This is a genomic window from Belliella filtrata (assembly GCF_022549775.1).
Taxonomy (GTDB): Bacteria; Bacteroidota; Bacteroidia; order Cytophagales; family Cyclobacteriaceae; genus Belliella; species Belliella filtrata.
The window spans coordinates 1-56,918 of record NZ_JAKZGP010000030.1; the positions used below are offsets into that span (position 1 = coordinate 1).

Here is a 56,918-nt window from a genome sequence, read left to right on the forward strand (position 1 = left end):
CCTAAAACCCAAATCAAAAACTAATATAGCGAATGCTAATATGCTAATAGATTGAATTATAGTATTATTCAATTCAAATAATTTCCGGATCTTTAAGATCCTTTCATCTGGACTTGTGAAAAATTTACTTTCCATATCTTTAAAGAATCGGAAAGGTATTAAAATAGAAATAAAGAGAAAAGGTTATTCAATAAATTCAACATTAATCTAAACACTAGCCCTGATAATGTTTACCCTCTATTAATAGGGTGTTTCATTATAGACTCAATTAAATCTAATTAAGTCAGTTTTTCAAAATCATTTTTTCTTCAACCCCTTTCCCTTTTTTTTGCTCCCTTTTCTTTTTTTCTGATACTTCATTTCATGCATTTGAATACATTTTTTAATTGCTTTTTGGTCATCAGAAAAAGCATTCTCACTCATTAAACTATTGCTTAATCCTAAATTTTGAGAATTACCCAATTTTGACTCAATTTCTTGGAAAAGCGTACTTAATTTAATCACATCTTCTGTAAATCGGTTCGAAACAGGTAAAGTTTTGCCCAGTCGATCATTCAGTAAAGGATTTTCTCCAGACCGCAACGACTAATAATCTGAATACTTTACTAAGTGCTGGAAAAACAGAATATGAAATGCACAAGTTTGAAAATCCGATTTCACTTGGGAACCACCACCTACGTCAAGCATTAAAAGATATAATTGAAACTGATTTCACCATAGGTTATGAACAACTTCTAAAAGCTTATGCTAATACTTCCATTGACCAAGATATCGTAAGAGATCATGTGCTTTTGAATTTACTAACCAAGGTTGAACAAGTGATGATAGACTCTTACCCGATAAACAAACCATCATATCGTTCAAGTCGTTTAATTGGCACAGTCTATTTCTTATTACAAAAATATAACTCAGCCATTCAATTTCTAAAGCCTTGTTTAAGGCACGATGACAGTAGTATTGCCCATAACTTGTGTGCCAAAAGCCTGTGGCATCTTAAGGAATTTCACAAATCCTTAATGATGGCCGATAAAGCACTTTCTTTAGTGGAGAATTCAAGAAATTTTCTTCTGAAAACCACTATTTTAAATCCCTATTTAGAGGAGAACACAAACAACGATCTCGTTAGCAAAAGCTTTTATTTGGAGTATAATATCGCGGCATTAAATCTTAGTGCCACAAATCAGGAAGCATATGAAGCAATACTAGCTTTTACAACTAGAGAGGGTATAAAAGTTGACCTACCCTCTATATATAATATTCAAGAAAGAAGTCCTTAAAAAAAATATAGATCGTACTTTTTTTGACAATATTCTTCAATCTATCAAGAAAAACAAAAGGAAATTGGTTCAAAGTGCTATTAAACCTGATCATCAAGAAAATGAAGTAGGGGACTTAAAAGAAGATGAATCATTGTTGTTAACTATTGATGAGTTGAGTGATGATATTTCTGATGAAGAATTAATTGAAGATATGATTCATGAATTCTTTGATGATGAAACTAATGAGTATTATTAAAGAAAATAGATTTAGGTTTCAGTAAGCTATTGGAAAACTAATTAGAGGTTAATAGAATTGACCTGATTACATTTTGATCTTGATCGATCTATGTATTTGTCCGTTTTGGATGTCCGTATAACAACAATTTTTCGTATATTTGATCAAGACGTTTTCAAGTTCATCGGCACTCAAACTGGTTCAAAAAAAATGAGAACTGAACGGTGAACTGCTTGAAACTTTCTTTGGTAAGTAGTTGATAAAAAGAGATTTACAGGATAGGGTGGTCGTCCAGTCACTCCGACATAATTCAAATCCTTGTTTTTTTAGGGGAATTACTCGCATCTTTGTCCGATAAATAGATTTCATCCAACCAATTAATTCATCACTTAGATAATAAACACTGTGATTCATTCCCAAAATAAGATTTCCACTTTTACCATTTGTATGATCGTGACAAGCATATTTTTTAGCCTTTTGATATTTTTTTATGGAAGTGAGTTCATTTCACTCACTGTCAATGCCCACCATAATCCTTTCTTGGATGTATTTTTCAAGTACAATACACACCTTGGAGACGGATTGATCTTTCTACTTTTCATACCCGTTATCTTTATGCGAAAGTATAGCTATGGCTTGATGGTGAAATTGGCTATAGTGATTCACATGATTATTGTTTTTGTGGGCAAACAGATCATATTTCATGGTGAGCCGAGACCCATGAGTGTATTTGAAGGGATGTCGCTTCATTTAGTGGATGGTGTGAAGATTGCCTACCTCAACTCTTTTCCCTCTGGACACACAGCAACAGTGTTTCTTTTGGCAGCTATACTTGCTTTAGGCAAACCAGTAAAGCCAGTATATCAAGTCTTGATCTTTCTTGCTGCGGTCGTTGTTGGTTTTAGCAGGGTTTACTTGATGCAGCATTTCTTGATCGATGTCCTTGCAGGCATGTGGGTCGGGTACAGTTCATTTTGTATTGCGAGCTACCTGGTTGCTAAGTTTCCCGAATCTTGGAGAGAATTTCACTTGGGGGAATATTTCCAAGCTAAGTTATCTAGCCACTAATCCATTTACCTTGGAGACTCTTCGAGCTGAACAATTACCGTTATGGGGGTTTCGAAAAGATCGTTTGCCTCGGTTAGTATTTTGAATGTGTAGCCCTCATCTTCAAATTGCTGAAGTGAACTTTTTCTCGTAATTATCAAATCCCCTGTTTTGGCAGTTACGGGATCTATCAAAGGAATAGGTCGCTGCAGGTAAAAGACAAAAGAAGGGTTTGGGATTCCATAGTAATAGATGTTTTCTTGACCCTCCCATATATGCTGTGTTTTGAAGACGGGGTTTTGCTTGTCTATAGCAGGCATCACCCAAAGTAGAAAAATAAGTGTGACCGTGGCCAAGCTAAAAGCAAGACTTCCGAAAGCATAAGGTAGTTTTTTTCTGAAAGTAAAGAAAAATGAAAGTGCCAAGGGTATCAAGGCTATCAAAAAAAGATAGGCCATAGGATGGATATCTTTAATATAGTCGATTTGAGCAAGGCCAAAACTCCCGCCAATTCCTAGTCCTAAGACCAATATTGTACTTGTAAAAAGAAGGGTAAGTTGAATTTTTTGATTTAATCGATCACTAATGAATATGGCCAATAGGATCATAAGCCAAGGATATGCCGGTGTGGTATAATTGGGAAGTCTCGTAGATGCAAAGCTAAAAAACACGATAACAGCCACCGATGCAATGCTTGCGAATAGCAAAACATCAGGTTTTTGTCCAATTGCCTCCTTTTTTGACTTCAAGACAAATCGAAAAGCTGCTGGAATGTATAGTACAAATGGGAATATACCCAATGCCACGAATAGCCATGTTTTCAAAAACAAGCCTCCATGTCCTTCCATTGGTGCTCCAAATCTTGACAAGTTATGGGTCAAGAAAAACTCTTCTAGCCAGTTGCCGCCTGTTCGGACACCTACCAGAATGTACCATGAGCTAGCGATGGCAAGTAGCATCACGATAGGGCCAATTCGGAACCAGGGGCCTAGCCTAAACTCCCTTTTGAGAATGATAAAGGCAAGAAAAGTTACTGTATAAAGCAATATAGCAACTGGGCCCTTTGTCAATGTCGCCAATGCTAAGAAGGCATAGGAAATGTATTGAAGTTTTGGCTCTTGGTAGTTGCCTTGGTAGTATCTGAATCCATACAGGTAGGATACTGTCAAAAATGAGATCAGAAATGGATCAGGCACTGCCATGTGAAATTGGATCATCCAATGGATGTTTGCAATACTAAGTAGAAGGTAAAAGATGGTAGCTCGATCTCCAAACTGTTTTTTGAGGAAGGCAGCACACATCCCAATACAAAACAAGCCCGCTAATGCTGGGAAAAAACGAGCTCCAAATGGTGAATAACCAAAAAGCTTGTACCCCGCCATGAAAAAGTAATAGTGTAATGGAGGCTTATCAAACCTTGGCTGATCGTTGAAAGTTGGAAGGATAAAATCGTTCCTTTCTAGCATTTCATATGCTGCCACTGCATTTTTTGCTTCATCTAGGGCATAGATACTTAGCTTCCCAATGCCAGAAAAGTGGAGCAAGACAAGCATGCCGAAGAGTAGGATGTAAAGAATATTTTGCTTAGAAAGGGTCGAATTCATGTCCAAAATTAAGACATGAAATGGTAAATCCCATAAGCTTTCATTTTACTTGACAAATATATCAAGTTTATCAAAAGAGAAATTGGATTATATAATGCCTAAAATCCGCAGACCTTTCAGTTATTAGAAATAATCAAGAGAAATCTGGAAGGTCTATTGGCACTATAAATAATAGATTAAAGCATTTTCTTGTGTATTTCAGGAATACTTCGATCAATCCAAAGTGGGGAGGCTAAGCTTGTATTTTACTGCAATCAGCCTGATACTGATCACGACAGACATCGATATCAAAAGATTATAGTCTCTCTCAAGTCCAACATGATTGAGAATCAGGTATAAAATAGCGCCTGCCAGACAAGCTGAAGCGTAAATCTCTTTTCTGAAAAGTATAGGAATTTCATTGGTCAATGTATCTCGCAAAACACCACCCATTACAGCTGAAAACATCCCCATGATAGCGGCGATTTCTACACTAGCCCCTAGGCTAAGGGCTTTTTCAACCCCAAGAACTGTAAAGAATCCAATCCCGAGGGTATCAAACAAAAACATGGTTCTTCTTAACTTTAGCAAGTGTTTTTGAAAAAGGAAAGCAGCAATGATTCCTCCAAATATCGCATATAGTACATGAACATCTCCAATCCACACCAAAGGATAGCTGCCTAAAAGAATATCTCTCAAACTACCACCTCCAATCGCTGTGATAAATCCTGTGAAGCCAGCGCCAAACAGATCATGCTCTCGGCCTCTTACAGCCAAAGCACCAGAAATAGCAAATACAAAGGCTCCTGCCAATTCTAATGGGTATTGTAAATCCAAGGCTTGTGTTTTTATTAGTTTAAGCTTGGCTAAGTTAAGCAAAATGAAGATTGGAAATGTAAGGTTTGTATTAATATTCACGCCCTTTGTAGCGTTTACTTTATACATCTCGTCTAGTTGAAAAAATGTCACTACTATGAAATACTTGAAAATTAGCTTTTTACTTTGGTTGGTGATGGCCATTGCTGCATTTCAATGTGAAGACATGGCACCAAACGAATTGGTGGACTGTATCGATCCAAATGATAAATACAAAGATTTAGCTTGTCTTATGATCTATGATCCAGTATGTGGCTGCGATCAAAAAACTTATGGCAATAGCTGCGAGGCTCAAAGGGCAGGAGTAAAATCCTACACAAAGGGGGCCTGTGAATAGTTATTTAAACATTCCTTGTTTGATAGGAGAGGTATTCTTTAATGCCTTAATCTCAAAGGTAACCTATATGATCTGATTAGCGGTATTTTTACAGATATACATATTTTTTAAATTTTATCAGCATAATCCAAACTTGCGAGTCCATGATCTTGTTATAAGGTCAATATGAAAGGATTCAGATTTACAAAGTATATACCGCCGCAGGATCCTGAAAAAAACAATTTCGAAAACCTCCTGCAGATTTTTTTGCAACTCGTTACAATGACTGGTGGTGACGTCGCTGAGGCGCTCAGTTGGTTAACTAATCTTGATAAACAATACAATCTCACTAATGCCAGCTATGGAATTGGTGACTTTATTGATGAGCTCAAGTCAAAAGGTTACCTTACTGAAGAAAATCAAAAAGGAGAATTTAAAATCACTGGAAAAGCTGAGCAGACGATCAGGAAGTCAGCACTAGAGGAGATTTTCGGAAAATTGAAAAAGTCCAAAGGTGGTCAACACAAGACTACATTCTCTGGCCCAGGTGATGAAAAAGGGTCTGATAGGAGAAACTACTCCTTTGGTGATAATTTAGATCAGATTGCTTTGACAGACTCGCTGCGCAATGCCCAGGTGAACCACGGTTTTTCTGGGGATTACCTTCTTACAGAAGATGATCTTGAAGTGGTTGAAAACGAAATGCGTACCCAGACTTCAACAGTTTTGATGATTGATATCTCTCATTCCATGATTTTGTATGGGGAAGATAGGATTACTCCAGCTAAAAAGGTAGCTATGGCACTTGCCGAATTGATAAAAACTCGCTACCCAAAAGATACATTGGATGTGATTGTGTTCGGTAATGATGCCTGGCAGATTGAGATCAAAGATCTACCTTACTTGCAGGTCGGTCCTTATCATACCAATACAGTGGCAGGGTTAGAGCTGGCAATGGACCTTTTGAGAAGAAGAAAAAATCCCAACAAGCAAATTTTCATGATCACTGACGGTAAGCCCACTTGCTTGAAGGTTGGAATAAAGTATTATAAAAATAGCTTTGGGATAGATAGCAAAATCCTCAATGAAACATTAAAGCTTGCTGCCCAATGTAGAAAATTGAAAATTCCCGTGACTACATTCATGATAGCTTCAGATCCTTATTTGAAGGAGTTTGTCAAAGAATTCACAAAAGTCAATAACGGGAATGCTTACTACAGCAGTTTGAAAGGACTTGGAGATTTGATTTTTGAGGATTATAGAAAAAATAGAACGAAAAGATTTTAGAATGATGGAATATAGTCAATTGAATACGAAAGATTTGTTGAAAATCAGGACTTTGGGAGAACTCAAAGCTGCGGGTTATGAATCAAAATCTATCAAGGAGGAACTGAGGCAAAATTTGATTAAGAGTATCAAGTCAGGAGAAAAAGTTTTTGAAGGGATTTGGGGCTATGAAGATACCGTGATCCCTGATATCGAGCGTGCCATACTTTCTCGTCACAATATCAACTTGCTTGGTCTCAGAGGTCAAGCAAAGACAAGGATAGCGCGAATGATGACATTTTTATTAGATGAATTTGTCCCAGTAGTAGAGGGGTCAGAGCTCAATGATGATCCGCTGATGCCTATTTCATCATTTGCTACCAGTCTCATAGCGACCAAAGGAGATCATACGCCGATCACTTGGTGGCATCGAGCTGATCGATATACAGAAAAGCTTGCTACGCCAGATGTGTCTGTAGCGGATCTTATCGGTGATGTGGATCCTATCAAAGCAGCCACGATGAAGCTTTCCTACAATGATGAGCGCGTGATACATTATGGACTTGTACCACGATCGCATCGCTCCATTTTTGTGATCAATGAGCTCCCAGATTTGCAAGCAAGAATACAAGTAGCGCTTTTCAACATCCTACAAGAAGGAGATATCCAGATCAGGGGATTCAAGTTAAGGTTACCTTTGGACATACAATTTGTATTCACTGCCAACCCGGAAGATTATACCAATAGAGGATCTATCGTGACACCTCTCAAGGATAGAATAGAGAGTCAGATCATTACCCATTACCCAAAATCAATAGAGATAGGAAAGCAAATAACGTCTCAAGAAGCCAAGCTCGAAGGGAAGCCATTGGAGCAGATCTACATGCCAGAGTTAATGAAGGACTTGATCGAACAAATTGCTATAGAGGCGAGGCATAGCGAGTATGTAGACGAGAAGAGTGGGGTTTCAGCGAGGTTGACGATTTCGGCTTATGAAAACTTAATCTCGGCAGCAGAAAGAAGGCTTTACATTCATGGCGAACAAAATACAGTCGTCAGGGTGTCTGATCTGATAGGCATCATTCCTGCAATAACAGGTAAAGTAGAGCTAGTCTATGAAGGTGAGCAAGAAGGAGCTGGACTTGTGGCTTACAACTTGATCGGTAAAGCCATTAGGACCATGTTTTCGGATTTTTTCCCTTCACCAGAACAGAAGAAAAAGGAAAAGACAGGAAATCCATACATTTTACCTTTGTCTTGGTTTGGAGAAGGGAATTCCTTAGATATCATTGCTTCACAATCTGACAAAGCTTATAAGACAGCCTTGCATCAGGTTCCAGGATTAGAGGAAATTGTGACAACTCATGTCAAGCAACTCCATGAAAGGGAGAAGGAGTTTTTTATGGAGTTTGCCTTACATGGCTTGGCTGAATATAGTCAATTGAGTAAAAAACTTCTAGATACAGGCATGCAGTTTAAGGACTTGTTCAGCTCGATGTTTGATATGGGAGCTCCAGATGAAGATGATTTTGAAGATGAAGAGGATCTGTGATCATGCTGTCTTACACATTGCGTGCTCAAAATGTAGGCAGTTTTGCAAAGTATAATGTTATATCTTAATGCAATGAATGGACGGTTATAAACAAAAAAAAGCCTTGCTCTTATAGAAAGATGCAAGGCTTTTTTGATGCTTTTAGCTGTTTTTTAAAGAACTCTTTCAGCTTGATTGAAAAAGAAGTTGCCTTCGATGGCAGCATTATCATCAGAATCAGAACCATGCACTGCATTAGCTTCTATTGATTTAGCGAAAATCTTTCTGATTGTTCCTTCAGCTGCATCGGCCGGGTTGGTAGCACCGATTAGTTTACGGAAATCTTCTACTGCATTGTCTTTTTCGAGGATAGCTGCGAAAATTGGTCCTGAAGACATATAAGCACAAAGGTCATTATAGAAAGGTCTTTCTTTGTGTACTTCATAGAATTTACCAGCAAGTTCAGCTGTTAGTTTTGTAGCTTTCATTGCCACGATTTTGAAGCCAGCTTCTTCGATCATTTTCAAGATTGCACCAGAGTTGCCCGCTTCAAAAGCGTCAGGCTTGATCATGGTGAAAGTTCTGTTAGTTGCCATATTAATAGTATTGTTGCTTTTTTGAATTCGAGTGCAAAAGTACATGAAATATGTGAAGTTCCGAAAGAAGGGGGTTAAATCTATGTTATCACCTTAAGCTATAGAAGATTATGATAATTGGGAATTTTGAAAAATTATCATGACCTTTGCAAGCTGTCTTCTCTAAATGAGAGACCACAAAAGCTTAAAAATGCAATCAATAGAGTTATTTAAAAATAAAATTGCCTCGCCAGCCAAGATTGTAATCACGACTCATCACAAGCCAGATGCGGATGCATTAGGCTCTTCACTTGGGTTGAAAAATTACTTGATCAAAAAAGGCCATGAGGTTACTGTCATCACACCTTCAGATTATCCGTCTTTTTTACATTGGATGAAAGGCAATGATGAGGTGATAAATTTTGAAGATCCGAATCAAAAAGATAAAGCTATTCAGATCATCGCTGACGCTGAAATTATCTTTTGTCTCGACTTCTCTTGCTTGAGCAGGATACAGTCGATGGAGGAGTATGTGAAAGAATCAAACGCATACATTGTCAATATAGATCACCACCAAGACCCCAAAGATTTTAGTCAATTCAGGTATTGGAGCACAGAGGCTGCGGCTACCTGTGAGCTTGTGTATGAGCTGATAGTGAAAATTGGAGACAAAGAACTTTTAGACTCAGATATAGCAGATTGTTTGTATGCGGGTATTATGACAGATACAGGTGGGTTTAGACATCCCAATACTACCAAAAATGTGCATATGATCACTGCGGAGCTTATTGCTTTAGGGGCTGATAATACCAAAATTTCTAAGCTCATATATGATACAAATAGTGTCAATAGGCTGAAGTTTATCGGTTTTGCTATTTCAAGAAGACTAACAATCAATCAAGATTTAAGAATCGCATACTTTGCCATTTCTAAAAAGGATTTGAAAAAATATGCCTCTCAGACTGGTGATACAGAAGGTCTGGTGAATTACGCTTTGTCTATAGACGGAATCAAAATTGCGGCCCTTTTCACAGAACGTGAAGATGGTATCAAAATCTCATTCAGGTCAGTGGAAGAAGTGGCAGTCAATAAGTTTGCTCAGGAAAACTTCAACGGTGGAGGTCATAAAAATGCATCAGGAGGAAAATCAGACTTGACATTGACCGAAACAACAGAGAAATTTGAAAAATTAATCAAAGAGAATATTAAAACTTTATACAATCAATTAGATCTCATCCATGAAAAAAATTAAAAGCATTTTATTGTCAGCAGCCGTATTAGCTGCGGCTGTTTCTATGTCAGCTTGTACCAAGACCAAGAAGACTACATCTGATGGCATAGAGTATACATATATCAAAGAGGGAAAAGATAGCCCGAAAAACGGTGAGTATGTATTGTACAATTTGATTGCAATGACAGGTAGTGATTCTACTTTTATCTCTACTATAGATGATATGGCTCCTCAAGTATTCCAATACAATGACTCTGCATCGACCAATCTTGGTGTAGAAGAGATCATCCTTGGACTTAGAAAAGGAGATAGTATCACATTTGCAGCTCCTGCAGCTAAGATTTTTGGTGAATTCAATGTGCCGTTTTTCTTGAAAGCTGAAGATGATGTAAAAATCAGACTAGGTGTGATTGATGTGTTGGACGAAGATGGTGTACAAGCCTATTTCACTGCCCTACAAGATGCACAGATGAAAAAGCAAACTGAGAATGCAGCAAAGCAGCTTGAAATTGATGTAAAACTCATTGAAGAGTATATTTCTGAAAATAATTTGAATGCAACCAAGACAGAGTCGGGTCTATTTTACGTCATAGAAGAAGAAGGCAGCGGAGAGCAGATCGAGGCAGGTCAGACAGCAGAAGTAGACTATGCAGGCTACCTATTGGACGGCACTATCTTTGACACAAGCAACAAAGAGAAGGCCCAAGCTGGAGGAGTTTATAATGAGCAAAGAGACCAAGCAAATCAGTACGTGCCATTAGAAGTACAAGTAGGTGTGGGTAGAGTGATTCCAGGATGGGATGAAGGTCTATCTTTATTGAAAAATGGATCAAAAGCGAAGTTTTTGATTCCTTCTACTTTGGCTTATGGTGATAGACAATCAGGTGCTGTGATCAAGCCAAACTCCGTTCTGATCTTCGATGTCGAAGTTAAGGATGTAAAATAATTAAAAACTTTATGAAAAAGTTAAGCTTACCAGTCATTGCAATCATGTTGTTCTTTTCCTGTATATCTGAGCAAGAAAATTACAGTATCAGGTTAGAACAAGACAAAGAGGCCATTGAAGCTTATTTGGAAGAAAATCCAATAGATCACGTCCATAAATATGAAGATGTTAATAATGGTGTCTACATATTTTGGAAAGAGAAGATGAATGGAGATGAAGAATATGTCTTTGGGGATACTTTGTTTATCGATTATACTGGACGCTTACTTAATGATAAAGTTTTTGATTCAACCAATGACAGTATAGCAAGAGCGCATCAAGTTCACAATCCACAGCGTCAATATAAGCCTTGGGAATTTATTGTGGGAAGGCAAAGTGCTATTCAAGGCTTTATCTTTGCATTAAGTAAAATGCAAGAAGGTGATGATTTGGTTACTATATTCCCGTCTCTTTATGGCTATGGATCTCAAGTGAATGGCAATATTCCCGCAAATTCTCCGTTGATTTTCGATATCAAGCTTGTCAGAGTTGGCAAATTCGAGTCAGACGATTAGGATTCATTAAATAATCAATTTGAATGAAAAAAATAAAGTTAATACTATTGATTCCAATTTTGGCTTTCATCAGTTGTGAGGAAATGAATCCATTTGGACCTCCGCCTTATGATATAGAAGGGAATCTTGCAAGAGATAGGGAGATAGTGGATGAGTACTTAGCCAATACACCTATCGACAGCTTGTATAGAGTTCATGATCCTTCTGGTGTCATTGTCATTGTACAAGAAGAGGGTACTGGCTCAAGACCAACTACTAATAATGTTGTATATACAAATTATATTGGAAGCTTACTTGACGGGTCTGTTTTCGATACCAATATAGAAGCAGTAGCAAGGGAAAATGATCTTCATTCCGAAAATAGTACTTACAATCCTTTAGTATTTACAATTCCGGCATTGAACAGTACTGGTTCAACGATCCAAGGCTTTGGTTTAGGCTTTAGAAGATTAAGGTCAGGGTCTAAGGGGGTACTTATCATACCTTCTCCGTATGGCTATAGAGATTCAGGGTCAAATGAAAATATTCCACCTAACTCAGTATTGAGATTTGATGTTGAGTTTCTTGGATTAGATTAAATTATAAAACTTAAAAAGGCAGCGTTTTCGCTGCCTTTTTTCTTTGGTGTTCATTCAATTTTTTTCTCTATATTAAGGTCTTGGTGTAGTTTTTCAATGTAAATAGCCCGAGACCCTATGAAGATAGCCTTGATAAAAGAAGGGAAGCGTCCCGCTGATCGAAGAGTAGCTTTTACTCCAAGTCAGTTGATTAACATTCAAGAAAATTTCCCGGATTTGATTTTCAAAATTGAGCCTTCTGATGTTAGGTCTTTTGAAGATGAGGAATATCAGTCTTTAGGCTTAGAAGTAAGCACGGACCTCTCTGACTGTGATTTGCTGATAGGGATCAAAGAGGTGCCTGTGCCACAACTTATACCCAATAAATCCTATCTTTTCTTTTCACATACTATAAAGAAACAGCCATTTAATAAGCTCCTACTGGAAGCCATATTGGAAAAACAAATTAAGCTGATAGATTATGAAGTGATTAAGAATGCTGATGGGGAGCGCTTAGTAGCTTTTGGTAGATGGGCAGGTATAGTAGGTGCTTATAATGGGCTATGGACATATGGTCAAAAGTCCGGCTTGTATGATATCAAGAGGGCGTTTATGTGTTTTGACCGATCTGAGCTTGATGAAGAATTGTCTAAAGTTCAGCTACCTCCTATCAAGATTGTAGTCACTGGTACAGGAAGGGTCGGAAAAGGTGTGGTTGAAGTATTGCTTACAGCAGGCGTAAAGCAAGTTGATCGACAGGGATTTTTGACTTCATATTTTGATGGCCCTGTTTTTACAGTTCTCTCTTCTTCAGACTATAACAGAAGAAAAACGGACGGAGGATTTGATAGGATAGAATTTTATCAAGACCCAAGTGGCTATGAAAGTCATTTCTTGAAGTTTGCTGAAGTCAGCGACATCCTAATGGCTGCGGCATATTGGGACAGTCGAGCTCCAAAATTGTTCATTCCTAAGGACATTCAATCAGAAGATTTTAACATTTCCGTCATTGCGGATATTACCTGTGACATTCATGGTTCTGTTCCGACCACAATTAGAGCATCTAGAGTTGCAGATCCAGTTTATGATGTTGATCGACATACTTTCGAAGAGCTACCAGCATTTGGGAAACAAGATAGTATTTCAGTGATGGCTATTGATAATTTACCCTCTGAATTACCGAGGGATGCATCAGAAGCATTTGGGGAAATGTTGATGCAACACTTTATCCCTGAGCTAATGAAGGATGATTCAGAAATCATTCGTAAAGCTACTATTACAGAAAATGGGGAATTGACAGATGACTTTTTATATTTGACAGATTATGTACAAGGTGACTAAGCAATAATTATGAAAAACATAGAAAGATACATTGAGCAAACTGTCCTAAAGCCAACCCTGACGGATAGAGATATAGATCAAGTGGTCAAAGAGGCCTTAGAACATGGTTTTGTGGGAGTTTGTGTGCCACCATTTTGGGTGAAAAAAGCTAAAAGAGATCTAGGTGAATCTGATGTGCAGTTGGTTACTGTGGTGGGATTTCCGCTGGGACATCAGCTTAGCGAAGCAAAAGCTTATGAAACAGAATTAGCAATCAAAGATGGAGCTGATGAGATAGACTTGGTCTGGTCACTATCAGCATACAAGTCAGGGATGAATTGGCCAAAAATAGAAATAGCCAAGATCGGCAATATCTGTCATCAACAAGAGAAGCTACTCAAAGTAATCATCGAGACAGCTTACCTGAGCGATGAAGAGATTGTAGAGGCATGTATGATTTGCAAAGATGCTGGTGTCGATTATGTGAAGACTTCTACTGGATATGCTCCAGAAGGTGCTAAAGTGGAACATGTAGCCTTGATGCGTGAGCATTTGCCAAGTAATATTGGTATAAAAGCAAGTGGAGGCATAAAAACTGCGGAACAAGCCATTGCATTGATTCGAGCTGGTGCAGATAGGATTGGTACCAGTTCGGGTGTACAAATTGTTAAGCCCTAGTTATTTGCTGGGATTTCAGTTGAGTTTACTTTTTTCTCATTGGCTTGAGAATTTGTCATGTCCTCATGTCTGTTGAAATATATTAAAAGAAAGGGGATGATGAAAAATGTCAAAAGAATATAGGCGAACCCAACAATCCTGGTTTTTACAGACTCTTTTCCAAGGTAAGTAGCTATTTTTACTGGGATATTCCTGATGGAATTTATTGGCATAAATATAAGTGCCCCAATCACATTGAACAGCAGGTGAACGATTGCAATGCTAATGGCAGCCTCTGTATTGTAAATGGCTGCTATCAGTGCTGTAATGGTAGTCCCGATATTAGCCCCGATGATAAAGGGAAATACTTTGATCAACGAAATCCTCCTGTTGGCTACAGCTGGGACGATCAGTGAAGTAGTGACCGTGCTCGATTGTACCGCGGAAGTGAAGAATATTCCATACAAAAACGCCACAGCTGGAGTTTTGAAAATATGCTTGCTTACTTTTTTATAATTGTCAGAGATGAATGTTTTGAAAACAGTAGCGGATAGGATCTTGATTGCTCCAAATACAAGCAATATACTTCCAATCAATGCTATGATAGGATACTTAATGGAAGATACCAGCCACAAGGAAAATGGTCTTGTAAAAAAGGCATTGTACCTAATTGGTCCTTCAGCAGAATTTTTGGATTCAAAAAATGTATGCGTAATGAACTGAGCGGATTGGCTCAAAAACCCAAAGTAAAATTCTAACGGAAATAGAATGATAACAGTAATGATGTTGAATACATCATGGAGAACACCCGCTGATAAGGCTTTTTTGAACTCTCCTCTTTTCATGATAAAGGAGAAAGACACTAGGGTGCTGGTAATCGTTGTGCCGATATTTGCCCCCATGACCAAAGGTACAGCTTGAGTGAGTGTCAAGCTACCTGAGGCAACTACAGCGACAATCATCGCAGTTACCGTCGAGCTACTTTGAATCAAAGCTGTCATCAAAAGACCGATAAAGAGACCTACAAATGGATTGTTTGTAGCTTGAAAGACTTCTTTTGCCAATTCATTGTTAAGCTGAAGCATAGATACAGTCAGTAAGTCTATGGACAGCATAAAAAGCAATAGTGCAAAGGCCATTTTCAAAAAGAAAATTGCTCTATGTGATTGATTATGTGAATCTTTGCTTATTGTCATCGATTGAAAAAGCCACATTGGAGTGGTCTTGCCCTATTTTATGCCACAAAGTAACGGTAGAAAATATGAAATAGTCAGTGTTTAGTATGAAGATATTGTTAATATTGACAGCTTGTTTTTGGTGAAAAATTGAATCGAGATAAATTTTTATTTTGAATATGCTCATGAATTTTTCAATTGATTTCGTTTTGTGAAATTTTAGGTGATATAGATTGTAAGGTTCAGGGTGTTAAGAAATGGTATCAATGTCTTAACAATTTGTTAACATTCAAGCCAATTAATCTTCTTTACCTTTGTGACGGAATTATTCATAAGCCACAAAATATTATGGCCAAGCTTAAAGATCAAAACATTAATCAGGACGCTTTATCCAAAGTTTCCTATGCACTTTTTGATTTCACAAAGAAAGAAAAGTCATTTTTATTAATTACACTAATTCTAGTGTCTATCGCTGGAATCATTACACCCTATACTTATGCCGCAATGTGGTTTGGATTTGCGTTAGCTGCTTATTCGGCCATCGCAAATGATAGTATACAGACGATCGGTACTTTCATAGCCTCCAATCAAGAGAGAAAATGGTATTGGTTGTGGTTATTTATGGGGCTAATTTTCGTTGGTACGGTCACCTTCAGTTGGTTCACCTATAATGGTGATGTTAGTTATCAAAGATTACAAGTTCCGGGGCTTGAGGAAGCACCTACTAGTTTTGTTTTCTTACAGCTAGCTGCACCAATTGTCCTGTTGGTTATGACCAGAATGAGGATGCCTGTATCTACGACATTCTTATTGCTTAATGTTTTCACTTATAAAGCTGGGACCATTGTGAGTGTTATGCAAAAAAGCTTTTTGGGTTATCTTCTGGCTTTTGTGATAGCGATCATCGTTTGGTTTACCTTAGAGAAATTTGTTACGACCTACCTCAAGGGTAAGGCAAAACCTTACTGGTATGTGCTACAATGGATCACTTCAGGTACACTTTGGGCAGTGTGGATCATGCAAGATGCTGCGAATATTGCAGTGTTCCTTCCTCGTCAGCTGAATGTGTGGGAGTTTGTAGCTTATACAGGTTTTGTATTCTTAGGGCTTGGTTTCTTATTTTATCTCAAAGGCGATAGGATTCAAGGAATCGTGAATGAAAAGACAAAAGTAACTGATGTAAGGGCTGCAACCATAGTGGATTTTGTATATGCTATAATATTGATCTATTTCAAAATGATAAGCAATGTTCCTATGAGTACCACATGGGTATTTATAGGATTGTTGGGAGGTAGAGAGTTGTCTATTGCTTTGGCAAAATCGAAGAAACTTACAAAACGGAAGGCTAGATTAGTACGTGCTTATAGATTGGCTAGAAAGGATATTGTTAGGGCTTTGATAGGTTTGTTAGTATCTCTTATCTTGGCTTTGATCATCAATGAAGGTGTGAGAAAGGAAATTTTCGATTTGATTTTCTAAAGGAGTCGAAACTTGTTCGAGATTGAATGGTCTACTTGTTTGGTCGAGAACGCATCAAATGATTATACAAGAGCGCAGTCGTATCACAGACTGCGCTTTTTTTATGCTCTTCTTTAAGATCAATGTTGTATTTTTGAGACATCATGGAAATGTACACAGACGAATATTTTATGAATGAAGCCATGAAAATGGCTCATATTGCATTTGAGGAAGGTGAGGTGCCTGTGGGAGCAGTGATAGTGTGTCGCAATAAAGTGATCGCGAGAGCTTATAACCAAACCGAAAAACTTACCGATCCGACAGCGCATGCGGAAATGCTTGCAATTACAGCAGCCACCAATGCTTTGGGAGCAAAGTATCTCACAGAATGTAAGCTTTATGTTACCTTAGAGCCTTGTGTGATGTGTGGAGGAGCTGCATTTTGGTCTCAATTGGGTGAGCTGCATTTTGCGGCTTCTGATCCAAGAAGAGGATATGGTAGGATAGAGCCAAATCTTTTGCACCCTAAGACCAAGGTGGTCACAGGTGTGATGGCTGATGTGTCAAAGCAATTGCTAGATGATTTTTTTAAAAATTTGAGAAAATGAGCTTTTTCTCGAAATTCAAGAACTATTTTCAGGAAGGCTGGGTTTATTGAATGTATCTTTATACAAAGAAATTAATTTTATTATTCACTATAAAACTATAAAAATTATGGCTTTTGAACTTCCAAAACTACCTTATGATTTTAATGCGCTAGAGCCGCACATCGATGCAAAGACAATGGAAATCCACCATGGCAAGCATCACAATGCTTATGTCACTAACTTGAACAATGCGATCTCTGGTTCTGACCTAGAAGGTAAGAGCTTGGAGGAATTGATGAAAGTGGCTGGCTCAAATGCAGCTGTAAGAAACAACGGTGGTGGTCACTATAACCACAGCTTGTTCTGGACTGTATTGGCACCAAACGGTGGCGGTCAGCCAACAGGTGACTTGGCAGCTGCTATCGATGCTAAATTTGGATCATTTGATGCTTTCAAGGAAGAGTTCAATAAAGCTGCTGCTACAAGATTCGGCTCTGGTTGGGCATGGCTTTGTGTAGATGAGAGTAAAGAACTTTGTGTATGCTCTACTCCAAATCAAGATAATCCATTGATGGATGTAGCTGAGAAGTCTGGTACACCAATCCTTGGCCTTGATGTATGGGAGCACGCTTACTACTTAAATTATCAAAACAGAAGACCTGACTATGTTGGTGCTTTCTGGAATCTGGTGAACTGGGATGAAGTAAGCAAAAGATTTGCTGCCGCAAAATAATTTGTTGTTGCTATATATTTGAAACCCGTGGGTGTTAGCCTTCGGGTTTTTTTTTATATTTATGTTTTTCTTTTATAGATTGATTCTTTTCTATGAATGCTTTTAGAGGAAAGGGGTCAATTTGGTGAAGTAAAAAGAATTGGTTTTTAGTTATTCATTACGACATATGATAAATATCAAAAATTGGGTATCGGTAGCAACTGTAAGTGCTATTGGGATTTTATTTTCATGTGAAAATAGCAAGGGAAAAACATCAAAAAGTAGGGTTTTTGAAGAGATCGTGTTTGTGGACAGTATCTATTTGGATTTACCTTTGTACCGAATTCAATTTGACTTGGATACGGGGTTTGGGTATTATTATCCAGAGAAAATGATCTTTAAATTTGACAAAAGCTTTAGAACAGTCGATACGCTTGGAAGACGGGGGGATGGCCCCAAAGAAAATCTGATGGTGAGAAATTTTCAGGTTAATAAGCAAGGAAATGTAGAGATTTTTGATTCTGAATTAAATAGATTTAAAGTTCAGGATTTTGAAGATTCTGTGTATTTCAGTCATAATTTCAATATAAATATTTCTGGGGGGTATCATTTTGGGGGGAATAAATTTGTGGTCTGGTATATGAAAGACAAATCCAAACTTGCTTTTGACTTTTTGGATATCAACACGAATGAAAGCATACCTATCGAATCTATTAATTCACAATTTGATATAGATCACTCGGGTTTAATTTATGAAGGAGTTGTAAATGTTACTGGAGATGAGTTGTTTTTCACTTCCTATTTTGCAAGCTTCATGTTCAAGTACAATTTTAAGACAAAAGAATTCTTACAAACAAAGTATATTCAAGACTTTCCTTTGCCGAAGGTTTTAGAGATTGGTTCGGGTGTAATGTTAGACAATGCTGATGAATTAATACTAGATAGCTTTATTTTTCAGGGCAAATTGATCTTGATTTCTAATGTTGGTGATAAGAATTTTCCTAGCCAAAGGTTTCTGGATGTATATGATGCCAAGACTTTAGAATACGAAAAATCTTATCCTCTACCTGACTTGAATGATGCAGTACCTGACGAAGGGTTTGCTTATTCAAAAGATCAAATTGGGATTTTATATGAAGATTTGATAGCGATTTTCAAGCCTTAACATCATTATATTTTGTACCACTGTTCAGAAAGTGAACAATAAAACTGTACGGTATTGGAACAGGTTGATTTCTGGCGCATATTTTTAATTATTTGGTAATCAAGTTGTTGTATGTTTATTTTTCCTTTGGCACTGCTTTTTCATTAGGCAGTGTACAAGAAATAACTCAGACACATAATTTGAACACCAATGAAAGTTACTATCCAAGTTTTTACAATCTTCTGTTTTTTCCTCATGGGACTAAGCAATGCAGCCGCCAAAGAGACTGGTCTTATCTACGGTCAAGTTAAGGATCAGAAAGGTGAAGTTTTACCTTTTGCCAATGTGATGCTCGTAGATGCAGAATCTGAATCCATGATTACGGGTGCGGTGAGTGATGATGCGGGTAAGTTCTCAATCGAAACAAGCCGATTTGGGAAAGTACGCTTGATAGTGTCTTCCATTGGTTTTGAAACGATGAAGACTGAAAGCTTTCAAATCAAAGCTGGTGATCGACTGGACATGGGTACGTTGAGCATTGAGGAGGAAGTCTCTTCTTTGGGCGAAGTGACCGTAAGGGCGAACAGACCCGAAGTTATCATTGAGCCTGATAAGACTACAGTGAATATCGAAGGTACTGTAATGGCCGAGGGAAATACAGCCCTTGATGTGATTGGAAGATCTCCAGGAATCTATGTAGATCAAGATGGCAACATTAACTTGAATGGAAGGTCAGGTGTGACTGTGATGATCAATGATAGACCTTCTTATATGAGTGCGGAAGATCTGGCTAATTTTCTAAGAGCCATGCCAGCTGATAATATCAAAAGCTTAGAGATTATCAATAACCCAACTTCTCGATTCGACGCTGAAGGAGCAGCTGGGGTAATCAATATTAAGTTGAAAAAAGGCAATGTTGATGGTGTTTTTGGAAGTGTTCAGATGGGTGGATTGTACAATGGGCAATTTGCACCAACTACTGGGGTGACTTTAAATGTGAAAAAAGGAAAGTGGACCAATAATGCTAGCTTGAACTACAATGAGTACGCTGTGTTCAATGATTTGGAGATAAAAAGAAACTTTTTGTTACCAGAAGGAATGTCAGTCTTTGATCAAGAAAGTAGAATCACAACCAGAAATAGAAACCTATTCTTCAATGGTGGTACAGACTATGAAATCAATAAAAATCACAGTGTAGGTATGAGTGTGCAAGCATCTAAGTCAGGAGGAAATGATGTAAGTCGAGCTTTGACACAAGTAACTAACCCGGGTACTACGGACAGAGATTTTCTCAGGTCTATTAATGATAGCGAAGATGGTAGATACAGATTGTTTGGAAACCTCCACTATGTTGGCCTTCTTGATACTTTGGGTACCAAAATCACAACCGATATAGATTATACCAAAATGCACTCAGATGCAACAGCAGTATTGGGTAACTACGTATGGGTCAATGAGGCTGAAGATCAAGCGGACTTTGACAGAATCAGGAATATCAACAACATGGATTATCATATCTTCACAGCAAAAGTTGATTTCACCAAGCCATTTGGAAAAGGCAGGGTGCTAGAGACTGGTGTGAAAGGGAGCTGGGTGAAGTCTGACAATAATTTGGATTTGAGTAGGTCGGTGGGAGAAGGTCCATTTGTTACAGATCCTAATAGCAATAGGTTTATCTATGATGAAAATGTACTTGCAGCTTATGCTTCATACAAAGGTAAATTTTCGGATAAAGTAGGTTTTCAAGCTGGATTGAGAGGAGAGTATTCTGATATCCTAGGTACATCTGTCACCCTTGGCCAAGAGAATGCCCAACAGTACTTCGATTTGTTCCCAAGCATGTTTATCCAGCATAAAGTAAGCAAGGACTATCAGATTGTGTACAATGCAAATAGAAGGATCACCAGGCCGAACTACAGGTTACTTAACCCATTTGTGTTCTACATTGACCCATTGACCACAGAGAGAGGGAATCCAAACTTAAGACCTCAATATGCTCATAACTTGGAAATGAACCATATCATCAAAGGAGCCTATCAGTTTAGCTTAGGCTATTCATTGACGACGGATGTGTTTCAACAGATCTTTGAGCAAGACGTTGAGACCAGAACGACCACGACCTACAATGCCAACTTGGATAGGTCTCAAAATGTAAACTTCAGGGGAATTATCCCAATTGAGATCACTTCATGGTGGAATACCAGCAACATGGTACAAGTAAATTATGCCAAGTGGAAGTCTCAAATTGGAGATGCACTCTTGGACGTGGATCAGGTTTCATACATGGCGAGATCGCAGCATAATTTCATCTTGCCAAAAGGATTCAAGGCAGAACTGATAGGGATGTATATGAGTCCAATGCTTTGGGGGCAGGCTACTATCGGAGCCATGGGGGGAATAGATGCAGGTATCACGAAGACATTTGCGAAGGATAAGCTTTCATTGACTGTAAATGGCACGGATTTGCTTAGAACCCAAGTGATCAGAGCCGATGTGCAATTCGATCAGATAGACACCTTTTTCAGACAATATAGAAGCAATCAAGGCGTGAGATTTACTTTGAGATACAAGTTTGCTAGAGGAGAAAGCTTCCGCGTGGCCAATAGAAGTGGTAGCTCGGAGGAAGTCGACAGGCTAAATTAATGCTAAAAGCCAAAAAGTATTTTGGAGACATGAATATGATAAAATTGGAGTGTGAATTATAAAGGTTAAATACAATCCGCAGACCCCTGCAACAACAAGCCCTGAAGGATCTTCAGGGCTTTGTTTGTTTTTGTTACCATATAATTTATTTCGTAGGAGGTTGTTTGGGGTAGTTTATTTAATTTTTTCTTATTAACACGTCCATGACCTTTTGATATCCCTCACCAAATCACCGATAAGCTAATCTCCATTAAACGGAACATCTTCATCTATCCACTAAATCTAAAATCAATCTTGTTTAGACCTGCCATGTTTGTTCTGCTTATAGGGAAAAGGCAATTATATGCATATGCGCTATTTGATGGGAAACCGGACAGGTCTTCTCAGCATAACTAAACAATATAACACTACAATCTAATTCCGAGCTATAGGGTTACAATCTAAAATCTAATCCCTATTGGGGTTAAAATCACCCAATTCTCTACCTCCCTGTCCCCAGCTCAATGGTCTGGCCAAAAAACAAGGCGTTGATAAATAGCTTGCTTGTGCCACGCCAGAATCCACGGAAATTTGGATTGTCTACAAATCCTATGATGCGGCCTTCACCTAGCGTATTTACCTGAACTATGGCTGACTCATTGATCAAGTCTAGGTTTGTAGGATGAACATAGCCACTTGCAAGGGAGCTATCTGTATATTTTACAGGGTTGGCAAAAGGATTGGTACTAGGAGATAAGAACATGTTGTTATCTCTAAAAGTATATAGTTCAGCCGACTCAAACCCGTAAGCCAATGGATGGGTAAGGTCTAGTTCAGCGTGAAATATTGCACCAGAAGTGATGCGTGCTCCAGCTGCTGCGCTGTAGTCGGCATAACTTGTGGTATCACTACTTTCTATAGGAGGGATTTCTTTGAATGAATAAGTGGCAAGTCCATGATGGTTGAGCCATGTGAGTGCTTCACCTCTTCCGATCAAAAGTCCACCATTACTGATCCAGTTTTTCAGGGCATCCAATGCGGATTTTCTCATGCCTTCATAGTTTCCACTAGGCATGATGATCGTGTTGTAGCGTGTGAGATCTGCTGAGCCAAGCCTTTGTATAGAGAAGAGCGTCAGTGGTATCCCCAGTTTCTGATCGAGTAGGTGCCATACCTCACCGGCTTCCTGACCTTCTATTCCTTCGTCTACCAGTAATGCAACTTTGGGTGCTTGAAGTACATCTATTTTTGGAGTGCTTGAATTGTCCTCTTCAGGTGTATCAGAAGAAATGGCATAGATATTTATTCCATATTTCTCTGCTAATTCTTGCAGATCTTCATACATTGAAGCTGAAGTAGCATTTGAAAGTCCCTTACTTATGATTATTGATCCCCTTTCAAATCTCTTGTCTTTGGTGCCTTGCCACTCTTGATGGTTTATGCTGACCAAATAGTTTTTTTGCATCAATTCGTAGGTAGCCTTTGGCGCTAAGTATTCACTCCATTCGAAGGCAAACGTATGTGCTTCAGCATCTCCTATAAGTTCACCCTTAGCTTGTGGGTGGTCTTTGTCGATGAGTTCCACACTGGCCAAATTTAAGATACGACTGCTTAGTGCCATGGATTTAATGTTGTATGCCATGGGCATGGTCCAGGCGGTAATGTCTTGGAAAATACTATCTTGATAGCTTATGTTTTCTTCAAAGATCCCTTTGATGAGCCTGTATTGAGGTTGGGTAAGGGGTACAATAAAAGATTTGTCCTTTTCAAAAGGGACACTGTTGACGATGATGTCTTCATTGAGCGCGAAGACATTAATGCCATGCTGGGTAATCATGGTAGCCAGCGCTGAGGCACTGTATCCATCTGATGAGCTTCCGAAAATATAGGCTTTGTTAGTGTCTTCATCTGCTTCTTTTTTGGAGTCTGCATAGAACTCCTTGAGGTAACTATTCAGCTCTTTCCTCATCTCTACTGTAGCTTTGATAGAAGATAATGAGGTTGCGAAATGGTTCCGAATATTATTCTCAAAAGAGCTTGAGCCAAATACACGCTCTTGAGGCTGTCCTCTTGAAAAAGCCTGCTCTAGAAATACACCAACAGAACCCTGAATGTCAGCATATGTTGACCCTTTGCCATAGTAAAAGTTATCTAAGTAATCTTGGCTATGACCTTGAAGGCCGATACTGTCTTGCAAGCTGGTATTGTACTCTCTGATTTTCTTCTTCAAATCATGTGCTTTCTCTGGAATTTGAGGGTGATAGACAAATGGAATGTTTTGATTCAAAGAATAAGTAATGTTTGTGCTGATTTCATGAAAATCAAGCTGAACATTAGGAAGCCAATCTTGGAATACTGCTACTCTGTTGCGAGACTCTACATGCTCTAGGGGTAGCCAATCTTTGTTGAGGTCTTGCCAGTAATGGTTGGTTCTGGCGCTAGGCCATGGTTCATTTAGACCTTTTTGCTCTGGATCTTCTAGGAAATGATAGCTTTTATGAGCATTGATCCATGAGGCAAACCTGCTGTACCCATCTGGGTTCAGAGAAGGATCAATGATAATTACCAATTGTTCAAGGTCGGTTTTAACCTCCTGTGCAGCGGCATAGTGATAGGCTGTAAGTAAAGAGGAATTGGTCGTTGAAGCTTCATTACCATGGACACCATATCCAGCAAAAACAACTGCCGGCATGTTTTCAGTATTAATGCTAAGGTTTGCTAGTCGGAGTTTTTTTCTTTCAGCTTTTATCTTTTCAAGATTTTTCAAGTTTTCAGGACTACTGATGATAACATTGATCTGAGGTCTTTTTTCATAAGTCCTTCCGATTTCTTGGATAATCACCCTGTCTGATGCTTGCGCCAAGGCTTTCATATATTGTATCACTTGATCATGCGATACATGCCAATCACCTAGTTCAAATCCCAACACGTCTTTTGGCGTGGGGATCGAAGTGCTGTATTGGGTGTTTTCTGGCAGAAAATATGAAATATCTGTCTGAGGAAATGCAGTGCTACTTAATAAGAAAAAACTCAAGACAAGGCGAATTTTCATCATGATTTTTAGGGTTTTAATGCTATTTTATTTTTAAAGTAGATTTTTTTTTGAGATATTAGATTTATCGCTAGCCAATTATTCATGAACTTAACTTTCTCACAGATGGATTTAATTTCTCCTTCGTCTTTACCAAATATGATTCATGTTTACATCTTCTTATTTGCAACGCTGTGGATATGGGCTGTGGTTGATTTACTCAAAAGCGAATTTAAAGATAATTCTACGAAACTACTTTGGTTGCTGTTGTTGATTTTTTTAAATCCATTGGCACCATTTCTATATTTTCATCTATCTCGTAAACAAAAACTACGCATATGAGCTTTCTAATGATAGGTGGTTTAAATCCATTGTTGTTGATTTTTGGTATGATGATTGGTTTAGTATACCTGATATTTTGGATTATTACTTTGATCAATGCTATACAATCTTCTTTCGTTGAGGATAACATGAAGTTGATCTGGGTTTTGATAATATTATTTAGTAGTCCAATAGGTGCTGTTATTTATTGGTTAGTGGCACCAGGGCAGAAGAAAAAACATTTTAAACCTTTAAATTGATAAGATTATGTTCGGATTAGGAATCGTAGGTCTTTTGATATATGCCTACACCATTTATGATGTGTTGACAAGGAATTTTCGTGGAGGTAATGACAAAATTGTTTGGATTCTTGTAGTTTTGTTTTTGCCACTTTTAGGAACCTTACTTTGGTTTCTGTTTGGTAGAAAAGGCACAAGCTGATTTAGATAAAGTTGGAAGAATACTAAAAAAAGTGAAGGCTAACTCAAGTTCTTTTTTATGAACCATTGAGTCTTCATCAAATAGGAAAACGTAGCAATTGATGGCTTGTATGGGATATTAAATACTCTCATTAGCCTCAATTGCTGCTTTTTTTTTCTTGATTTGATTAAATGTAATATGATTTCTCGTTTTTACGCCAGAAGGAGAATTTCATACAGATAATAGATTCCCTAATCACCTCCTCCAGTACTGTAAGTTTTGGCAAGTGCCGAATCAAGATCTGGATACCTGAATTGAAATCCTGCACCTTCGATTTTTTTAGAAGATACATTGTTTCCACCCAATACCATTTGAGCCATTTCACCAAGCATGACTTTCAGTATAAAGCCTGGCACACCAATATTCACAAACGTTTTGTTAACTTTTTTTGCAGCTTCTTGAGTTAGCGTCTGGTTTGTACTAGGTTTTGGACCTACGGCATTGTATATTCCTTCTACTTCTTCATTCTCTACTGCAAAGACGAACATCCTTGCGAGGTCTTCAAGTTGAATCCAGCTCATCCATTGCTTTCCACTTCCAAGCGGAGCTGCTACAGGAGGCTTTAGCATTTCCACTAATGCTCCGCCATTTTTATCTAGTACGATGCCTATTCGTAGCACGACTGTTCTGATCGCTGAGTTTTCTATTTTTTTGCTTTCAGCTTCCCATGAAGTGACGACTTGAGCTAGAAAATCACTGCCTGACGAACTTGACTCATCCATTAATTGATCACCAGTGTCAAATCCATAGTAGCCAATAGCACTTGCTCCAATGTAAGCGCTCGGCTTATCACTGCTTGTTTCGATTGCTTGCCTAATCAGTTGAGTAGAGTGGGTTCTACTTTGTAGAATGTCTTGTTTTCTATCAGCAGTCCATCGCTTGTCTGCCACACCAGTGCCTGCTAGGTGAATGATGGTATCTGCCCATTCTACAGCCTCAGCATCTATCTTCATCTGATCGATGTCCCAAAAAAATGATTTTTGTTTATTTTCTTTTGGTGACCTGCTCAGCCATGCTACCTCATGCCCTTTTTTTTCTAAGTGTAAAGTAATTCGCTGTCCGATTAGACCTGATCCTCCAGTAATCAAAATTTTTTTCATGACGCTTTAGCTTTATGGTTAAAGAGTTTTTGCATGGTATTTGTTTATTCTAACTCATAATTTAGCCATTTTTCCTTTTCTAAGAAACTGGGAATTGGTTTTTTTGCACATATTTTATTTATATTCATAATGAAAAGATTATTACTCAGCAGTTTTTTAATTGTATTTAGCATTCTTCCTGCATTGTCACAAGAACAGCAAGATAGTGTCAAAAATGAAGGTCTTAAAGTAGAGAAGCTCACCTACCAACAGCAGCCTGGGCTTGCTTTAGCTGCTTCTAAGATCTTTTTTTCAGAAAAAAGATATTCTATATCAGGGTTTGGAGAAGCCTCCTTTGTCAATTACGTAGGTCCAAAAAACACCAATGCGGGTGACTTGGAGTTGTACTATACAAATTTATATAGGTTTGCAACATTTTTTGGATATCGCATTACAGATAAGATTATATGGAACTCAGAAGCTCAGATCGAATACCTTCACGATGGCAATAGGGAGGGACATACAGAGTTCTTGTTTGAAGCATTTATAGATTTTCTATGGAAAGATTACCTTAAAGCAAGGGTGGGGTATTTTCCACTTCCAATAGGATATGTAAACAATAACGATGAACCAGTTATGTTCTACTCCGTAAATCGGTCAGAAGTAGAGCGATTGATCACGCCGACTACGTGGATTGAGTTTGGGGCGATGTTTTATGGGAATTTCACAAGTGATTTGAGCTATGCGCTAGGGATATCTCAAGGACTAAATGCCGCAGAGTACCTTAGTGGATCATGGATCAGGCAAGGAAGGGTGATTACTTTTGGGCTGCCTAAGACCCTTTCTTTCACACCTCAGCTTAATTATTCTGGAATCCCGCATACGACATTGAGCCTATCTGGCTTTTTTGGAAACTCAGGACAAGAGCAGACCGTGATAGCTAATGGCCAAGAGCGGACAGTTCAGGCACCAGTACGTATAGGTACTGGCTATGCAAAATATGAGCGTGGCCCTTGGAGGTTTGTTACTGTGGGTACTTTGGGAAGCCTGGGAGGAACAGATGAAATCGCTCAATTGACATTGAATGAAAATGGAACATCTCAAATTCTTGGAGATCAAACCATGGGTTATCTTTTTGAGTTGGGATATGACTTGTTGCCTTTGATTAAGCCTGTGAGAGGCCATAGAGAAGGCTTTTTGTATAATGCAGAGGAATTTAAATTGCCAGTATTTTTGCGCTTTGAGCGCTTGGATACCCACAGGCGTTTTGATGAGAGGTTGTTGCCGATTAGTAACCCTGGTGCTGTGTCCTTCATTCATAATAATTTGAGAATTTGGACTTTGGGTACCAATTTTAACTTGAAAGAAAACTTGGTGCTCAAGGCCAATTACCAATTTAGAAAGAACTTGGCTTCAGGATCTCAAGCTATTCAAGAAGGTGATAGGGTGGAGTTTGGGTTTGGATTTATATTCTAAAGGTTTAAATTTGCATGCTTAGGCGATGGGGTTCCGCCGTATAACCGCCCATTTTTGGTGCTGATGACTCCTACTTCAACTTATTTATCCATCAATTTCAATTTCGATTGAAATAAATTAATTTATCAGTTATGTTGAAGCAGGTAGTTTCCTTTTCCAAAATCAAGGATTTTTCCAAAGAAGAGTTTATTCCAAATCTTTTTTTCACCTTAAAGTGGTTGCTTTTGGCCACCTTGGTAGGATTGCTGGCTGGTTCGGCATCTGCATTCTTTCTTGTAGCTTTGGATTGGATGACAAACTATAGAGAGACTAATGTTTGGATCATTGCCTTATTGCCTCTAGGTGGGCTTTTGATTGGATGGGTGTATCACCAATATGGAGAAAGTGTGGTCAAAGGGAATAATCAGCTACTTGAAGAATTCTATAATCCTCAGAAGACAATTCCTTTACGTATGGCACCATTGGTGCTATTTGGAACCTTGGCTACTCATTTGTTTGGAGGCTCTGCAGGTAGGGAGGGTACTGCCGTACAGATGGGAGGAGCCATAGCTGATCAATTTACAAAGTGGCTCAAATTGACCAAAGATGATCGGAAAATATTGATCACTATTGGTGTGGCTGCGGGCTTTTCATCGGTCTTTGGGACACCTTTAGCAGGAGCTGTTTTTGCACTTGAATGGCTTGTGATTGGGAGGATTAGATACGAATCAATTTTGCCAGCCTTTATCGGTGCTTATGTAGCTGATTATACTTGTTCGGTTTTCTGGGACGTTCACCATACGCATTATGAAATCTCAATAGTACCAGAATTGTCCATGCAGGTTTTGCTATGGATCATCCCTGCAGGGATTTGCTTTGGTCTTGCAGGAAGACTATTTGCCAAAGCAACCCATTTTTGGGCAGCTTTTTTTAAGAAGATCATCAAGTACCCTCCATTAAGACCTGTTTTGGGGGGAGTTATGGTGGCTCTGTTGGTACTCGCCATGGGAACTACAAAGTATATAGGACTCGGGGTACCTACTATTGTGGATGCTTTTTCGGAGGATTTACCTTGGTATGATTTCTTGGCCAAAATCGGAATGACTTCCCTCACTTTGGGAGCTGGATTTAAAGGTGGTGAAGTGACCCCTTTGTTCTTTACTGGAGCCACTTTAGGCAATGCTTTATCATATCTAATCCCTTTGCCTGTTGCCTTATTGGCTGGAATGGGATTTGTTGGGGTGTTCTCTGGAGCGACCAATACCCCTCTTGCGTGTACATTGATGGGAATTGAGCTGTTTGGAGCAGGATCAGGTATTTTTATAGGATTAGCTTGTGTTGTTGCTTACTTGTTCAGTGGGCATGCGGGCATCTACAACTCACAGATCATCGGCTCTCCTAAAAGTGATAGGAATATGAAACATAAAGGAAAAAGCTTAGGAGGAATGTGACAAAATGGTTCAATTTTCTAAGTTCTGATTGCCTGAATGTAATAGATGAAAAAAAGGGGGATTAACCCCTTTGATCAAATTTTCTGAAAATCAACTGAAGAAACTCATCCACAGGCTCTGAATTTTTGTCCCAACTCAATTCACCTACATATCGCTCATTGATTAGTTGTACAGCTTCCATAAAGCTGTCACATTGATCTATAGACTTTAGTGCATGCTTCATCAAGTCTGGATTTCCATCAAAAAGCTCTTTGGTAAACATAAAACGCTGATTGATGCCTACGCTTTCTGACAGCTCATGAATGGTGCCTTTCATGATGCTGTATTGTTCTGATTCAAACCTAGCCCAGGTCTGAAGTGGATCTATCGCCCTGCTAGGATCGACAGATTTGAAAGCCTGTGAATCAATAGCACTCTCGACGAGTGGCTGATCTTCTGCTACGCCTTCGATTTTTTCGGGTTTAGAATTATCCTCTTCGATTCCTTCTTTAGTGACGTCTTCTTCCTTTTCCTCTTTTACTCCTACCGTTTCATTGTGGGATAGCTCATGTTCATCCACCACCTCAGGTTTTTCTATGACCTCTTGCGATTCAGCTTTTGGGTTTACACGCTCAAAAAGGATGTCGAAATCTAAGTAAAGTACCTCTTTTAATACATCCAAAAGATCTTCTGGTTTTTGGAGGCTATGCTTTTGTATTTCAAAATTATTCAACAATACTTTCTTGTAAGCAGCTGTGTCTTGAGACATTCCAGCTCTATCTACAAGGTTACTTACCAAAGTGTCATGCCATTTGAAATATTTCATGTTTTCCTTCAAAAACTGATTTACTTGGTTTCCTTCTAGCTTTTCAAACTCGCTTTTGTAAAATGTAATAGGATCTAATGCCAATACAATCGAAAATGCTACGGCTTCCATAAGTAAAGGCTCAAAATTTTCTCTATCTATTTTGATAGACCGAGACAATACATTCATAAAATCCTGCAAAGCTTGATGCACATGATTGTCTCTGTAGTCAAAATATGGGCTTGACTTAAGCTTTTCCAACTCTATCTGCCAAGTCTCAAATAGGGCTTTTATCACAAAGTAATTGACCTGTTTGCTAGGTGTCAAGCTTAGAATTTCGGATCCAGTCATGTACTTTTTTGAAGAAAAATACTTTTCACTAACTTTCTTCGAAAACTCCATTGCGTAGTTTTCTAAATATTTGCTGTTAATTTTAACATTCATAAGTTGGGAATTTAGAATAGTCGAAGCACAAACCATGCTGAAAATCATTATAGAGAATCTATATCATCGAGAAATAAAAACTCTAGAAAGCGATCGTAAAGTTATAGAATTAATTCATGAAAACTACATCGATTGGATGCATGCTTGTGGGAAAAAAGGCAGATGCACATCATGTAAAATGATCGTTGTCGAGGGAAATGAAAACCTGAGCGAGCCTACTGAGAGAGAGATGTTTTACAGAGAAAATGGCAGGCTAGCTCCTAATGAAAGGTTAACTTGCCAAACGCAACTCAAATCAGGGACACTTAAAATTCGTGTGGCAGAAATCAATAAGTTCCCACATGTGGATTATGGGGAAGGATAGAAGCGAGAGTTTAGAAGCAATAAACAAGAGGCAAGAATCAAGAAACAAGAGTCATGAAAACAAAAAATAAGAATCAAGAGCTTTGAGATAATAATGAACTATTTCCTATTTCAGGCGAGATGGGCTTTCTCTATGCGAAAAATATTGGGTTAAGCTATCTTTGTTGCTTCTTGAATCTCGCGTCTCACCTCTCGTTTATATCTTGTGTCTTGCATCTTTAATCATGATTCTAAAGTTTTGCTTATCAAATGACTTAGCAGAGGTATAGCAATCCAACTCATGAAGGTCAAGAGCAAGTATGACTAATTTTAGTAAATTTGAAAAATAATGTTCATAGAGCCATATATAGGAGCCAAAAGTAAATCTGATAAGAAGGGGCACATCGAAGTGATCTGTGGGTCAATGTTTTCCGGCAAGACAGAGGAGCTTATCCGCAGACTTAATCGTGCCCTGATTGCCAAGCAAAAGGTTGAGATATTCAAACCTTCTGTAGACAAAAGGTATCATGATTTTGATGTCGTTTCGCACAATGAGAATGCGATTCGATCCACCCCAGTTCAATTTGCAGAGGATATATTGTTGTTAGCTGGGAATTGTGATGTAGTTGGAATAGATGAAGTGCAGTTCTTTGACAACAGGATTATTGAAGTAGCTAATATTTTGGCAAATTCTGGCAAGAGAGTTATTCTAGCTGGTCTAGACATGGACTTTGAAGGGAAGGCTTTTGAGCCAATGCCACAGCTACTAGCGATAGCGGAATATGTAACCAAGGTACACGCGATCTGCATGAAGTGTGGTGACTTAGCATCTTATTCTTTTAGGCTTTCTGATGCTAAAGAGAAGGTGGTTCTTGGAGAAAAGGAAAGTTATGAAGCGAGGTGTAGGAAATGCTACTACGAGGATAAAAAATGATTTATTTAGAAATATAAGGTTCTTGCTCAGTACATGAAGTCTCTCTCAGATTTTTCCCGAATATTTAACTCAGCTTCGATAAAGCCGGCTTTTCTAGCCTTGGGTTGCTTTTGGGTTTGTATGTCGGCTTGCTCACAATCACAAATTACCACAGGAAGCTGGAAAATCCATAACTCTTATTTGGATCGCGGAAGACTAACGGGGAGTGATCAGACTATTTTTTACCAAGGTGAATTTGGCTTGTTTTATTTTTCTACATCTGATAGAGAAAGCTACCCACTTACTAAAACTGACGGTTTGTACGGAAATGGGTTTTCAACAAGTGCTTTTGACGAAAGAAACAAAAAATTGGTACTTGCTTATCCTGATGGTACTTTAGATATCATAGGTGAGAGGAGTGTTCGAAGCCTAGGTACTTTGAGAGATAATGCTGAAATTCAGTCCAAAACCATCAACAGCATTAAGGTACTATCGAATGCCACCTACATTGCTGCGGACTTTGGCGTTGCTATTGTCAATACCCAGAACAGTCAATTTGTAGATGCTTTTCAAAATATAGGGCCACTTGGAAGTAGGTTGAAAATTTCTGACATCACTGAAGATGAAGATGCTTTTTATATCGCTAGCGAGATTGGGGTGTTGAAAGGCTTAAAGATGGCTAATCTCAAGGATTTTCGAAACTGGGAATTTCTAGGGCCTACTGAAGGAATTAATGTTCAGCAATTGGAATACTTTGGTCAAGCACTTTTGCTTTTGACTACATCAGGTCAGCTATATACATTGGACGAGCAGGGTCTGCAAGAGTTGTTTTCGCTTGGATCAGTCCAGTTTATCAAAAAGCTGGGTGATTTGCTGTTTTTCAAATATGGAAGAAGTGTGTTTCAAGTCCATCAAAACGGGTCTTTTGAAGAAGTTTTTTCATATGGGGAAGATTTTGAGGATTTTCATCTGGCACATGGAATGTATTATGTTTTCCAACAAGGAAAAGGTTTATTGGATACGAACATGTCAGGATCTTACGCACCCAATGGCCCAAGCACCAAGGCTCAGGCATTTGTCACCTCAAGAGAGAATACCTACGCACTTCCTGTCTATCGTCCAATTCAAGGAGGTTTAAATGCTTCTGAAAGAAGACAATCTAGTCAATTGGAAGCGGGGAGTTGGAGTATGTTTCCGGATTTTGAAGGAGTTATCGCCATCCATAGCCTTTTAGATAAAACTTACATCGCTACCAGAAGCACAGGTGTTTGGTTATTAGAAAATGGCCAAGCAGAAAGGTTAGTTTTTCCTGGGGTCTCAGATGCTACAAATATTAGACTGATGGAAGTTGATCATTTGGGGCAGGTATGGATAGGTCTAGAAGATATTCAGCCAAGACTCATCAAAATCACCACAGATCATCAAGTCACCCCAGTACCCATTTCTAACATGGGTTTCCCGCATAAGATACTGACGGACAGGCTTGGTAACTTGTACATTTTACAATCAAATAATATTGGAGTCACTTCACTTTCTGTATTTAATGAAGCTAGGGGAATAAACAGGATAATTACCTCACAAGTCAATATGGGAGGTTTGCCAAATACAAATCTACAAGATATCGCCCTAGACTCTGAGTTTAGGCTATGGATCGCTAGTAACAATGGACTTGCATATATTCCAAATGTCCATGTTATCCAAAATAATACAGCTATCAACGCCATTCAGCCATTGTTCAACAACTTGCCTTTACTCAATGGAGAATCTGTAACCGCTGTTGTCACCTCTCCTGATAGAAGTTTGTGGATTGGGACTGCATCCAATGGTCTTTTTCATTTCAATGAAATAGGTTCGGAAATGTTAGCTCATTTTACCAGATTCAACAGTCCTTTGCTACAAAATAGGATTAGTAACCTAAGCTACCAAAGAGAAGCTGGGGAGTTATTCATTGTCAATCCAAACGGTGCGCTTAGCTACAAGACTGGTATTATTGACCCTAGGGTAGAGCTGGAGACACTTAAAGTATATCCAAATCCAGTGTATCCTGATTTTAATGGATTTCTCACAGCCGAAGGATTAACTGACTCTACTGAAATTCGAATCACAACCACTTCTGGTAGGGTAGTTTATGGTCAGCAAGTCACGGGAGGGAGTTTTATTTGGAATATTCGGGATGCCTCAGGCAAAAGGCCTATCTCTGGTGTATATTTGATCTTCGCTTTAGATGAAAATGGGGTAGAGCGAGCCATGGGAAAAGTTGTGATATTGTAATGCTAAAAAAGACCAGAGGTATAGTAATCTCTTACATCCGCTATAAGGAGACATCTATCATTGTGAAAATTTTCACAAGAGAGATAGGTCTTAAATCTTACATTGTCAATGGGGTTAGAAGTGCCAAGTCAAAAAATAAAATGGCCCTTTATCAACCGCTTACTTTATTAGATTTGGTGCTTTATGACAAAGAGTCTAGTAGCCTCAATAGGATTTCTGAAGCAAAATTGTCTTTTCCATATAGAACTATCCCTTTTGATTTCATGAAATCTGGAATTGCAATGTTCGTGGCTGAGGCTATCAATAAATCCATTTATGAGAATTATCACAATGAGATGTTATTTGATTTTCTCGAGTCTGCATTGGTTCATTTAGACGAGGAATCAGTGAAGCTAAGTAATTTTCCGATTTGTTTTTTATTAGAGATGTCCAAATATCTGGGGTTTGCACCTGAAGATGGGAAAGCATTTTTTGAAGAATTGACCCATGAGATCAAAAGCCCTCAAACACTTTTGGCTGAAATGGACGCATTAGGCTTAATGTTGCAAGATCCTTTTGATGTGCAATTGCAGATCCCTTCGACAGTTAGAAAAGCTTTGTTAGATCATTTACTGGTGTTTTACTCATTGCATTTGGAAGATCATAGCCCTTGGAATTCGGTAAAAGTTCTGAGACAAATGATTTTATAATAGATCATTAGGATAAAAATTTGCTAATTCAGATTGTAAGCTGTAATATTGTGCTGTCACAGTATTTCAAAATCCTCTCCCCGTGGATTTTATACTATCCTGAATATATTTTTAATTCAGTGCAGTAATACTCAATACAAGTAAATCAATTACACATCTTAGAAAAAATTATTAATTTCATAAGCTTTTTATGTATAACATAGAAGAATTAAGAGTCAGGCTTCTTTCTGAATTGAAAGAAATCGCAGAGGAGTTGGGAGTCAAAAACTTCAAAACACTTAAAAAAGACGATCTAGTCTACGCTATTCTAGATCAGCAAGCGATCACCCCAGAAAAAGCACTTCCAAAGAAGAAGCCAGCAACAGCTGAAATAGAACAAGCAAAATCTGAAGAGAAATCATCCCCTGCCTCAAGCGCTCCGAAGGAAGAAGAGCCTGCGAAGCCAAAGTTCAAAAGACAAAACGTTACTGAAGTAACTGAGGAAAGTAAGCCAGCAAAGGAAGAAAAGGAAAAGGCAAAGAAATCTTCTGAGGTAAAAGTAGAAGCTAAGCCTGAGAAGAAAGCTGAAACCAAGCCTGACCCGAAAGCTGAGGTAAAGCCAGAGCCTAAAGCAGAGAGTAGGAGTGATAAAGCTAAATCAGCTCCAGCGCAAGAGAAAAGACAAGTAGAGCAGGCTAAAAAGGAAGAGAAAACTTCATCAAAGCCTGATGCTAATCAAGATAAGAAGCAAGGAGATTCCTCAGATTCAGAAAAGCCGAAATTTATCCGTCCTAGAAGACGTGTCGTAGAAGAATCTGAAATCGAAAAGCCGAAAGCAGCTCAAGAAGCTGAAGTAGAGCTTCCAAAGAGAAAGAATATCAGAGACGCTGAAGAGGCCCACATTCCTGCCGCTGAGGTAGTTTCTGGAAAAAGAAAACCTTATGTAAGTCCGAAAGAATTTGAAGGCATCATAGAAAATGAAGGTGTGCTAGAGATCATGACAGAAGGATATGGTTTCCTAAGGTCTTTAGATTACAATTACCTAGCTTCTCCAGATGATATTTATGTTTCGCCTTCTCAAATCAAACTTTTTGGTCTGAAAACTGGAGATCATATCAAAGGTTCCATTAGACCTCCAAAAGAAGGAGAAAAATATTTTGCACTACTCAAAGTGATCACTGTCAATGGAAAAACCAGCGAAGAGATCAGAGACAGGGTTCCTTTTGAATATTTGACGCCACTTTTTCCCGAAGAGCGTCTGAACCTTACCACCAAGTCTGACAATTACTCCACAAGAATTTTGGACCTATTTGCACCTATCGGTAAAGGTCAAAGGGGGATGATTGTGGCACAGCCAAAAACAGGAAAGACTGTCCTTTTACAGCAGATAGCAAATGCTATTTCAGAAAACCATCCAGAAGTTCACTTGATGATCTTATTGATCGATGAGCGACCAGAAGAGGTGACTGATATGGCAAGGTCTGTAAAAGCAGAGGTGATCTCGTCTACTTTTGACGAGCAAGCTGATCGCCATGTGAAAGTTGCTTCAATCGTATTGGAAAAAGCCAAAAGAATGGTTGAATGTGGTCACGATGTAGTTATCTTACTAGATTCGATCACTAGACTTGCAAGAGCTTACAATACTGTTGTGCCATCTTCAGGAAAAATACTTTCTGGTGGTGTAGATGCCAATGCATTGCACAAGCCTAAGAGGTTCTTTGGAGCAGCTAGAAATGTTGAAAATGGAGGGTCACTTACTATCATTGCGACAGCACTTGTAGAGACAGGTTCAAAAATGGACGAAGTAATCTTTGAGGAATTCAAAGGTACTGGTAACATGGAGCTTGCACTTGATAGGAAACTTTCTAATAGAAGAATCTACCCAGCTATCGATGTGCCTGGGTCAGGTACTCGTAGAGAGGATCTATTGATGGACAAAGAAGAAATGCAACGCGTATGGATACTGCGTAAGCTGATGTCTGATATGAATTCTCAAGAGGCTATGGAGTTCTTACTTCAAAGAATGAGAGGGACTAGAGACAATGTAGAATTCTTGATCAGTATGAATGGTTAAGATTGTCAAAAATCACTAAAACATTACAAAAAGAGGCTGTTAAAAGACAGTCTCTTTTTTTTGTAAATCATACCACTACTTTTTACTGATTAATTAGTTAATCGGAAGTTGTCAGATAAATGGACTTCAAATATTGAAATTCGCTTTGTGAACTAAGCTATTGTTTTATTTTTCATTCAATCAGATATTTGTTTTAAGCAATATGAAAAGAGTTGAAAATCACCAAGTTTTCGCTTTTCAAAAATATTCCTGGCTTTCGTGAAGCACTATGAATAAAGCAGATATTTTCTATAATTCTGGAGACAAAATCTTTGGCAGAGATTACTATGTGATCTTGTTTTTTTTGTTGCTGCTTATGACTTTTTCAAGTTATTTCCAAGCCCATGCCGAAGGATCAGGAGATTGGGGGACTGCTACAGATAGGCAAAGCATGTTGTGGGTGCCAGCATCAGGCACTGGTGTTTCAAGCTATAGGGTGAGAGGCTGTATGTTTACACCGTCTACGGCAAATAGCTATAATCCAGAACATAGGTTATATGTCTATGTTAAAAGTGGAGAGACAGTTTTTTATGGTTTTCATAGAGGAAACAGTACTAATTCCAATACTACAGTTTCATGGTTTTATGACCCTTCCGATACAGGACTTTATCCTTTAGGTACTGGGTCAAATAGAGCTCAAATAAATTCGAATACTTATAACTTAAGTGGTTCAGAAGAAATTGGTAGGCCTGCTACAGCCAATAGTGCGCATGAGGGGCCCTATCAAGTGACTGGTCATGGTTACAATGCACATAGCTTTACGAACAATACTGGAGCTGACCGGGCATTTTGGGTTGAATTATCAACTTATGGTTTTAATATTGATTTTTGGGACATTACAGTGGCTTCTGGAAGTTCAGGGAATTATTTAGAGCATAAAGGAAGAGTTTATTGTAAATTTTGGAGTGTTGCAAACTCTAGGAGTAGTTCTACTTCCACTGGCTTAACAATTTTAAATAAAGGTCAAGCTGATGCATTTTCATTTCATGAAGATTTTGGTTTTTATGTGCCTATAGACAATACTTATACCAATGATTCTGATGATTATTTTGTAAAGAGGATTAAGTTTCCTGGTTCATCTGGAGGCTGGACTAATTTTTTTGCTAATCAAGATGGGCCTAGAAATAACTTAAGTTATGAGGAAAACCGAAGATCGATAGATAATACATCAAGCAATACCCAATATCCCCTTTTTATCAATGATCCAGATCCTAGTATTTGGAAAACTACTACTCCGCCTGATGCAGAACTGTCTGTCAACTATAGAGAGAAGACAGCACCAGAAACTGGTGGAGAGGCTAATGTAAACTTAGAGATAAGTTTGCCTGCCATTGTAGATATTTTGATAGATATCAATGGTAATGGGGAGTTTGATAGTGGTACGGATGTTATTTTATCACAAATATTTGAGGAGCCAGGTGCCTACTCTATATATTGGGATGGTAAAGATGCAAACGGTGTAGAATTACCTAGTGGAGGAGAGTTGAGTTTTGTTGCATCAGTTTCTTTCTTTCCAGTACATTTTCCAATTTATGATTTAGAGCAATGTTTGGGTATTGAAGTTTTAAACATTAGACCTGGTGTTGAGAATGAAAAAGATTATATTTTTTGGGATGATTCCTTGATAGAAAGAGATGGCTTAACACCTCCTGATAGCCCTCAATCAATAGAAGTTAATGTTACTGGTGTGTTGAGCCCTGATCACATTTGGTGGGCTACGGGTGATGATGGTTTCTCAAATAATATCACGATAAACACATGGACTGCATCGTTTTTCAGGATAGAAGAGAGGACTAGTGGGTTTAGTTATTTGTCTGTATCGGGAAATGTATTCGAAGATCTCAATGCTCTCGAAGATGATACAGTTAATGGTAATGGTGTAAACATAGATGGTTTTTATGCAGTTCTTTTAGATGATCTCAATAATGTAGTCAGTTTTGCGACAATTCAGCCTGATGGATCTTTCATGATCAATGAAGTTCCCAACGGTACGTTTAGCTTAATGATTACAACGAGCCTTCCTACCATTGGTCAGCTAGCTCCAGATTTAATTTTGCCAAATTACTATGAGTCAACAGGTGAGTTTTTGGGAGAAGGAGAAGGAAGTGATGGAGTAGTTGACAGTAGGATTCAAAATATCCAAGTTAATAATTCATCTATTGAACATGCTAATTTTGGAATTCGACCAATCCAATATGATCTAATAGCAAGGAAAACTACCAATGCCATAAAACCTGACGTAGGCCATGAAATAGATTTTATCATTACTGTGGAAAACAGGGGTTACAGCGGAGCTACTGGAGTTATTTTAGAGGAAGACTTGCCTGATGGTTATCAGTATGTTAGCCATGTGGTAAGTAAAGGCACTTTTGATCATAGTTCATCACCACTCATTTGGGATATTGGGGACTTGGAGCCTTGGGAAGAGGTTGAACTAACACTCCGTGTCCTGATTTTGAATGTAGATGCAAATACAAATTTAGATGAGTACAGGAACGTAGTTGAAGTAAGGAGTACTTCAGGCATCCCAGAAACTGACCATACCAATAATACAGCGGATGCCAGCACGGAGCCAATCTCCAAACTACCCGTAGAATGGCTAAGTTTTAATGGTAGGCTTGATGAGAGTAAAATTTCGCTTCGGTGGGCCACGGCCAAGGAGTGGGAAAGTAGCCACTTTAATGTTCAGCGATCCAAGGGGGTTGAAAACTGGAATAATATTGGTGTCCTAGAAGCACATGGTTTTACGGATTTGGTAAGTAACTATGCTTTTGTAGATAATCGTCCATTGATCGGTGCTAACTATTACAGGCTTGAGCAAGTTGATCTTGACGGTACTGCCAACTACTCAAAGGTGATTCGTGTTGATTTTGATCCTAATTTTGCCTTGAGGGTATTTCCTAACCCATTTGCTGATGATATTTTTATTCAAACCAAAGATTTGGGAAATATCTCCTTGACGTTGTTGGATTATTTTGGTAAGACCATTTTTTACAAAGAAGGTGATACAGCCTATCAAGAGTTTCATTTCGTTACCAAGAACCTCCACCCAGGTCTCTACTACCTAAGGCTCCAAAGAGGTGAAGAAAGCCATGTTTACAAGCTGAAAAAGTAACTCTTCGAGGGAAAGGAATATAACCGCAAAGAGTTTAAAGTTTTCCGCAGAGGTCCGCAAAGGATTTTTTGCTTACTCCTTTTATTCTCTTAGTGTTCTTGGCGACACCTTTGCGTCCTTTGCGGTTAAAAAAGTGAAGCCGCGAAGAGTTTAAAGTTTTTCGCAGAGTTTTTATTTACTGGCTTCTTCTTTATACATATTTGACTTTAGCATTCTTCAAGGTTAAAAAATTATTAAGGCCTCATCCAATATCACGACCCTATTCGTACTTTGTTTTTGAAATTTTGGAGAACAAATTTAATCAAGGACTTTATATCAGAGATTTGTATTTTGATTATGCATCAATTTGACAATAAGGTTATTGAAAGTATTTGTTTGGCTAAATAGTTTCATAAGGCTCTACAAATTTGGTTGTTGACCTAGACAAAGAAATATCTATTATTTATCAGTATAGTTAATGTATATACATTGATTTATAAATACAATAATATGTATTTTAAAATATTTTTATTGCAATATAAATTTATTTCGCCTTATCTTTGCATTGTCAAGATCAGTGAGTTAAGGCAGGTTTGGGTTAATAATTTATCTATCCTTTTTCCACTTAGTACGACATCCCTTTAATTGTCCCCTTTGCCTTAAATAATATGAGAATAAACTTTTACTTTAGCTTACTATTGACCTTTCCCCTCTTTTTCTCTATCCTTTCTAGTGAGGTGTTGGGACAGACATTTACCAGTAACCAAAATGGTAATTGGAGTACTGCCGGAATTTGGACCAGGACAAATCCGAATTCTTGTGGTACTCAAAGAAATGCCCCTCCTTCAACAAGTGATTATGCCGCGGCATGTCGAGTAGATGTAAATATCAACCATGAAGTTTTTTTTGATCAAGCTAACGCTTCATTTGGAGGTGGATACTTTGGTGCTTTAAATGTAAATGGTGTAAATGGTAAATTAAGATTTCAAGGAAATGTAAGTTTTAACACAAGCGGGTCAAGTTTACCAGCTCCTAATAACATTGTCTTTAAAGTCAACAATGGTGGTGAAATAGATATTTCTAACGGGACCTTAGCCATTAATAGAGGTGGTGTTATTAACATAACAGGTAATAGTACTGTGATAGTAAGAGATCTAATTCTTGAATCGAATAATGCTCAGATCAATGTAGAAGAAGGTTCGAAACTAATTGTTCTCAATACAACAACAATCAATTCAAATACAACATTAAATGTGAATGGTGAATTCTTAACCAGAGACTTGACTTTCAACTCAGGAGGAAGTTTAAATGCGATAAATATTTCCCTTGTAAGAGTTAGCAATAATGTAAATCTAAATAATGGTTCATTTAATGCATCGGGTAATACTGATATTAGAGTTGGGAATAATTTTTCACAAAGTGGTGGAGGTTCATATAATGGTTCTGGAAATTCTTACATTCAAGTCAATGGAAATCACATCGTTTCAAGTAATAATCCTGTCAACCTTGCTAATACATCAAAATTTTATGTTGTTGGTGAAAGGACTGGAAGTATGCAAGGTAATATAGGTCCTCAAGCTTGCTATCGAACAAAATCGATAAACCCTTCTGGATGTAGTCAAAACTGCACAGTAACTCAATCTATAAATAGTGGTGAAGCAGTAATCATTACATATTATTGCGATGGTACTTGGACACCACCTCAGGGCTTAACTGAATACCAAGTATTAGTAGTAGGTGGTGGTGGAGCGGGTGGAAGAACTAATTCAGGAAATTCAAATAAAGCTGGTGGAGGAGGAGGAGGTGGTGCAGTGGTTTTTCAAACAGTTAGCATACCATCTGGTATTCCAGCAGGACAATTATACAATATCACTATAGGTACAGGCGGGGATGGCGCATCTACCGTGCCTGCTCAAAGAAACGGTCAACAATCTACGTTTAATAATGGAAGTAACTTTATAGCTGGTGGCGGTGGCGGTGGCGGCATGTCAAATGTTCAAAATGGTTTGTCTGGAACGAATAATTCATCAGGTGGTGGGGCTGGTGCACAAGGCAATGGTCAAAGTGGAAATGGCGCAACAGGAAATGGAAGTGGATATCCAGGAGGCAATTCTTCAAGTAGTGGAATCTCTGACAACCAATATGGAGGAGGTGGAGGTGGTGCTAATGCATCAAGCTTAAATGGAAATGATTCAAGGAATGGGGGCAGTGGAATTATGAGTTTAATATCTGGGATTGAAAAATATTATGCAGCCGGTGGTGGAGGTGGAGCAGGAGGAAATAACAATAGTGGTAATGGTGGAATGGGTGGTGGAGGTAATGGAGGGAGTGCAAATAATACTGCTCAAAATGGTGCTGCAAATTCAGGCAGTGGAGGAGGTGGAGCTGGTGGGAATAATCGACCTGGAGGTAATGGTGGGTCTGGTATTGTAATAATTAGATATGAATCCTTTCGTATCCTCCCCGTAGAATTCCTCGACATCAAAGCCTCCTATATCCAAGAAGATAGATCTGCTATTCTCTCTTGGGCTACTGCAAAGGAATGGGAAAACTCACATTTTGAAGTGGAAAGATCCGTGAATAACGTGGCAAATTTTGAGAAGGTTAGTGAGGTAGAAGGTGCGGGGTATGCTGATGATAGGTCTGATTACAAATATGTAGATAAGGACTTGCCTCTTGTAGGTGCTACCATCTACTATAGGTTGAAGCAAGTGGATTTCTCTGGTAGCTATTCCTATAGTAAAACTGTGGCTGTAAGCGTAACTGATGTTGGCGCTGCCAAAGGTGTATGGAGAGCTTATCCAAATCCTACAGCTGGAGAATCTTTGAAAGTCTCCCTGATCAATGGACACCAATATCATGATGAGCCGCTTTCATTCAGGCTTGTACACCCAACTTATATGTCTCCATCTTTTTCTGCCAAATCGGAACAGGAAATGAATGATCAGCTAGCAATGATACTACCTCAAGTGCCAAAAGGTGTCTTCGTGGTAGAGGTTCTTTGGGGGCAAAATGTGGAGCACTTAAAGGTTTTAAAGAAATAATTAAAGAATATGGTTTTTAGTGAAGAAATTTTATTTTAATTTGTTTTATAAAACATACAAATTATTTCGAATTACAATTTTACATTAATAAAAAACAAAATTTTCCATGAGAAAAATTTGCAGTCTCATTTTACTTCTTGTCGTAGCATTTGCATGCGATAATAGTCGCGAAAATCCTATTGATAGGAATAATATCATTTTAAGCACTGACAGTGATCAGCTTTCTGCTAGAATCAACAGGAGCAATGCTGGTGTAGTCCAAATCGTCAATCCTGCCTTTGCTAGTGGTAGAGTTTCTGAGGATGAAATTCCTTCAGGAAAAATTCCAATGGCACTTGTAGCACAAGCTGATGCGCCAAGCTACAGTGGTAAGTCACTTCGAGCAACCCATGTCGATATCAATGGGGATTATGCATATGTCAGTTACAATAAAGAAGGTGCTGATTTTCTTGGTGCTATCGAAATCTATGATATTTCTGAGCCTACTAAGCCAAGAATCACTGCGCAAGCTATTTTCACCACTGCTGATATCAATGCTATCAAGTATCATCAAGGGAGGTTACATATTGCGGCTGCATACGATGTAGACGCTGAACCTACTATCGAAACTGCCGCACAATACCTAACGGTGTCAGTGGCTAATGGTGGTTTTACCTCTGAATTTGTTCGTGCAAATATTGCTGGATCGGCTAGTATTGGAGTGACCATTGCTGGCGAACGTGCTGCTGTTGCTTCTGGAAGTGACGGTGTTCTTGCTTTATTTGATTCAAATCAGGAAACAATCATCACCACTCCTGTACAGGACCTCAGAGATGTAGCTTATGGTAGCAATACCATTGCTACCTTGAGTGGAACAGAAGGAATTTCACTATGGAGCCCTTCAAACCTAAGTGCTTTAAGTAAGATCGCCTTAGATCAAGATACGCCTGAAGCGAAGCGTACACTTGATATGGCTGAAGGTTTGCTATTTGCATCAGAAGGAGCAAATGGTGCTGGTGTCTATGCCCTTCCTGCTGGAAGCCTTGTGAAGAGAATTCCTATCGTTCTAAACCCTGAAGGTGTTGATACAGAAGATATCGTTACCAATGCAGTATCATTTGATGAAGGTTTGTTGTTAATGGCTAATGGTGGAGCTGGAGTATCTGTAGTTGAAGTGCTAGACAATCAAACCTTGGAGACTTTAGGTTTTATAGGTCTTGAAGGTTCTTCTAATTTTGTTAAAATCAAAGGAAAACATCTTTTTGTAGCTTCAGGAACAGGGGGATTACAGATTTTAGAGTTGATTAGAAAGGAAGATATTCCTGCGCCTGTAGTGCCAGCTATCAACTGTGAAAACACATCTCCTTACACTGGTAGCTCTAACTTGAATGTAAACTCGAATGATAACATGAGATTTACAGGTTCTGCTGCTTTGTCGAATGTAAACGTAAATGGAACACTTACTTTCTGTGGTTCGGTAGCTATTTGGGATCAACTAAATATCAATAGCCGTGGCTTATTTGAGATGTCAGGTAGTTTTGCACATGGTAGAAATATCAATTCGAGAATGCACCTGAATGGCCATTTGAAAATCAACGGTTCTGTAGTGATCTATGGTGACTTGGTTATGAATTCAAATTCCAAGCTTGAGTTTGTTGGGGAAAATAATAGCATCACAGTGTATGGTAATGTAACCAAGAACAATGGCGCTACAGTAACTGGAAACTTCAATGATACCGAAGGGAAATTGAAGTAATTACTTAAGTTTTTTTAATTTTCAGTGATTGGAATTGACTTATTTTTCAATTTGAATCGAGTACAAAAAAAGGTCAAACCGCATTGGTTTGACCTTTTTTTGATATTAAGATTTTGAAATAATCAATAAATTAATCGTTCTCTTTATCCATTAATTCATCTACTTTCTCCTTTACCTTCGGACTCTGAGTGTATGCCATATACATTTGTTGGAACTCTGTTTCTGATAGTTTACTATCGTTAATTACTTTTTGAATTCCTGACTGTAATTCTTCTTGCATGCCCATCACTTTCTGGCCAGCTTCGTTGAACTGTGCCATTTCCTCAGGGCCTTCTGCTACTTCAGTCAAAGATCCTGACTGCTGTGCTTGTGCTAAAGCTTGAAACCTTTCTACAGTAAGACCACTATCTTCTATAGCATCTACCATTTTTTCTTGAGACTTCTCTTGAAGTGGCATCAACTCTTTGTTGATTTTCACAAATTCCTTCAACTCATCATCTTTGAAATCTTCTTTAACTTCCATTTGTTGAGCTGGTGGCATTTGTTGCGCCATTAACCCAAAGCTGAATAATGTAAATATAGATAGCAAGGTGAATAGTTTCGAACACATGTTTTTTGTGCAATTCATATTGGTTAGATTTAGTTTAAGATATTGCTTGAAGCACAAAATCCTTACCAATGTACCATTGTCAGGTGTATATTTTAGGTTTATTAACAATTGAAAGTTCAAATAATTATATTTTTGCTCTGATATTACAATTTTTGAACAGAACTTGTTTTGAGTGACCATTTCATCAAAGGTCCACTACTCATGCTTGTCACTATGGCCATGATTACCAAGGCCACAAAGAGCTTTTCGTCAATCAATCCATTATCCAGTGCAATTAGACCCAATATAATCTCCATAGCTCCTCTAGCATTCATTCCAAAGCCTACTGCTAAAGATTCTTTGACATTGAAGCCTCCTCTGTAAGCCCCAAATCCACTTCCTACGATTTTTCCAGCAAAGGAAATAGCCAAAACTGCCAGGGTCAATAATAAGTCGAAATTGGCAACGAAATTGATTTTGAGTCCAATGGAGACAAAGAATAAGGGTGCAAAGATATTGTTGATAAATTGATGGACGATTTCCTTTGCTCTCTCTGACATATGTTCCGAGTCACCAAGTGCCACACCAAGTAAAAATGCACCAAAGATAGAGTGTATGCCAAGCCATTCTGTAAATGCTGCTGCCATAAAACAAAATGCCATCGATAAGGATAGGACACCTCCAGGCCATGCCAGCTTTTTGTTGACCCAAGGCAATACCCTATTGATGATGATCTTGCCTAATGTCAGCATAAAGAAGGTGAATAGTAAGGTGACTCCTATCGTTTGAGCTAGAGAAAGAGAGCTTCCTTTGCCCATGAAAGATAGAATTACAGAAAATATAAGCCATCCTATGATATCGTTAACCATGGCTGAAGCTACGATCAGCATACCCATGCGTGTTTTGAAGAGGTTCATGTCCATCAATATCCTCACCACGACTGGTAATGCGGTGATTGACATGGCTGTGCCCATAAATAAGGAGAACAGGAGCCTGTCACCGTCAGCCAAGCCAAAGAATGTTGAGAAATAGTATGGGAATATAAAACCCAATACAAAAGGAACCACCAAGCCTAATAAGCTAATGCTCAAGGCTGATTTGCCTTGAGACCAAACCAAGTGAAGCTCTACTTCCAGTCCTGCGATAAACAGTAGTAGCACCACCGCGATTTGTACAAAGCCATCCAGAGCCAAATTTGCACTTGGGTTGCTGGCAAATAGGAAATCAAAAGCGCCTGGGACGAGTGTTCCCAAAATTGTTGGTCCTAAAATAATCCCAGCAAGCAATTCTCCAACTACTGCCGGTTGTTTGAATTTTTGTGCAATTTCTGCAAATACCCTAGCCAGCAATAGCATAGCCGCTAGCTGCAGAAAGAGATTGACTACATCCTGATGCGATAAACTTTCCATATGTAGCCTCCTATTTTTTGATGATTAGTAAGTTACAGGGAAGGTCACTCAAAATGTCCTCTAAGTCGTGAGGGAAAAGTCGATCCAGAAATCCCAGATTGCCTTCATCCCCTACAATAAGGAGGTCAGCGCCAAAGTCGGTTGAGAATCGAGCCAATTCTACAGCCCATTTGCCACAGGTAATTTTAACATTAACACGTAAGTTTCCTTTATCGATATCTTTAAGAATATTTTCTACATAGGCGACTTCTTCTCCTACTAGTTTTCTTCTTGTGCTTGAGATCTCTTGTTCCCCGCCTTCACCAGCAGTGGCCATTTGAATCCCGTACATCTTTATCTCATTTACAACATAGACTTGTTTGGCTTGGTCTAGTTTACACCATGAAATTCCTCTTTCTATCACATGGGGAGTTTGGTCTTGCTGAGTTCCATTGATCACTACTTTGTCAAAGGATGTAGGAGCTAGCATGGGTTCTACTAGTGTGAGCACAGAGCATTTGGATTTTCGGATGATTTTCCTGGCAATCGACCCGATGTAGTATTTGAAAAAACCTTCTGTTTTTAGCGCTCCAGAGACTAGAAGGTCTACATTCTCTCGGTCACAGATTTGAATGATTTTTTTTGCGGGCTTCCCGTCTTCCCAGAACACTTTCACTTTCTGAAGATTGACTTGGTGATTTTCAAGGATTGTTAATAGGTTTTGCTCCAGTGTTTCGGTTTTTTTGCCAACATGAATCAAGATCAATTCCGATCCAAATAGATCTTTGAGTCGCTTTGATTCACAAATCAAGGCTTCCATTCGAGGAGAAAATGCCAGTGCTAATGCTATTTTTTTAAACATATCATTTCTAATAGAAATTGTAAAATAGTAAAAAATACCACTTTCTCCTAGATGAATCAGCCAATCTCTTTAAAACACTTCCACTGCCATCTCATGAGTGCGTTTTTTGAACATTTAAATCTGAAAAGATTATAGTAGCTAAAGTATATATGTTTTTTCAAGATTTAGATATTGATGAATATAAGATGTGCATAGATAAAGATCCAGAAGTACCTCTTCAATTTATCTGTGATACAACTATTGGAGTGTCTACAGATTGTTACATTTCTACTGGATGACTGAACCTAATTTTAGGCGTGGGGATATTTTCTTATATGTTATTAATTGAAATTTTTTTTAACTGAAATTTAAATAAAATATGTTAAAAATTAGTTTTATGGTTAAAAATTGAACTCGATTTTTAAAATTGTTATAATAATGATAGGTATTTGACCGCTTGTGTAATCTACTTATAAAAAAAGTTCGGTTTTGATTTGTGTAAAAAATCTTTTTCCTTAAATTTTCAGAAGAATTTTATTACGTAATTTTTTATGCGCATAACGTAATATTTTCTAATTCACACTATTCCCCAGAGTAACTGTTAGTTTATATTCTATATTCTCAATTTTATTGGGCTGGAATTATTATGTCGTTTCACCAACCAAATGAAGATCCTATGCAGGAAAGATTTACAAAGTTCTATTTATTAGACATTGCACGGCACAGTTTGAAGCTTGCTTTGCTAATGATCATGTTGCTATTTAGCCAATTGGGCTATGGCCAGCAGCGAAGTGTTACAGGGAAAGTATTAGATGATCAGGGAGAGCCGATTCCTGGAGCAAATGTGCTCGTAAAAGGTACAACCAAAGGAGCTGTTACAGATTTAGATGGTGTTTTCGTATTGGATTTGAATCCAACGGAAACGATTATTGTGGTTTCTTACATTGGTTTTGAGAAGGTAGAGATCAATATTGCCAACCAAAGTGAGATCATCGTCAAGTTATCGGATAGTGTGCAGTTATCTGAAGTTATTGTGACTGCGGCGGGTATTGAGAGAAATACTAATACGCTGGGATATTCGGTGTCCACTTTGGACAGTGATAAGCTTAGTCAAAGAAATGAGCCAGACCCAGTGCGTGCCCTTACTGGAAAGATGGCCGGGGTCAATATCCAAGGGGGAGGAGGTGTAGCTGGGGGTTCTACCAATATTTCAATCAGGGGGAATTCCTCTTTGGGAAATAATAATCAACCTTTGTTTGTAGTAGACGGTGTTCCTTTCGATAACTCTACTTTCGAGTCAGGAGGTACTAGGCAAACGCAAAGTAGTCAATCGACTTCGAGCAGAGCATTTGATATTGATCCTAACAATATAGAGAACCTGACGGTGTTGAAAGGTGCAGCGGCTTCTGCACTTTATGGATCAAGAGCTGCAAATGGCGCTATCATCATTACTACAAAAACTGGATCCAAAAAGGGTAGAAAGGGGATGGAAATCACCTATAATACTTCTTACTCCAATGAGCAAGTATCTGGTGTTCCTGAATTTCAGACTTTGTATGGACAAGGTACCAATGGGGATTATAGAGCGGGGGTATATGGATCTTATGGCTCACCCTACTCAAGTAGACCAACTATTCCTCATCCATTGGCATTGAGCTCCAATCCTTCTTCTCAATTTCCGGAGTTTTATGAAGCAGATGGTGTGACTCCTGTCCAAGTGCCTTACAGATCATATATCAAAGAAAACATTGATAACTTCTTCCGAAATGGCAACTTGTTCGAAAACTCTATCATGATCAATGGAGGGAATGAGAAAAGTAGCTTAACGGCAGGATTCACGCGCACAAGTAATGATGGTGTAGTGCCAGGTAACAGTATCACAAGAACATCCTTTAATCTTGGCGGTAGTGCGAAGCTTGATAATGGCTTTTTTGTACGAGGAACATTGAATTATGTCAAGACCAATCAAACCAGTCCACCTATTGGAGGTTCTGGATCGGTTATGGGTAATTTGCTTTTTATGCCGACTAGTTATGATTTGACCAACTACCCTTTTGAGAATCCTGTGACTGGTGAGAACGTTTACTATAGGGCCTTGGATAATCCATATTGGTCTGTAAAGCATAGCCCTTCTACAAGTAATGTCGACAGGACATTCGGAAGTTTTGTAATCGGAAAAGATGTCACTCCTTGGCTGACTATCCAGAATACATTTGGCTTCAATAGCTTCGTGGATGATCGTATCAGTGTACTTGGTAAGGGTTCAAGTGTATATGCTAATGGTACAATCAATACTGATAACATTTATCGTGAGGAATTGGATAATGTGCTCTTGGCTACTATCAATACTAAGCTTACAGAAGACATTAGTGCTAGGTTGATTCTTGGAAACAATATCAACCAAAGAATGACGCGAAGGTCAGCATTTTCAGGTGACGGAATTATCGTCGCAGGACTCAATGATATTAGAAATACTACCACCATTACATTGGGTGGAATCCCGAACAACCAAGCGCTGATCAAGCAACGCTTTTATGCTTTCTTTGGGGATTTGACCTTCGATTATAAGAATTACGCATCCTTGAATTTTGTGGGTAGAAATGATGTGTCCTCAACACTACCTGCGGATAATAGAAGCTACTTATATGGTGGCGTCAATGGTTCATTGGTGTTCACAGAGGCATTGAAGTTGAACTCAAGAATACTGAACAATGGTACTATTCGAGCAGGGTATACCAAGGTGGGTAATGAGGCCTCTCCTTACCAGACGATTAATGTATTCAATGCCAATGCAGCATTTGGTGGAATAGGGTCTCCATTTACCAATGCCAATGGTTCGGGTGTTAGTACGCAAACCTTATCCAATAGCTTTAGCAACAACCAACTTCAGCCTGAATTTATCACGGAGTTTGAAATCGGGACTCAGTTAAGTTTTCTCCAGAACTTGTTCTCCTTAGACTTGACCTACTATAATAAAATGAGTACTTCTCAAATTTTTGTAGTCAATTCAGCTCCTTCTTCAGGTTTCTTGACTAGAATTATCAATTTGGGAGAAACATCAAACAAGGGGATAGAGATAGGTCTTACAGCAAATCCGCTGATGTCGGATCGTGGATTGAACTGGTCGATCAGTGCCAATTTTACGCGAAATAGAAACAGGGTTGAAGATCTTGGTGATTTTGCGCAGCTGACCTATGGAGGGAATGTCCATATAGAAGGCTATCCCTATGGAATGATATTCGGGTCTCGATATGCAAGGGATGATGAAGGAAATATTCTAGTCAACCCACTTACCGCAAAACCTATCACTGCGGCTACCAACGGCCCTATTGGTGATCCTAATCCAGACTTTTTTGCAGGATTGAGCAATACATTTTCATTCAGGGGAGTGACCTTAGATGTCTTATTTGACTGGAAGCAAGGGGGGAATATCCTTTCTACTACCATAGGCGAGACATATGCGAGAGGTGTTCTAAAAGATACTGAAGATAGGGATTCTTTTAGAATAGGTAATGGAGTGATGGGGGATGTCAATACCAGAACTCCGCTTCTAGACGAGAATGGAAACAAGATTCCAAACAATACGGCACTAAACTACAACGATTATTTCTTTGGAAGTGGGTTTGGACCTAGTGGACCTTCTGCAGGATATATCAATGAAGCTGCAATTTTTGATGCTACAGTATTCAGGTTGAGAGAGATTTCATTGGGATACCAATTGCCAAGAGAGATGTTAAGCAAGACACCTTTTGGGTCTGTCTTTTTCTCCTTGAGTGGAAGAAACCTTTGGTACAAAGCACCCAATACCCCTGCTGCCATGAACTATGACCCTGAAGTGAGCACTGCTGGTGCCAATAACCTAGGTTATGATCAGCTAGGGGTTCCTCCTACCAAAAGATATGGAGTCAACTTAAGGTTTACATTCTAATCGAATAAAGATATGAGATACATTAATATAAAAATCATTACCCTGTTGGCATGCATTAGCTTTGGAATGACTAGCTGTGAATCTTTCATGGATATCAATGCTGACCCAAACAATCCAACAGATCCACAATTGGCACTATTGCTACCTGCGACACAATTGTCGATAGTGGGAAATTTCAATACAATCAATAGAGGAGCTTCCAACGTGATTCAACACAGGGCAGCTGGATCATTGAACAGGTGGGATCAGACAGGTACTACTTTTCAAAGCACTTGGTTAGGTTACTACACGCAAGCTATACCTGATTTGGAACAAATGATAGATACTGGTACAGCAGAGGAGGCTTGGGGCTATGTAGGTATAGCCAAGCTTCAAAAGGCATTCCTATATAGTACCATGGTAGATGTGTGGGGAGACCTTCCATATTCGGAAGCTGCAAAGGTTGCTAATCCTAAGTTCGATGAAGGGGAAGAGATTTACAATTCACTCTTTGCGTTGATCGATGAAGCCAAAGCTGACTTGAACAGGTCTTTTGCTGTAGTTCCTTCTTCAGATTTGTTTTATCAAGGCTCTAGAGACAAATGGATCAAATTTGCCAATTCACTCAAGTTCAAACTTTATATTCAAACGAGAAAGGTGAATCCTTCTGTCTCAACACAAGGAATTAATGCATTATTGGCTGAAAACAACTTGATCGATAGCAATGCTGATGATTTCACATTTCTCTTTGGGTCAAGTCCTGCACCAGAGACAAGACATCCATGGTATACGACAGCTTATTCTCCTTCCAGAGATGGGTATGTGAGTATGGTCGTTCATGATAGGTTGAGAGAGCAAGATGATCCTAGATTGAGGTACTACATATTCAGACTGAACGAACGAGCTGGACTAGCAAATTCTCAAGTGGGTGAAGGCTACTATGGTCGATATCCAGGCGATGGCGCTGCATCTCCAGCAGATCAGCAGACCAGAGCGATCGTAGGAATATATCCTTGTGGTGGTGTGTATGATAATGGTATGATTCCTTCACTTCCTAACAATGATGGCTTACTCAATAACATAGGTGCTACTACAGGCTCTACAGCTAATTCCTTTAGATTGGTCTTGTTTGCAAATGGAGATGGTACAGGCGCTGGCATACAACCTCTTCTTACCAATGTAATGATGAAGTTCTACAGGGCAGAAGCAGCTTTGACACTTAGCACTGGAGAAGATGCAGGAGCATTGCTCACGCAAGCGGTGACGGCAAACATGCAGGCTATAAGCGCACTTTCGCCAGCATTCCCGATCAGTACAAGCACAATCAATGCTTTCAATAGTAGACTATTGGCGCAATACCAAGCTGCATCAGCTGAAGAACGCTTGGCCTTGGTTATGATGCAAAAGTGGATAGCTATGTATGGAAACGGCATAGAATCTTACAATGATTACAGAAGGACAGGATTGCCGGCTTTAGTCGAGTTGATTTCTCCTTTGGATGATTTTCCAGAGCGTTTTTTCTTTTCTGAAACAGAGCTGACTTCCAATGAAACTGTAATAGAAATCAGAGAACAACTTCAAAGAGATCAGCAAATCACCCCTGTGTTTTGGAGAAGATAGTAAATCAAGTAGTAACCAAGAGAAAATTAGCTATGAAAAGATTAATAATATTAAGCTTCATTATATGCCTTGCATCAGCATGCAAGACCGTGGATTATGATTGGGAGGACTTCAAATATGCGCCAACCCCAAAAGTCACACTTGATGTAGAAAGCTCTGCCTTGCCTACATTCGCTTCAGCAAAGGTGTCGTTTTTCAATATGGCAAGTCCTGATTATGCAACTTCACAGACCTTCAATTGGACATTGGATTTTTATGATGCTGAAGGAAGAGCTGGAGTGCAAGCAATTGAAGTGTTTGTGAGCTTCAATAGGAGAGAAGGTGTACCTCCAGTGTACCCTATCGTGCTCTCCTTAGCACAAGTGCATCCAACAGAGCGACAGTTTCCTTTGCCAAGCATGATCAGACCGACTGACAGGTTTTATGAGCGGGTCACTGAGTTTCCGAAGACTTATAGCTTCACGCCTTCAGAGCTTGCAGCGTTAACTGAGATCAACTTATCGACCGTTGCTGTAAATGATTATTTTCTCTTCAAATTTATTGTTATCATGGAGGACGGAACGAGAATAGTGCAATACAATGACAACTCTTGCGATGAGTCTAGAGGTGAGCTTTGTGATTGTAGAGTAGGCGTAAGATTCAAAAACATACCTTAAATGATGCAAAACAAAAAGAGATCTACTATCAACCAAGGAGTAATGCTACTCCTTGGTATCTTCATCACGGGACTCCATGGACTGAGTGCCCAGACTATCCCCACGCCTAAGGAACATTTTGGCTTTGGAATGGGGGATGATTATCATATTTCTAACTACACAGAGACAGAAGCGTATTTTAAAAAATTAGCTGAACTGTCTGACAAAGCTACACTAGTATCCATAGGGAAGTCAGAGGAAGGTAGAGAACAATGGATGATGATCGTGACTTCGCCAGAAAATCATCAGCAACTCGATCGGTTCAAAGAAATCTCTGTGAAAATGGCTCGTGCCGAAGAATTGACAGAACAAGAAGCCAGAGACCTAGCAGAAGAGGGAAGAGCAGTTGTATGGATAGATGGTGGCTTGCACTCTACAGAGACTGTAGGTATTCACCAGCTTACAGAGACGCTTTATCAAATCCTTACACGAGATGATAAAGAGAATCAAAGGATTCTGGATAATGTGATCACGCTATTCGTACATGCCAACCCAGATGGACATGAGAAAATCGGTGACTGGTATATGAGAAAGCCTGTTCCAGAAGAGAGAAGCCTTTCTGGTCTTCCAGTACTGTATCAAAAGTACATTGGACATGACAATAACAGGGATTTTTACATTCAAAATATGAAAGAATCCGCAAATCTGGGTTATCAGCTATTTGTAGAATGGATTCCTCAAGTGATGTATAACCACCACCAGAGAGGGCCAGCGGGATCAGTTTTGGCAGGCCCTCCGTACAGAGATCCTTTCAACTATGTATTTGATCCAATGATGGTGACAGGTATCGACGCTGTAGGTGCTGCCATGTATAACAGACTGAATGCAGAAAATAAGCCTGGTTTTACCAGAATGGATGGATCTTCTTTCTCCACTTGGTACAATGGTGGTCTGAGAACAACCACCCATTATCACAATATGATAGGTATATTGACTGAAATCATCGGTGGTCCAAATCCCGAGGCAATTCCATTGGTACCTGATAGACTTATACCAAATTCAAATACACCTTTTCCAGTCACACCTCAAGAAGACTGGAGATTTCAGCAATCTATTGATTATTCAGTTTCTATGAACTATGCTGTATTGGATTATGCTGCACGAAATAGAGATCATTTACTTTATAACATATACGTAATGGGTAAAGCTTCCATAGACAGAGGAAGCAAAGACTACTGGACACCATTTCCTAAGAAAGTGGAGGCCATCAAGACTGCCTATGAAAGTACGCAAAAAGAAGGTCAAAGGAGTTCAAATATGAGATGGGGTATTCCTTCAGTGTTTTATGATAGCATTTATCAAGCACCTGAAAAAAGAGATCCGAGAGGCTTTATCATTCCTTCAGATCAAAAGGACTTCGCTACAGCTGTCAAGTATGTAAATGCCTTGATTAAAACGGGAATTAGAATTGAAAAAGCAAAATCATCTTTCAGCGTAGGAGGGAAAACTTACCCTAAAGACTCTTATATTGTCAAAACAGACCAAGCTTTTAGACCACATATCATTGATATGTTTGAGCCACAAGATTATCCCAATGATTTCCAATATCCAGGAGGTCCTCCGATCAGGCCTTATGATGCGGCAGGATGGACGCTGGCCTACCAGATGGATGTCAAGTTTGATAGAATCCTAGAAGGTTTTGATGGTCCATTCGAGACATTAGCTTATGGTGTATTGGAAAAATTGCCAGAAAGTACAATTAAAGCTTCCAAGTCAGGATACCTGATCAGCAGTGTGCACAATGATGCATTTTCGATAGTCAATGAGTTATTGAAAAAAGGTGTGAAAGTCGCTCGTCTTACAGAGGCTTCAGCAGGAATGCCTGCGGGTTCTTTTTACATTCCTTCAGATGGACAGAATGTGCTATCATCTTTTGGTCAGCAGTATGGCTTACCTATCGTAGCCGTTTCAAGTGTACCGCAATCATTGGCTTATATCAAACCTTCCAAAATTGCCCTTTATGATAACTATGGAGGTTCTATGCCAAGTGGTTGGGTGAGATGGATTTTGGAGCAGTATAACTTTGATTTTCAACTCATCTTTGCCAAAGAAATCGATCAAGGGAATCTAAATTCCAAGTATGATGCAATTCTCTTTATCAGTGGTGGAATCCCATCTTTTGAAAGCTCCGGTGGAGGTTTTAGAGGTATAGATGAGGCAGATGTTCCCAATGAATACAAGCATATGGTCGGTGCTGTTTCGAAAGACAAGTCAATCCCACAGTTGAAAAAATTCCTTGAGAATGGAGGTAAAATTGTAACGGTAGGTTCGGCAGCGGTTTTGGCGCATCATTTAGAGTTGCCTGTGAAGAATGCACTGGTGGAAATCCAAAGGGATGGGTCTGAAAAATCGCTTGCAGGTGAGCAGTACTATGTGCCAGGTAGTGTATTGAAAACAAAAATCAATACCAATCTAGCAGCGACGTATGGCTTGTCTGATTATGCAGATGTGCTATTCAACAATAACCCAGTGTTCAAGTTTAAGCCAGAGGCCAAGCTCCAAGGATTAGAAATATTGAGTTGGTTTGATACCGCAGCACCACTGAAAAGTGGATGGGCATGGGGAGAAGCCTATTTGGAGGATGGAATCACGGGTTTCTCTGCGCCAGTAGGGAAAGGTACCCTGGTCGTCTACACCCCAGAGATCACCTACAGAGCTCAATCTCACGGCACGTTCAAGTTGCTATTCAATCAGCTTTATAAGAATTAATTCTGAAAATCAAAAGTTATCAATCCCAGCCTAATCACGCTATTCTAAAGTGTGGTTAGGTTGGGATTTTTGGTTAGAGAGGATCGAGAAAAGGAATGTTTTTTTTAGCTAGTGATATTTTAGAAAAAGTTGGTTTTCTAGCATAATGAAATTATAAATCAAAATACAATGTCGTTTAGTTAAGCAAATTAATAAAAAAAATGTGTAAATTATAGGGGTATATAGGGGGTAACTCTAATTCTGAAAAAAAGGAAGATTACAGGCTAAAACTAACTAAACATATTGACAATGAG

45 protein-coding genes and 1 riboswitch are annotated in these 56,918 nt (G+C 38.8%); of the genes, 34 read left to right on the plus strand and 11 right to left on the minus strand.

What is annotated here, in order from left to right; all coding sequences use genetic code 11:
* Window positions 1-297: 297 nt before the first annotated feature.
* Window positions 298-582, minus strand: a complete 285-nt coding sequence (locus MM239_RS12000) for a hypothetical protein (RefSeq protein ID WP_241348487.1) — start codon at window positions 580-582, stop codon at window positions 298-300.
* A gap of 50 nt (window positions 583-632) precedes the next feature.
* Between MM239_RS12000 and MM239_RS12005 the strand changes: the two genes are divergently transcribed.
* The 3 genes from MM239_RS12005 (at window position 633) to MM239_RS12015 (ending at window position 2,562) form a co-directional block, all read left to right on the plus strand.
* Window positions 633-1,277: a CDC27 family protein gene (locus MM239_RS12005; protein WP_241348488.1), complete on the plus strand. Its 645-nt coding sequence runs from the start codon at window positions 633-635 to the stop codon at window positions 1,275-1,277.
* Between the two features lie 64 nt (window positions 1,278-1,341).
* Window positions 1,342-1,515 carry a hypothetical protein gene (locus tag MM239_RS12010; RefSeq protein WP_241348489.1) on the plus strand — a complete coding sequence of 58 codons (174 nt, stop codon included), beginning with the start codon at window positions 1,342-1,344 and terminating at the stop codon, window positions 1,513-1,515.
* Between the two features lie 432 nt (window positions 1,516-1,947).
* A complete protein-coding gene (locus MM239_RS12015; RefSeq protein ID WP_241348490.1) occupies window positions 1,948-2,562 on the plus strand; it encodes a phosphatase PAP2 family protein in 615 nt (204 codons plus the stop codon).
* 5 nt (window positions 2,563-2,567) lie between these two features.
* Here the strand turns inward: MM239_RS12015 and MM239_RS12020 are convergent, their stop codons facing one another.
* Window positions 2,568-4,145: an ArnT family glycosyltransferase gene (locus tag MM239_RS12020; RefSeq protein WP_241348491.1), complete on the minus strand. Its 1,578-nt coding sequence runs from the start codon at window positions 4,143-4,145 to the stop codon at window positions 2,568-2,570.
* Between the two features lie 213 nt (window positions 4,146-4,358).
* On the minus strand, window positions 4,359-4,961 hold the full coding sequence (locus MM239_RS12025) for a trimeric intracellular cation channel family protein (protein ID WP_241348526.1): 603 nt from the start codon (window positions 4,959-4,961) through the stop codon (window positions 4,359-4,361).
* 136 nt (window positions 4,962-5,097) lie between these two features.
* Between MM239_RS12025 and MM239_RS12030 the strand changes: the two genes are divergently transcribed.
* From MM239_RS12030 to MM239_RS12040, 3 genes are all read left to right on the plus strand, one after another.
* Entirely contained in the window at window positions 5,098-5,337 is a 240-nt protein-coding gene (locus MM239_RS12030; protein ID WP_241348492.1) for a Kazal-type serine protease inhibitor family protein, read from the plus strand.
* 165 nt (window positions 5,338-5,502) lie between these two features.
* Window positions 5,503-6,603, plus strand: a complete 1,101-nt coding sequence (locus MM239_RS12035) for a vWA domain-containing protein (RefSeq protein ID WP_241348493.1) — start codon at window positions 5,503-5,505, stop codon at window positions 6,601-6,603.
* Window positions 6,604-6,607: 4 nt separating this feature from the next.
* Window positions 6,608-8,134, plus strand: a complete 1,527-nt coding sequence (locus MM239_RS12040; RefSeq protein ID WP_241348527.1) for a P-loop NTPase family protein — start codon at window positions 6,608-6,610, stop codon at window positions 8,132-8,134.
* 152 nt (window positions 8,135-8,286) lie between these two features.
* Here the strand turns inward: MM239_RS12040 and MM239_RS12045 are convergent, their stop codons facing one another.
* Complete coding sequence (locus MM239_RS12045) at window positions 8,287-8,709, minus strand: nucleoside-diphosphate kinase (RefSeq protein WP_241348494.1); 423 nt, start codon at window positions 8,707-8,709, stop codon at window positions 8,287-8,289.
* A 190-nt stretch (window positions 8,710-8,899) separates the two neighbouring features.
* Here MM239_RS12045 and MM239_RS12050 point away from each other — a divergent pair, with 190 nt between their 5' ends.
* The 6 genes from MM239_RS12050 (at window position 8,900) to deoC (ending at window position 13,974) form a co-directional block, all read left to right on the plus strand.
* Window positions 8,900-9,940: a DHH family phosphoesterase gene (locus MM239_RS12050; protein WP_241348495.1), complete on the plus strand. Its 1,041-nt coding sequence runs from the start codon at window positions 8,900-8,902 to the stop codon at window positions 9,938-9,940.
* Entirely contained in the window at window positions 9,927-10,865 is a 939-nt protein-coding gene (locus MM239_RS12055; protein ID WP_241348496.1) for an FKBP-type peptidyl-prolyl cis-trans isomerase, read from the plus strand. The genes MM239_RS12050 and MM239_RS12055 overlap by 14 nt, the downstream gene beginning before the upstream one ends.
* Window positions 10,866-10,876: 11 nt before the next feature.
* Complete coding sequence (locus MM239_RS12060) at window positions 10,877-11,419, plus strand: FKBP-type peptidyl-prolyl cis-trans isomerase (protein ID WP_241348497.1); 543 nt, start codon at window positions 10,877-10,879, stop codon at window positions 11,417-11,419.
* A gap of 23 nt (window positions 11,420-11,442) precedes the next feature.
* On the plus strand, window positions 11,443-11,997 hold the full coding sequence (locus MM239_RS12065; RefSeq protein WP_241348498.1) for an FKBP-type peptidyl-prolyl cis-trans isomerase: 555 nt from the start codon (window positions 11,443-11,445) through the stop codon (window positions 11,995-11,997).
* A 117-nt stretch (window positions 11,998-12,114) separates the two neighbouring features.
* On the plus strand, window positions 12,115-13,317 hold the full coding sequence (locus MM239_RS12070) for an NAD(P)-dependent oxidoreductase (protein ID WP_241348499.1): 1,203 nt from the start codon (window positions 12,115-12,117) through the stop codon (window positions 13,315-13,317).
* A gap of 9 nt (window positions 13,318-13,326) precedes the next feature.
* On the plus strand, window positions 13,327-13,974 hold the full coding sequence (gene deoC, locus MM239_RS12075; RefSeq protein ID WP_241348500.1) for a deoxyribose-phosphate aldolase: 648 nt from the start codon (window positions 13,327-13,329) through the stop codon (window positions 13,972-13,974).
* Here deoC and MM239_RS12080 read toward each other — a convergent pair.
* A complete protein-coding gene (locus MM239_RS12080; RefSeq protein WP_241348501.1) occupies window positions 13,971-15,149 on the minus strand; it encodes a Na/Pi symporter in 1,179 nt (392 codons plus the stop codon). The genes deoC and MM239_RS12080 overlap by 4 nt on opposite strands.
* A gap of 327 nt (window positions 15,150-15,476) precedes the next feature.
* Between MM239_RS12080 and MM239_RS12085 the strand changes: the two genes are divergently transcribed.
* The 5 genes from MM239_RS12085 to MM239_RS12105 all read left to right on the plus strand — a co-directional run bounded on the left by MM239_RS12085 (window position 15,477) and on the right by MM239_RS12105 (window position 21,672).
* A complete protein-coding gene (locus MM239_RS12085) occupies window positions 15,477-16,607 on the plus strand; it encodes a hypothetical protein (protein ID WP_241348502.1) in 1,131 nt (376 codons plus the stop codon).
* 143 nt (window positions 16,608-16,750) lie between these two features.
* The gene (locus MM239_RS12090) at window positions 16,751-17,194 is read left to right on the plus strand and encodes a nucleoside deaminase (protein WP_241348503.1); all 444 of its coding nucleotides are present in this window, start codon (window positions 16,751-16,753) and stop codon (window positions 17,192-17,194) included.
* A 106-nt stretch (window positions 17,195-17,300) separates the two neighbouring features.
* Entirely contained in the window at window positions 17,301-17,906 is a 606-nt protein-coding gene (locus MM239_RS12095) for a superoxide dismutase (RefSeq protein WP_241348504.1), read from the plus strand.
* 166 nt (window positions 17,907-18,072) lie between these two features.
* Window positions 18,073-19,050, plus strand: a complete 978-nt coding sequence (locus MM239_RS12100) for a hypothetical protein (RefSeq protein WP_241348505.1) — start codon at window positions 18,073-18,075, stop codon at window positions 19,048-19,050.
* 189 nt (window positions 19,051-19,239) lie between these two features.
* The gene (locus MM239_RS12105) at window positions 19,240-21,672 is read left to right on the plus strand and encodes an outer membrane beta-barrel family protein (RefSeq protein WP_241348506.1); all 2,433 of its coding nucleotides are present in this window, start codon (window positions 19,240-19,242) and stop codon (window positions 21,670-21,672) included.
* Window positions 21,673-22,153: 481 nt separating this feature from the next.
* On the opposite strand, the gene MM239_RS12110 is transcribed toward MM239_RS12105, so the two are convergent.
* Window positions 22,154-24,706, minus strand: coding sequence for a M14 family zinc carboxypeptidase (locus tag MM239_RS12110; protein WP_241348507.1), 2,553 nt, complete (start codon window positions 24,704-24,706; stop codon window positions 22,154-22,156).
* A 135-nt stretch (window positions 24,707-24,841) separates the two neighbouring features.
* Here MM239_RS12110 and MM239_RS12115 point away from each other — a divergent pair, with 135 nt between their 5' ends.
* The 3 genes from MM239_RS12115 to MM239_RS12120 are packed head-to-tail and all read left to right on the plus strand — an operon-like array spanning window position 24,842 to window position 25,444.
* A complete protein-coding gene (locus MM239_RS12115) occupies window positions 24,842-25,024 on the plus strand; it encodes a PLDc N-terminal domain-containing protein (RefSeq protein WP_241348528.1) in 183 nt (60 codons plus the stop codon).
* Between the two features lie 50 nt (window positions 25,025-25,074).
* Window positions 25,075-25,263 (plus strand): PLDc N-terminal domain-containing protein, encoded by a 189-nt coding sequence (locus tag MM239_RS21215; RefSeq protein ID WP_394801505.1) that lies wholly within the window; start codon window positions 25,075-25,077, stop codon window positions 25,261-25,263.
* Window positions 25,264-25,270: 7 nt separating this feature from the next.
* Window positions 25,271-25,444, plus strand: a complete 174-nt coding sequence (locus MM239_RS12120) for a PLDc N-terminal domain-containing protein (RefSeq protein ID WP_241297515.1) — start codon at window positions 25,271-25,273, stop codon at window positions 25,442-25,444.
* Between the two features lie 230 nt (window positions 25,445-25,674).
* Here MM239_RS12120 and MM239_RS12125 read toward each other — a convergent pair whose 3' ends face one another.
* Window positions 25,675-26,583 (minus strand): TIGR01777 family oxidoreductase, encoded by a 909-nt coding sequence (locus MM239_RS12125; RefSeq protein WP_241348508.1) that lies wholly within the window; start codon window positions 26,581-26,583, stop codon window positions 25,675-25,677.
* A gap of 129 nt (window positions 26,584-26,712) precedes the next feature.
* Here MM239_RS12125 and MM239_RS12130 point away from each other — a divergent pair, with 129 nt between their 5' ends.
* Window positions 26,713-28,038: a hypothetical protein gene (locus MM239_RS12130; protein WP_241348509.1), complete on the plus strand. Its 1,326-nt coding sequence runs from the start codon at window positions 26,713-26,715 to the stop codon at window positions 28,036-28,038.
* 12 nt (window positions 28,039-28,050) lie between these two features.
* A riboswitch (Fluoride riboswitch) is annotated at window positions 28,051-28,118 on the plus strand.
* 51 nt (window positions 28,119-28,169) lie between these two features.
* Entirely contained in the window at window positions 28,170-29,468 is a 1,299-nt protein-coding gene (locus tag MM239_RS12135; protein ID WP_241348510.1) for a voltage-gated chloride channel family protein, read from the plus strand.
* Between the two features lie 61 nt (window positions 29,469-29,529).
* On the opposite strand, the gene MM239_RS12140 is transcribed toward MM239_RS12135, so the two are convergent.
* Window positions 29,530-30,696: a hypothetical protein gene (locus MM239_RS12140; RefSeq protein WP_241348511.1), complete on the minus strand. Its 1,167-nt coding sequence runs from the start codon at window positions 30,694-30,696 to the stop codon at window positions 29,530-29,532.
* A gap of 34 nt (window positions 30,697-30,730) precedes the next feature.
* Between MM239_RS12140 and MM239_RS12145 the strand changes: the two genes are divergently transcribed.
* From MM239_RS12145 to MM239_RS12180, 8 genes are all read left to right on the plus strand, one after another.
* A complete protein-coding gene (locus tag MM239_RS12145; protein ID WP_241348512.1) occupies window positions 30,731-31,060 on the plus strand; it encodes a 2Fe-2S iron-sulfur cluster-binding protein in 330 nt (109 codons plus the stop codon).
* 327 nt (window positions 31,061-31,387) lie between these two features.
* The gene (locus MM239_RS12150) at window positions 31,388-31,972 is read left to right on the plus strand and encodes a thymidine kinase (protein WP_241348513.1); all 585 of its coding nucleotides are present in this window, start codon (window positions 31,388-31,390) and stop codon (window positions 31,970-31,972) included.
* Window positions 31,973-32,092: 120 nt separating this feature from the next.
* A complete protein-coding gene (gene porZ / locus MM239_RS12155; protein WP_449495061.1) occupies window positions 32,093-34,222 on the plus strand; it encodes a type IX secretion system anionic LPS delivery protein PorZ in 2,130 nt (709 codons plus the stop codon).
* On the plus strand, window positions 34,222-34,911 hold the full coding sequence (gene recO, locus MM239_RS12160; RefSeq protein ID WP_241348515.1) for a DNA repair protein RecO: 690 nt from the start codon (window positions 34,222-34,224) through the stop codon (window positions 34,909-34,911). The genes porZ and recO overlap by 1 nt, the downstream gene beginning before the upstream one ends.
* A 190-nt stretch (window positions 34,912-35,101) precedes the next feature.
* Window positions 35,102-36,964, plus strand: a complete 1,863-nt coding sequence (gene rho, locus MM239_RS12165; protein ID WP_241348516.1) for a transcription termination factor Rho — start codon at window positions 35,102-35,104, stop codon at window positions 36,962-36,964.
* Between the two features lie 268 nt (window positions 36,965-37,232).
* A complete protein-coding gene (locus tag MM239_RS12170) occupies window positions 37,233-40,118 on the plus strand; it encodes a T9SS type A sorting domain-containing protein (protein WP_241348517.1) in 2,886 nt (961 codons plus the stop codon).
* A gap of 647 nt (window positions 40,119-40,765) precedes the next feature.
* Window positions 40,766-43,141: a glycine-rich domain-containing protein gene (locus tag MM239_RS12175; protein WP_241348518.1), complete on the plus strand. Its 2,376-nt coding sequence runs from the start codon at window positions 40,766-40,768 to the stop codon at window positions 43,139-43,141.
* Window positions 43,142-43,247: 106 nt separating this feature from the next.
* On the plus strand, window positions 43,248-44,876 hold the full coding sequence (locus tag MM239_RS12180; RefSeq protein ID WP_241348519.1) for an LVIVD repeat-containing protein: 1,629 nt from the start codon (window positions 43,248-43,250) through the stop codon (window positions 44,874-44,876).
* A 130-nt stretch (window positions 44,877-45,006) separates the two neighbouring features.
* Here the strand turns inward: MM239_RS12180 and MM239_RS12185 are convergent, their stop codons facing one another.
* From MM239_RS12185 to MM239_RS12195, 3 genes are all read right to left on the minus strand, one after another.
* Window positions 45,007-45,504 carry a DUF4168 domain-containing protein gene (locus tag MM239_RS12185; protein ID WP_241348520.1) on the minus strand — a complete coding sequence of 166 codons (498 nt, stop codon included), beginning with the start codon at window positions 45,502-45,504 and terminating at the stop codon, window positions 45,007-45,009.
* Between the two features lie 125 nt (window positions 45,505-45,629).
* Entirely contained in the window at window positions 45,630-46,874 is a 1,245-nt protein-coding gene (locus MM239_RS12190; RefSeq protein WP_241348521.1) for a cation:proton antiporter, read from the minus strand.
* Window positions 46,875-46,884: 10 nt separating this feature from the next.
* Window positions 46,885-47,715, minus strand: a complete 831-nt coding sequence (locus MM239_RS12195; protein ID WP_241348522.1) for a universal stress protein — start codon at window positions 47,713-47,715, stop codon at window positions 46,885-46,887.
* Window positions 47,716-48,370: 655 nt separating this feature from the next.
* On the opposite strand from MM239_RS12195, the gene MM239_RS12200 reads away from it, so the two are divergent.
* Genes MM239_RS12200 through MM239_RS12215 form a run of 4 tightly spaced genes read left to right on the plus strand, consistent with a single transcriptional unit; the run spans window position 48,371 to window position 56,625 of the window.
* Window positions 48,371-51,622, plus strand: coding sequence for a SusC/RagA family TonB-linked outer membrane protein (locus tag MM239_RS12200; protein WP_241348523.1), 3,252 nt, complete (start codon window positions 48,371-48,373; stop codon window positions 51,620-51,622).
* 12 nt (window positions 51,623-51,634) lie between these two features.
* Window positions 51,635-53,221, plus strand: coding sequence for a SusD/RagB family nutrient-binding outer membrane lipoprotein (locus tag MM239_RS12205; protein WP_241348524.1), 1,587 nt, complete (start codon window positions 51,635-51,637; stop codon window positions 53,219-53,221).
* Window positions 53,222-53,253: 32 nt separating this feature from the next.
* Complete coding sequence (locus MM239_RS12210) at window positions 53,254-53,877, plus strand: hypothetical protein (protein ID WP_241348525.1); 624 nt, start codon at window positions 53,254-53,256, stop codon at window positions 53,875-53,877.
* A gap of 3 nt (window positions 53,878-53,880) precedes the next feature.
* Complete coding sequence (locus tag MM239_RS12215) at window positions 53,881-56,625, plus strand: M14 family metallopeptidase (protein ID WP_241348529.1); 2,745 nt, start codon at window positions 53,881-53,883, stop codon at window positions 56,623-56,625.
* Window positions 56,626-56,918: the final 293 nt, after the last annotated feature.

Bases quoted from the DNA above. Each gene is read 5' to 3' on its own strand.
- MM239_RS12005 (WP_241348488.1), top strand. From the start codon at position 633: ATGCACAAGTTTGAAAATCCGATTTCACTTGGGAACCACCACCTACGT.
- MM239_RS12020 (WP_241348491.1), bottom strand. From the start codon at position 4,145: ATGAATTCGACCCTTTCTAAGCAAAATATTCTTTACATCCTACTCTTC.
- MM239_RS12030 (WP_241348492.1), top strand. From the start codon at position 5,098: ATGAAATACTTGAAAATTAGCTTTTTACTTTGGTTGGTGATGGCCATT.
- MM239_RS12035 (WP_241348493.1), top strand. From the start codon at position 5,503: ATGAAAGGATTCAGATTTACAAAGTATATACCGCCGCAGGATCCTGAA.
- MM239_RS12040 (WP_241348527.1), top strand. From the start codon at position 6,608: ATGGAATATAGTCAATTGAATACGAAAGATTTGTTGAAAATCAGGACT.
- MM239_RS12045 (WP_241348494.1), bottom strand. From the start codon at position 8,709: ATGGCAACTAACAGAACTTTCACCATGATCAAGCCTGACGCTTTTGAA.
- MM239_RS12050 (WP_241348495.1), top strand. From the start codon at position 8,900: ATGCAATCAATAGAGTTATTTAAAAATAAAATTGCCTCGCCAGCCAAG.
- MM239_RS12055 (WP_241348496.1), top strand. From the start codon at position 9,927: ATGAAAAAAATTAAAAGCATTTTATTGTCAGCAGCCGTATTAGCTGCG.
- MM239_RS12060 (WP_241348497.1), top strand. From the start codon at position 10,877: ATGAAAAAGTTAAGCTTACCAGTCATTGCAATCATGTTGTTCTTTTCC.
- MM239_RS12065 (WP_241348498.1), top strand. From the start codon at position 11,443: ATGAAAAAAATAAAGTTAATACTATTGATTCCAATTTTGGCTTTCATC.
- MM239_RS12070 (WP_241348499.1), top strand. From the start codon at position 12,115: ATGAAGATAGCCTTGATAAAAGAAGGGAAGCGTCCCGCTGATCGAAGA.
- deoC (WP_241348500.1), top strand. From the start codon at position 13,327: ATGAAAAACATAGAAAGATACATTGAGCAAACTGTCCTAAAGCCAACC.
- MM239_RS12080 (WP_241348501.1), bottom strand. From the start codon at position 15,149: ATGACAATAAGCAAAGATTCACATAATCAATCACATAGAGCAATTTTC.
- MM239_RS12085 (WP_241348502.1), top strand. From the start codon at position 15,477: ATGGCCAAGCTTAAAGATCAAAACATTAATCAGGACGCTTTATCCAAA.
- MM239_RS12090 (WP_241348503.1), top strand. From the start codon at position 16,751: ATGGAAATGTACACAGACGAATATTTTATGAATGAAGCCATGAAAATG.
- MM239_RS12095 (WP_241348504.1), top strand. From the start codon at position 17,301: ATGGCTTTTGAACTTCCAAAACTACCTTATGATTTTAATGCGCTAGAG.
- MM239_RS12100 (WP_241348505.1), top strand. From the start codon at position 18,073: ATGATAAATATCAAAAATTGGGTATCGGTAGCAACTGTAAGTGCTATT.
- MM239_RS12105 (WP_241348506.1), top strand. From the start codon at position 19,240: ATGAAAGTTACTATCCAAGTTTTTACAATCTTCTGTTTTTTCCTCATG.
- MM239_RS12110 (WP_241348507.1), bottom strand. From the start codon at position 24,706: ATGATGAAAATTCGCCTTGTCTTGAGTTTTTTCTTATTAAGTAGCACT.
- MM239_RS12115 (WP_241348528.1), top strand. From the start codon at position 24,842: ATGATTCATGTTTACATCTTCTTATTTGCAACGCTGTGGATATGGGCT.
- MM239_RS21215 (WP_394801505.1), top strand. From the start codon at position 25,075: ATGATTGGTTTAGTATACCTGATATTTTGGATTATTACTTTGATCAAT.
- MM239_RS12120 (WP_241297515.1), top strand. From the start codon at position 25,271: ATGTTCGGATTAGGAATCGTAGGTCTTTTGATATATGCCTACACCATT.
- MM239_RS12125 (WP_241348508.1), bottom strand. From the start codon at position 26,583: ATGAAAAAAATTTTGATTACTGGAGGATCAGGTCTAATCGGACAGCGA.
- MM239_RS12130 (WP_241348509.1), top strand. From the start codon at position 26,713: ATGAAAAGATTATTACTCAGCAGTTTTTTAATTGTATTTAGCATTCTT.
- MM239_RS12135 (WP_241348510.1), top strand. From the start codon at position 28,170: ATGTTGAAGCAGGTAGTTTCCTTTTCCAAAATCAAGGATTTTTCCAAA.
- MM239_RS12140 (WP_241348511.1), bottom strand. From the start codon at position 30,696: ATGAATGTTAAAATTAACAGCAAATATTTAGAAAACTACGCAATGGAG.
- MM239_RS12145 (WP_241348512.1), top strand. From the start codon at position 30,731: ATGCTGAAAATCATTATAGAGAATCTATATCATCGAGAAATAAAAACT.
- MM239_RS12150 (WP_241348513.1), top strand. From the start codon at position 31,388: ATGTTCATAGAGCCATATATAGGAGCCAAAAGTAAATCTGATAAGAAG.
- porZ (WP_449495061.1), top strand. From the start codon at position 32,093: ATGTCGGCTTGCTCACAATCACAAATTACCACAGGAAGCTGGAAAATC.
- recO (WP_241348515.1), top strand. From the start codon at position 34,222: ATGCTAAAAAAGACCAGAGGTATAGTAATCTCTTACATCCGCTATAAG.
- rho (WP_241348516.1), top strand. From the start codon at position 35,102: ATGTATAACATAGAAGAATTAAGAGTCAGGCTTCTTTCTGAATTGAAA.
- MM239_RS12170 (WP_241348517.1), top strand. From the start codon at position 37,233: ATGAATAAAGCAGATATTTTCTATAATTCTGGAGACAAAATCTTTGGC.
- MM239_RS12175 (WP_241348518.1), top strand. From the start codon at position 40,766: ATGAGAATAAACTTTTACTTTAGCTTACTATTGACCTTTCCCCTCTTT.
- MM239_RS12180 (WP_241348519.1), top strand. From the start codon at position 43,248: ATGAGAAAAATTTGCAGTCTCATTTTACTTCTTGTCGTAGCATTTGCA.
- MM239_RS12185 (WP_241348520.1), bottom strand. From the start codon at position 45,504: ATGAATTGCACAAAAAACATGTGTTCGAAACTATTCACCTTGCTATCT.
- MM239_RS12190 (WP_241348521.1), bottom strand. From the start codon at position 46,874: ATGGAAAGTTTATCGCATCAGGATGTAGTCAATCTCTTTCTGCAGCTA.
- MM239_RS12195 (WP_241348522.1), bottom strand. From the start codon at position 47,715: ATGTTTAAAAAAATAGCATTAGCACTGGCATTTTCTCCTCGAATGGAA.
- MM239_RS12200 (WP_241348523.1), top strand. From the start codon at position 48,371: ATGCAGGAAAGATTTACAAAGTTCTATTTATTAGACATTGCACGGCAC.
- MM239_RS12205 (WP_241348524.1), top strand. From the start codon at position 51,635: ATGAGATACATTAATATAAAAATCATTACCCTGTTGGCATGCATTAGC.
- MM239_RS12210 (WP_241348525.1), top strand. From the start codon at position 53,254: ATGAAAAGATTAATAATATTAAGCTTCATTATATGCCTTGCATCAGCA.
- MM239_RS12215 (WP_241348529.1), top strand. From the start codon at position 53,881: ATGCAAAACAAAAAGAGATCTACTATCAACCAAGGAGTAATGCTACTC.